The sequence below is a fragment of the Acinetobacter sp. YH16053 genome, from assembly GCF_013417035.1.
GTDB classification, from domain to species: domain Bacteria; phylum Pseudomonadota; class Gammaproteobacteria; order Pseudomonadales; family Moraxellaceae; genus Acinetobacter; species Acinetobacter towneri.
On the sequence record NZ_VPEP01000017.1, the window covers coordinates 1 to 47,916 of the forward strand.

Here is a 47,916-nt window from a genome sequence, read left to right on the forward strand (position 1 = left end):
TTCCCGAACTCAGAAGTGAAACCTCTTCGCGCTGATGGTAGTGTGGGGTTACCCATGTGAGAGTAAGTCATCGCCAGCTCATTATTCAAACACCCTCAACTAGCGTTGGGGGTGTTTTTTTATGCAAAAAGAAAATAAAGTTAGAAAAATAAAACTATAAAAAGTGAAGGCAAAATAAAACCATCAGATGATGATGGTTTTATTACGGCTTAGATAGAAGATTGATTTAAGCGAATAATTGAGTAACGGAACACCATAGAATTGCTAAAATCGCAATCGCAACGATAGGTTCTAGTACTTTAGACCAAGTGGGTACAATTGCTTCTACAGGCTCAATATTTTGATGATCATCGTGGGTATGTTGTTGTACCATTTGATTAAACTCCTTCATTGATGCCTCTAATGATAGCTCTTCTTGAGGAATTGGTTTAGAACCTTTTAACTCTATTAGATCGTTTGTTGACCAAACCCAATCATCCGCTTGACCAGATAAATGTTCAATTTGACCTAGCAATAATTCACCTAGACCTTTATTGCCAAAATTACCGGTTTGATCCAATTGCTTGAGCTCTGTGAGTTGTAAGGCTAAGACTTCACTAATATTCTGTTCAAGCTCAGTTTTGGAGAGAGGTGACTGATTGTGTGGAGATGTGGTGAGTCGACGTGCAATTTCCTGAATATATAATTCATCTTGATGATCAATTTCTTGATAAAGTTTTTGGTTGTCTTCTCGCCACAGACTGACCAGTTTGCCTAAGCTCAGCGCATTGATTTCTTGAATATATTGGTCGCGATCAACAGCATTATATTGTTTCAAAAGCGAGGGCTTTTGAAGTTTAATCTGCGCTGCAAAATATTGTACTAAATCAAAAGCCATTCACTACTCCATTGTTTTAATCTAATAATCTAAGGCTTGGTTTTTTCTTAGTTTGTTCGGTTTTTTCTTCAGTCTTTGATTCTAAAGCATCTTGATCATTTTGGATATGTGCATACTCACTTGGATCAAAGAATAAGCCTTGTCCATTCTCTCTTGCATAGATACCTACGACGGCATTCATAGGTACATATAAGTCGCGTGATACGCCACCAAAGCGTGCAGAGAAGGTGATTGCATCATTGCTCATGTGTAAGGCATGCACTGCATGTGGAACGATATTTAGGACAATCTGACCATCCTGAATAAATTGTTCAGGAACAAGCGTATTCGGCTGTGTAGCATCGACCAATAAATGTGGTGTGAGTTGGTTATCACAAATCCATTCATAAATTGCGCGGGCTAAATAAGGACGGGTTGGACTTAAATTGATTTCAGATTCAGACATAATATGCTCTTTAAGTATGAATTAAAAATTCCTGATAGCGACTTTTTTCCTGCAAGGTCATCGATTTTAAAAATGCAGGACGATTAAAAATACGCTGGCAATAGAGAAAAATAGGTCTACAGTGTTGTTTTGGTAGCTCAATACCCATGGCTTTGAGCCGTATAAATAATGGCGCCAACATGCAGTCTAAAATATTAAATGTTTCAGACATGAAAAAAGGATAATGTTGAAATAGTGGTGTAAGTGAAATGAGTGTATCACGTAATTGTTTTTGTGCTGTACGTTGCGCTTGGGGATTTAAGCTGTCTGGGTGGCACAGCATGTCATCGGCGAGCTTGAACCAATCTTGCTCAAAGCGCCAAATATATTGACGTTGTTCTGCACGTGGCATAGGGGCATCGGCATAGAGTTTATTTTGTCGATAACGATCATCAAGATATTCTGAAATTATGCTGCTATTGAATAATTTGAGATCATTTTCTAATAAGATGGGCAATTGATTGTAGGGATTGAGACTAGCGAGGTCTTCATCCTCATGATCGACAAGAATCAATTGATATTTGATTTGTTTTTCGGCCAGAACGTAACGAATCCAATGTGAGCGAAAGTCGTCCGCATGACTGTAGAGGGTAATGCCTTGTAAGGGTGCGTTCTCGACTGACATAATCCGAAATAAAACCAAATGAATAGAATAGGATACTAAACTTAGCCACTAAAATCACCCAGCAAAGCTGATAAAAGTGTATGAGATATTTGTTGATTGGTTTTCAATTTTTGGACTGTATTGAATTTTGATTTTTGGTGTATGTGAATCCGAATTGTTTATCTGGCTTAAAATGCTCAGCTCGTTGATTTGCATAAAAAAAGCCTTGGAAAATCCAAGGCTTTTTTTGTGTCCGATTCGGTAAACGAATTAACGTTTAGAGAATTGTGGACGTTTACGAGCTTTACGTAAACCAAGTTTCTTACGTTCAACTTCACGAGCATCACGAGTAACGAAACCAGCTTGACGAAGAGCAGGTTTTAAAGTGTCGTCAGATGCGATCAATGCACGAGTAATACCGTGACGGATTGCACCAGCTTGACCACCAATACCACCACCAGCAACAGTGATGTAAAGGTCATATTTTTCAGTAGCTTCAAGAAGCTCTAATGGTTGACGTACGATCATACGAGCAGTTTCACGACCGAAATATTGCTCAAGAGTACGGTTGTTAATTACGAGTTTACCTGTACCAGCTGATAAGAAAACACGTGCAGTTGCGGTCTTACGGCGACCTGTACCATAGTTAGTAGCCATGTGCTGTATCCCTTAGATGTCCAAAACTTGTGGCTGTTGAGCTGTGTGAGGATGCTCAGCACCAGCGTACACTTTCATTTTCTTGATCATAGCATAACCAAGAGGACCTTTTGGCAACATGCCTTTTACAGCGCGTTGGAAGATTTCTTCTGGTTTGTGAGCAACTAATTTCTCGAAATTAGTTTCACGGATACCACCAGGGAAACCAGTGTGGCGATAGTATTTCTTGTCAAGTGATTTGTTACCAGTCACTTGAACTTGCTCAGCATTGATAACAACGATGTAGTCGCCAGTGTCAACGTGAGGAGTATAAGAAGTTTTGTGCTTACCGCGTAAACGACGAGCGATTTCTGTCGCAAGGCGACCTAGAGTTTTGCCAGAAGCATCAACAACGTACCAGTCGTGTTGAACTTCAGCTGGCTTAGCGCTGAGAGTTTTCATTAAACCACTACCTATTATAGTTGGTTTGGACTATGGAAGCTGTCCAAACAAAAAGGAGTCCGAATTCTACCTGAGAATGGGTAGAACTACAATGGAAAAGTCACATTTTAAGCGCTATATTTTATCAAGTTTGGTTATAAAAGCAAAATCACCTCTAGCGACCATTTCACGACAGTAAAAATCAGGTATTGATCTTCTTTATCTAGTGCTGTTTTAGCTTTTTCTGTATGGTCGCAGCAAATAATAATGATGAGGACGGATCACTATGTCTGATGATTTAGAACGCATCGCTACAACGACAAAAGCATTAACGACAGAAGCATTAAAGCCGCAACCAAATAAACTGCTAAAATTTATAGCAGGTTTTTTCATCACATTGATTGGTCTGTATGAACTGGCATTTTTGTTCGTAGGTGCAGCTTATGGTACTGATGTATTTGCTTTTATCTTAATCTATTCTGTATTTATGCACATGACCTTGCTCCCTTTTATGCTATATGGCATCGGTGGCTTCATCATGTTGAGTCTATCTGATCAAAACTATCGAGCAGTTATTCAGCAAGCGCCCAAAATACTATTTATAGGTTTGTTGTTATGCGCGGTCGTGATTGGCATTTCAGAGTGGGCGCATCAGATGGGCATCTTAGATAGCCGATTTAGATTAGATTGGAGATAAAACAATTTTGCTCAGGATGGCGCTATAATTCAGCTACACCTAGCTATAGTGGATGAAGCTGCATGCGCCCTTTATATGTCACCAGTGGTGAACCTGCAGGTATTGGACCTGATATTTGTTTAAGTCTGGCAAATCGACAAGATGAGCGTCCAATTGTTGTATTGGCAGATCATCAATTATTACAACAACGCACCGAAATTCTAAAGCAACAAGTCGAATTGATTGAATATTCAGGTCAGCAACAGCCTGCAGCGCTTGGGCAGTTATATGTTGAGCATGTGCCTTTGGCTGTAGATGTTGAGTTGGGGCATTTAAATGCACAAAATGCAACTTACGTTTTGGAGCAATTACGTCGCTCAGCTTCTTATGCAATGACAGGTAAGAGTGTGGGCGTGGCGACAGCACCCGTGCAAAAATCTATTATTAATGAAGCTGGTATTTCTTTTAGTGGGCACACTGAATATTATCAGGAGTTTGCAGGTGTTGCGCGTGTGGTGATGATGTTAGCCACCAAAACCTTACGCGTTGCCTTGGCGACCACGCATTTACCTTTACGTGCCGTGGCAGATGCCATTACCAAAACACGTTTAGAACAAGTAATTGATATTTTGCTGCACGATCTAAAAAGCAAGTTTAAAATTGAACATCCTAAAGTATTGGTCTGTGGTTTGAACCCACATGCGGGCGAAGATGGGTATTTAGGCATGGAAGAAATTGAGGTGATTAATCCTGTGCTGCAAAATTACCGTAATCGCGGTGAAAATCTCAGTTTAAGTTTACCTGCAGATACTTTATTTACCCCAGAAAATTTAAAAGATGCCGATGCAGTTTTAGCGATGTATCACGATCAGGGTTTACCTGTGTTAAAATCTCAGGGCTTTGGTGAAGCAATCAATATTACTTTAGGCTTACCGTTTATTCGCACTTCAGTCGATCACGGCACAGCGCTCTCCCTCGCAGGTACGGGACTTGCGAAAAGTTCTAGCTTGCATGTTGCTGTCGATTTAGCGCTGGATTTAGCACGTTCATAATTTCAGCTTGGAAATCTTTATGTATCAAATTAATGCCCTAAACCCAAAAGATGAAGGGCATCAGGCTCGTAAACGCTTTGGTCAAAACTTTTTGCATGATCAACGCGTGATTGCCAAAATTGTCCGCTCAGTGAACCCACGTCCAGGCGATAATATTGTCGAGATTGGACCGGGTTTAGCGGCATTGACCTCACCTTTAATTGGTGAGTGTGATGCTTTGACTGTAGTGGAATTAGACCGTGATTTGGCCGCAGGCTTACCGGGACGTGTGCCACATCCTGAGCGTTTAACTATTGTAGAAAGTGATGCGCTGAAATATGACTTTACCGAGTTATTTCAGGAAGGGCGCCCGCTACGTGTGGTTGGAAACTTGCCGTATAACATTTCGACGCCGCTTTTGTTTCATCTCTTAGAGTTTGGTGACAAAGTTAAAGACATGCACTTTATGCTGCAAAAAGAAGTGGTAGATCGTATCACGGCTGAACCGAATACCAAAGAATATGGGCGTTTATCGGTGATGATGCAGTATTACTGTAAGCCAACGTTCTTGTTTGAAGTACCGCCTGGCGCATTTAATCCACCGCCTAAAGTGACTTCTGCAGTATTCCGTTTAGAGCCTTATGTGACTAAACCGATTATTGCCAAAGATGAAAAAGCATTGGCACGTTTGGTGGCGCATGTATTTACCCAACGTCGTAAAACATTGCGCAATAGCTTAAAAGGCATGTTGGCTGAAGATGCGTTTGAACGTGCAGGGGTAGACCCAATGGCACGTCCTGAAACTTTAAGTTTGAGTGCATTTGTCGCATTGGCAGATCAGATGGTGAATTAATGGCAGCAATTCGATACAACTATGTCATTGGTGATGTGCAGGGCTGCTTTGAAGCCTTAAAACTGTTATTAAAAGAAATACAGTTTGACCCTGATCAGGATTTTATCTGGTTTGCTGGTGATTTGGTTGCACGTGGTGAAAACTCAATTGGTGCATTGCGCTTTATTAAAAAACTGGTCGATCGCGGCGTTGCAGCAACAGTTTTAGGCAATCACGATTTGACGCTGTTAGCAGGCGCACGTGGCTTAAAGAAAATTAAAGAGCAAGACAATACCCGCGATGTAATTGATGCGATTGACAGTGATGATTTAATTGACTGGCTACGCAAACAGCCTTTGTGTCTTTTTCCGAATGAAAATACGATTTTGACCCATGCAGGTATTCCCCATATTTGGGATGCTGCACAAACAGCAGCCTATGCTAAAGAAGTCGAAGCGGTCATTGGGCATGAAGATTTTGCTGTGGTGGATGCATTTTTTAAGGAAATGTATGGGGCAGAACCTACAGTTTGGTCGGATGATTTAACGGGACATGCGCGTTTACGTTGTATTACCAATTATTTGACCCGTATGCGTTTAGCCAATTTACAGGGTGGTTTGGAATTCAGCTTTAAAGATGCCTTAGATGATCCGATGCCAGAAGGTTTTAAACCGTGGTTTGAATATCCATCTTTAGCTGCGCAAACACATCAAATCGTATTTGGTCATTGGGCAGCATTGCAGGGACAAACGGTAGCCGACAATATTCAAAATGTGGATGGCGGTTGTGTGTGGGGCAATCAGCTTGTGGCTTATCGTTTGGAAGATCAGCAATTGTTTGCAGTGGATAATCCGCTGGCAGAATGGTAATAACATTCATCTTTAAAATTTAAAAATGTGATGATGAAATGAAAATAGCCACCTATTGAGGTGGCTATTTTTATCTTGAATTTTATTGAATCCGAATCCAAGTTTGGCTGCGACCTAGTGTAGATACCCCCATATAAGCGCGCAAAGTCAAGCGCTTACCTGTCGAGTTGATTCGAATTTTTGCATCGTAAATACGACCTGCCAATGGATCAATTACGCGTCCTTTTTCGTAATTATTGCTGTCTTTGACTTGTTGTAAGCCTTTTAAAATGTCCATCCCTAAAATAGGTTGGTTAGTATAGGGCGCAGGGCATTTATTACAAAGTTCACGTGGGGTATAACCTGGACGTGGAGTTACTTTAATAATTTTACCCGTATAAGTTTGATTGGCTTCTTTACGAATTTCGATGACAGCTTTGGGTGAGCCTGTTTTATCATCAATTTGTTGCCAAGTGCCCGCTAAATCTTGTGCCATCGCCAAAGTGCTAAGGCTGCCGAAGATGACGGCTATTCCTAAAGCCAATTTTTGAATCATTTTATTTCCCTTACTCGGTCTTTGCAGCTAGTCTAATCTCTGAATAGGGCTTGAACAAAGCCCTGAGGATCTTGAAAAAATGACCGATGAGACACAATTACTCGCTTATTGTTGGCGAATCCACGTTTGTGTCCGACCAATGGCTGAAATTCCGACGTAACCACGTAAAGTGAGACGTTTATTATTAGATGCTAAACGACCTTTCAGGCTATACATTTTGCCTGTAAGTGGATCTAAAATACGCCCATCGGCATAGTTGTTATTTTCCACATGCTTTAAGCCACTAATAATTTCCAAACCGACCAAAGGTTTGTTGGTATAAGGTGCAGGGCAATTCACACACATAGTTTTTGGGGTATAGCCCGGTCTTGGTGTGACTTTGATAATTTTACCCGTAAACGTACCATTCTCCGCTTTGGTAATTTCAATTAAAGCCTTAGGTGAGCCAGTTTTGTCATCAATGCTTTGCCAAGTTCCAGTTAAGTCTGCAGCAAATAAACTGCCACTGAACATTAAGCTTGCAAATGCACCTATCAGTAAATTTTTCTTCATATCAGTTCCTTTGATTGCCGAAATTGATCACAGAGGTTTATTCAAGATATAAAGCGAGTTGTGGTAGGAGTCAAGCGATTTGAGAAAAAATTAATCTTAAAGTTGCGACTAAAATGTAAGAAAACCAATAAAAAATGCCACGAACGTGTGGCATTTTAAGTGAAAAGTGAAGCAATTAATTAGTCGCTTTTAATCCAAGTTTGGCTACGTCCTAAAGCAGATACGCCCACATAACCACGCATGGTCAGACGTTTACCATTGCTGCTTAATTTGGCTTTGGTGCTGTAGATATTGCCGCTTAAAGGGTCAATAATTTTCCCGCCTGTGAAATTGGAATTACCTGTATATTTTAAGCCAGTGAGTACATCCATACCTAAAATCGGTTGGTTGGTATAAGGCGCAGGGCAGTTGACACAGGTTTCTCTTGGTGTGTAACCTGGGCGTGGCGTCACTTTAACGATTTTAGCGGTATAGCTACCATTGCTTTCCTGACGAATTTCTAAAATGGCTTTAGATGAACCCGTTTTATCGTCAATGTTTTTCCAAGTTCCTGTAATATCTTGAGCCAGCGCAAAACTACCTAAGGCTGAGCAGATTAAGGCAACGGTGAGTTTCATCTTGACCATGTTCAATGTTCCTTCATTTCGCAAACTGGATATTTCATAATAAAAAGAAAGTGAAATGGTCACAATCTTTAAAAGTGATTGCTCAGTCACATTCTTTGTAAATACAGTATAAATGTTGGCAGCCAAACTGCGGTAAAGACTGCATTGACTGCCATGCCAAAGGCAGCATAACGTCCTGCAACACTGCCACGTTGCCATGCTTGAGCAGTACCAATGGCATGTGCAGCTAAGCCAAGTGCCAAACCTGAAGCACGTTCATCATTGATATGCCTTAAAATAAGTGGTGAAAAAGCAGCACCTACAACACCCGATAAAATCACAATCAAGACTGCCAGTTGAATTGGGGCTTCCAAAAGCGTGGCGATATTAATCGCAATCGGCGTGGTCACTGCACGGGTGGCAAATGCCATAATATCGGCACTGGACATATGTAGCGCATAAGCAAGCCCCATCGGCAGCGCCACAGCACTAAGACTGGCAAAGAACAAAATACCTAAAATCGCTTTGAGGGGTAAATCGTCATAACGCATGGCTGCTAGAGGAATGGCGAGTGCAACTGTCACATAGCCCAATAATTGATTAAACAAAGGGTTGGTTTGTGCGACGTAAGTTTCGTATGGAATCCCGAAAAAATACAACAGTAGCAACACAAAACACATGCCAAAGACAATCACAGGGATTTGCGGGACTTTTTGGTTGCAAGGTTTTGCCAGTAAATATGCAACGAGAGTGATTAAAAAACCATATAGAATTGACAGCATTTTAATCTCCTAAAGCCAGCGTTTTGCCATTATGGCATACAGCCAAAGCGGGATCAGCGTACTGATAAACAACACAATTAAGAAGATTGGAATTTGTTTGCCCATGTGCGTGAGCATAATTAATGAACCCGCGCTGATGGGTAAAAAGGCAAAGGCACTTTCTTTCATGATTTTGTTGTTGGTATCGACCAGACGAGCAGGAATTTTACTGAGTTTGCGCCATGTAAATAATACCGCCAGCAGGCTGAGCAAACCGACTAAATTGCCTAATTCTGGGTGATTAAATTGGGTCATGATCCATACAGAGGCTTCACGAAACACAATAATCAAAAGGAGTGTGCCGATCCATGCTGGCCAATCGATATGTTTTATCCTGCTCATTTTTGATCTTTCATTAAAATTTTACTTATCACGTTTTAACCGATCTGATCGTCAATTTCAAATGCTTCAAGCGGACGTTTAAATTGTTCTGCCTGTGCACCTAAAATTTCGTCTATCGGTAAATGTGCCTGTTTAATCAGTTGTTCCAGTTTATGTGGTGCCATGCTGACTTGTAGATGTAATTGACCTTCATCATCGTACTGTTCTGCCTGAATGACATTGAGCGCATACAGTTGATTGCGCAGTTTGCCATAAGCAGGTTGTAATTTAAGATCAAACTTTTGAATTTGCCCCATCAAACATTCATGTACGGCTTGTTTTAACAAGTCTAAACCTTGCCTTGAATGTGCCGATACATAGACACGGTCAGGTTGATGCGGTTTTTCATAGATAATTTTGGCTGTTTCGCCTGAGACATCAATTTTATTGTAAACCCGCAAAATAGGTACATCTGCGCCAATTTCTTTTAGCACACCTTCGACTGCTTCAATTTGTTCCAACACATCGGGGCTGCTTGAATCAATCACATGCAGCAATAAACTGGCTTCTAAGGTTTCTTCCAAAGTTGCTTTAAAAGATTCCACCAAAGAGTGAGATAGGTTTCTTACAAAGCCAACGGTGTCTGCCAATACCAGACGTCCGATGCCATCCCATTCTAAACGCCGTAAAGTAGGGTCAAGCGTAGCAAACAGTTGGTCAGCAGCATAGACATCACTTTGCGCCAAAATATTAAATAAGGTCGATTTGCCTGCGTTGGTATAACCGACCAATGAAACGGTAGGAATGGCGGCTTTTTGCCGAGCCACACGACCTTGTGCACGGGTTTGACGGACTTTATCGAGTTTGGTTTTTAGTTGTCCCATGCGAATACGCAATAAGCGTCGGTCAGTTTCAAGCAAGGTTTCCCCAGGACCACGTAAGCCGATACCACCTTTTTGACTGTCTAAGTTGCTGCGACTACGCACCAAACGTGAAGATAAATGTTGTAATTGTGCCAATTCGACCTGTAATTTACCTTCGTAAGTGCGGGCGCGATGAGCAAAAATATCTAAAATGAGTTCGGTACGGTCAACCACACGGCATTGCATCACTTTTTCTAAATTACGTGCCTGTGCAGGACTGAGTGCATGATCAAAAATGACCAAATTGGCGTCGTGTTCTTTGACCAATGCGGCAATTTCTTCGGCTTTGCCTGAGCCAATAAAGAGTTTGGCATCGGGTTTACTACGTTGAGTGTGGACGTGTTGTAAAACTTCTGCACCCGCAGATTCAGCCAAGAGCTGAAATTCTTCGGCATCTAGGTCTTCTAAAATTTGGACAGCGACACTGACCAGTACAACACGCTCGCCATCTTGATGTGGCACAAAATTTTCCACTCAGCGCAATCTCCATGCTAAAGCTATATTCTAGTAGAAAAAATGTTTGTGCAGGGAAATAGATGATTGGATTTTTCCTGCGCCCTGATTTGATGCTATATCAACGTATGTAAACTCAATTATAAGGATGACCCCAATATAGAATTTATCTATTTAGATTTTGCCAAAAGTCGCATGTTTGCATGCAGGTTTCGGTTTTTATTATCAATGCAAGTTCAGATTGAACAGTGTAGAATGAGCAAAATATAGACCTTTATACGTTGTTTTGCGTTTAACAATTAGTGATGACCCTATGAACCCAGCTGTTGAAACTCACACATCTCCAATTCATGGTTTTGCAAAGCTTGCTTTGTATAGCAAAAAAGTTCTGGCAACGGCTGGCGCGATTGGTGAAGGGTTTTATTTGGTCTATCGTCATCAATTGTATAAAGACACCAACAACCCGAACAATACGCGCTATGTGCAATATTTTTGCCGTCAATTGTGCAAAGTTTTTAATATTGAAGTGCAAATTCATGGTGAAATTCCGCATGACCCTGCGCTATGGGTCAGTAATCATATTTCGTGGTTAGATGTAGCGGTATTGGGTTCTAGTGCGCGGGTATTTTTTCTGGCCAAAGCTGAAATTGAAAAATGGCCGTTATTGGGTAAGTTAGCCAAAGGTGGGGGGACGCTATTTATTAAGCGTGGCTCTGGCGATTCAGTCAAAATTCGTGAACAAATCACGCAATTTTTAAAACAAGATATTCCTGTATTATTTTTTCCTGAAGCGACCACGTCAGATGGAAGCAAAATTAAAAAAGTGCATGGTCGTATTTTAGGGGCAGCAATTGAAGCCAAACGACCTGTGCAAATTTGTCTGATTTGTTATGTGAATCAGCAAGGTGAGTTAGATACTGTTGCGCCGTTTATTAATGACATGACCTTTGTTGATCATGTGAAAGATGTTTTGGAAATGCCGAAAGTGACAGCGCATTTAATGGCGTTACCTGCAATTGTGGTAGAAGGGCACGATATTGAATCTTTAACTGCTGTGGTACAGGAACGCATGACAGAAGGTTTGGCTGAGTTGCATCGTCAGGTATTAAAACCACAAGTGCTGACATCATAAAACATGCTTAGGCGCATCTTCATGTTAAAGATAGCCTAAGCACATCACATTTTTTTAAGAATAATGGTCATCATCCAACAGCTTCAATATTATGTTGCTACATAAAGCCTTCAATTGGCAGCCATGAGGTAATTTTCATTGCCGCACGTTGATACCATTTCATCCCTGGTTCTTTTTTCAGAATTTGAGTTTCGCCTTGTGGATTTTTCATGTGCCATTGAATGTTTTGCTGTGCATCCAAAACCAGTTTATAAGCATATTTGGACAAATTGACATCCATGGTGTGGTGAACTGCGCGAGCCAATGGCGGACTGTTTAAAATCACCCCAATTTCAGTATTTAAATATGCCGAGCGTGGGTCAAAATTAAACGAACCAATAAATACCTGTTTTTCATCCAATGCCATGAGTTTGGCATGTAAACTAGAACGGCTTAAACCTTTCATACTGACTTTGGCTTTTTTGGAAATTTCGTGCGTATGTGTGTTTAGGTTTTCCATTTCAGGTCGCGCCAAAAACTCATACAGCTGCACGTTATTTGCCAATAAATCTTCTCGATATTTGGCGTAAAAAGCATGCACCACAGGAACATCGTTGGCTTTAAAGGAGTTGGTCAGTACGCGTACCTGAACGCCATCATCCGCCAAGTCTTTTAGTTTTTCTGCCCCCGATTGTTCGGGGACAAAATACGCAGAAATAATATCGACACTACTGCTTGGCTTCTCTAAATGCGTCAGCAATTGAAAGTTGAGATGTTCTTCTTTTGAGGCGCGGTCTTTAATTTTACTCGGCGCATCTTTGACCACTTCAGCACTGACCCAATCGAACTTAATACTATGCGTCATCCACTGTTCAATCGCTTTAGAACGAGTCACCAAATCTAAATAATTTTGTACGGTGGCTTCTTGATCGTGCTGTTCTAATTGCTGTTTTAAGCTTTCATAACGCAAGGTGTAATGTTGTGGATTGACCAATTGCTTGACTGAATAAGCATAGTCATCATTCCAGTATTCATCAAAAGAGTGAATAATTTCATCCGAAGCCGAGCCGACTAACATCACATCGACATCAGAAAATTGATAATTGTCGCTGACGTTATAGTATTGATTGCTCATATTGCGCCCACCAATCAGAGAAATTTGGTTATCGGCAATAAAGCTTTTGTTGTGCATACGACGGTTAATACGCTTCAAATCCAAAATCATGTCCATGGCACGATAATGTCGAAAGCGATATGGATTATACAGTTTGATGTCGATGTTGACGTGTTGATCGAGCGCGAGATAAATGCCTTCCATTTTTTTGGCATTGTTATCATCGACCAATAAGCGGACTTTCACCCCACGATCTGCCGCACGAATAATGGCGTGTAGTGCAAGCGCGCCAATTTTATCGTTATCCCAAATATAATATTGTAAATCTAAAGATTTTTCTGCTTTATTAATCAGATAGATACGTGCTGCTAGGGCTTCGAGCGGATCATACAGGACATGATAACCCGTAAGCTGCGGATATTTTTCGCGTAGCGGCAGTACAATTTTGGCCAAACTGGTTTGATCGGTTGGGGTTTCAAACGCCATCTGGATCGGATGTTCAATTTGTTTGGGCAGCGTGCTACAGCCTGAGAGTGTCAAAACGAAGGCGCAACTCAGCCACAAGACGTTGTGCCGAATATTTTGAAATGGAGCGGATGAGCTGCGGTTTGCCAAATTAAATTCCTTTTTAGCACGAGGAGCAAATAAGTTAAAAATAGGGTTTGAGTATAATTGTCAGCTATGAAAAGATAAATATGACAATACAGATATATGACGTGTGTGGGTTAAATGCGACATCTGGGTTTAGCGCAGCATTGAATAGCAGAAGTATGAAGTAATAGAGAATAAATATGTGGGATAACGATTCAGTCGTGTTGTATTTCTATATGGGTATGGCAATTTTGGCGCTGTGGGCAGTTTCGCAAGCATGGCGCAGTCAGGCCAATACAGAAACCATTCACCCGTTTAAGGCCTTTGTGCATTTGTTGGCATTTTATTTGTCTTACCTGTTGCCGCCTTTGGTTTTTTTTAGTGTTTATGCGGGTATTCAGGGCTATTACTCCATCCACGAAGCGATTTTTGTATTTTTAGTCAGTGCTGTGTTGAGCTATGCGCGTTTTATTGAACCGCATTTGATTCAAGTCAAAACTACCAAATATCAAATTCATGCAGATCGCCGTTTATTAAAGCCTGTCAAAATTGCTTTAATTGCAGATTTACATATTGGCTTGTTTTCTGGGCATGAGCGTCAATTGAAGCAAATTGTGAAAAAACTCAATTTGCAAAACCCCGATATTGTCGTTGTAGCAGGCGACTGGACTTATGAGCCTGAAAATAAATTGGTCGAAGAATTGGCGGTATTAAAAGAAATTTGTGCGCCTGTATATTCGGTAAATGGTAATCATGATGAGCAGTATCCTGGCCCGCCCATTCAAGAGCTGTTAAAAACGGCTTTAGAACAAAATAACGTGATTGATATTGAAGGTAGAATTGTCGAGTTTGATGAGTTTCGTTTGCTCGGTATTGGCGATTTATGGGCAGGTAAAACCGACATGCGCTATATGCCCGATTTACCTCAGGATAAGCCGTGGGTGTTGTTATCACATAACCCCGATACAGTGGATATGGTGCCAAAATTGCCGACACGTCCGTTGATGTTGGCAGGACATACCCATGGTGGGCAGGTTGAACTGCCGTGGCTGACCGATTATGTGATGAAAAAAGTATCTATTTTAGGGCATAAAAAGGGGTTATATCGCCATGATCATGCCGATGTATTTGTGACTGTAGGGACAGGAATGGTCGGTGTTCCTTTTCGTTTTGGTGTGCCGCCCACGATTGATATTATTGAATTATTGTAAGCACCGTCACCATCGCCTACATGAAAAAAACCAGCCGAGGCTGGTTTTTTGATGCAATTTTTGCGCTTAAATTTGATTGTTTACATCATCATGCTTGGTTTCTCGAATCATTAAAAATGCGATTAAAGACAAGATGGATGCTGCACTTAAATAATAACCAACTGCAGCCAAGCCATAAGTGGTGGCAAGTTTGGTGGCAATGAGTGGGGCAAACGATGCGCCAAAAATACCCGCCAAGTTAAAGGTGAGTGCGGAGCCTGTATAGCGTACAGATGTTGGGAAAATTTCAGACAATACTGTACCAATGGGCCCGTAAGTAAGTCCCATAATTGCCAAGCCAATACACAGGAAAATAAATACAATCCACGTGCTGCCTGAAGCAAGCATATCGGCAAAAAATAAGCCAAAAATTGCAGAGATGATGCACACTGCGATAGAGGTGGTTTTACGTCCAAATTTTTCGGCTAAAACGGCTGAGAGGGGAATAAAAGCAGCAAAACACAATGTGGCTAGTAGTTGAAGTTTTAAGAATTCTTCACGTGAATAACCCAGTTGTTTGGTGCCCCATTGCAAGGCAAATACCGTAGTCAGATAAAACACCACAAAGGTACAAATTGCAGCGATTGTACCGAGCACTAACATTTTAGCGTGTTTTTTAAAGACCTGAATAAATGGCACATTGACTTCTTTTTGTTTATTCAACACTTTTTGGAAGGCAGGCGTTTCATGCAGTTTTAAGCGAATCCATAAACCGACAATCACCAATAAGGCACTCGAAATAAACGGGATGCGCCAGCCCCATGTCATAAAGTCTTGCTCAGACATCAGCGCACCTAAAATAAGGAATGAACCTGTGGCAAGAATAAAACCAATCGGAGCGCCCAATTGTGGGAACATGCCATACCAAGCACGTTTACCTTCAGGGGCATTTTCTGTGGCTAACAGTACTGCTCCCGACCATTCACCGCCCAAGCCTAAACCTTGCCCTAAGCGACACAACGCCAACAGTAATGGCGCGATAATCCCAATTTGTGCATACGTCGGCAGTAAACCAATACAGACTGTAGAAATTCCCATGGTCAATAATGCCGCGACCAAAGTGGCTTTGCGTCCAATCCGATCTCCTAAATGTCCAAATAAAGCTGCGCCAATTGGACGGGCGATAAAGGCAATTGCAAAGGTGGCGAGAGATTGAATGGTTGCCGTCATTGGGTCAGTACTGATCGGAAAGAACAGATACGGGAAAATAATGACTGCCGCAGTGGCGTAGATATAAAAGTCAAAAAACTCGATGGTGGTACCGACCAAGCTTGCAGTCAGTACTCGAAATTTAGAATTTTGAGTCGGCTGTTCAGCGGCAGCAGTAGATGAAGATGCCATACAGGACCTTATGTAAAGTGAATTTTAAATGAAAGTGCAATTTGGCACAGACCGCACTGGCAGAAAAATAGTAGATACTTCTTGTAGTTATACTTTTTTGAACAAGAAGTCGGTTACAAAACTGCATCCATGAACACCATTCAAATCTGATCGTTTTATCTGTAAGACATGAGCGATATTCAGCGTTAAATCACATACAGATAAATTGCCAGAAAGTGTGCGCCTGCACCAATTAAGACAAATACATGCCAAATTGCGTGGGTATATCTTACGCGTTTTAAGGCATAAAACAATGCACCCACGGTGTAGGCAATGCCGCCAATTAGCAAAAAGGTCAGGGCTTGGCTGCTTAAATAGGCTTGCATATCGTCCATGACCAGAACGGCTAACCAACCCATCACCAAGTAGGCAATTAAAGAAATTTTATGAAAACGGTTGATAAATACCAGTTTAAATAGGGTGCCAATCAGGGCAATAATCCACAGGGCAATTAACAAATATTGTGCTTTTTGAGTAGGAATCGCGATGGATAAAAATGGGGTATAAGTCCCTGCAATTAAATAATAAATTGCGGTGTGATCTAACTTTTTATAAAAATAACGACGGTCTGCTGCGGTTGCCATGTGATACAGCATTGAAGCAGAAAAAAGCAGTACCATGCTTATTGCATAGGCCCACAAACCTAGCCATTGTCCCGTACTTAAATACGCACCTTTAATGATTAAAAGAATACCTGCAATAAATGCCAAAGCCGCACCAACACCATGGCTCAGATAGTTAATCCGTTCTTCTTGCAGGTCATAATCAGGCACTAAAGGGGCATTTAATTTCATGGCGAATCTGCTTTAATTTCTTTAATTATACAACTGTATCGTAATTCAATTTTGCTTTTAGGGTAATAACAATTAAACTTGAATTGTAATTTTTTCAGGTTTTTATTATGTCGACTTTGGCTTCTCCCTCTGTGCAGGAACAACAATTCTTAGAGGCTTTTCAGCAAGCCATTGATACACAAAAGCTTGATCGTGTGGTGCTGAGTCAATATAAAGGCGAACTGGAACAATTAGAAAAAATCACCTTACGGGTGATTCAGCTAAATCAAGACACCGTTTTAACTTGTTTGTATCGCCATAAAACGCAGGATATCACCAAAAACTATCCTTTGGCAGAAGCACAGATACAATTGAGTCACTTATTGGCAGATTGTAAACAGGCCAATTTATTCACGACAGATCAGGAAATTCAGCTAAAAAAGAACAAAAAGAAAGCCATGCTTAGCATCAGTAAAACAGCACCGACTATAGCGAAACCGAAAGAACCACAAGGACATGACCGAGAAAACAGCGTTATGTCGATCAATCCAGCCCATTTTTACAACACTTGGGGATTAGCGATGCCAAAGCGCAAATTATTCCGAGCATGGCGCGGAAATGGAAACAGATTAATAAATTTATTGAAATTTTTTCGGGTGCCTTGGCGCAAATCAAAATTTCGGAAAATACCTTGCGCGTGGTGGATTTTGGTTCAGGCAAAGGCTATTTAACTTTTGCGCTCTATGACTATTTGCAAAAGCAGCAATTTATTCCCTTTGTGACTGGGGTGGAACTAAACCCGAAAATGGTTGAGTTTTGTCAGTCGGTGGCGAGTGCTTCAGACTTTCAGCAGCTAGATTTTTTTCAGGGCGATGTGCGCACCTATCAGCCAGAACATTTAGATGTAATGATTGCTTTGCATGCCTGTGATGTCGCCACCGATTTTGCAATTCATACTGGTATTCGCCTGAATGCACAAATGATTATGTGCGCGCCGTGTTGCCATAAAGAGTTGCGTCCACAATTACAAAGCCCAAGCGTGTTGCAACCGATGCTGCAATTTGGCATTCATGCAGGGCAACAGGCGGAAATGTTAACCGATACCATCCGCGCTTTATTGCTCAAAGCCTATGGTTATGACACCAAAGTTTTTGAGTTTGTCGCTTTAGAACACACCAGTAAAAACAAAATGATTTTGGCAACCAAACGTCAAAATTGGAGTGAACCTGATCAAGCAGTTTTGGCACAAATTCGTGATTTAAAAACCATGTACGGTATTCAAAAACATTCTTTGGAGTTGTTGTTGAACGATCAGTGGGATCAGCAGGGCATTGGTTCTAAGTGCTAAGCAAGATGGAACAGGATATAAAGATGCAAGATTATGAAATTCAATCGGGCACTTGGACACAATTTGCTGCAGAGGCCAAATCTATTCGTGAGCAAGTCTTTATTCAGGAACAGCGAATTGCGCCTGAAGATGAGTGGGATGCACAAGATGCAGTTGCCTTGCATTTTGTGGTCTATGCAACTGGACAGGCGATTGCAACAGCACGTTTACTGGAAAATCACAGTATTGGACGGGTCGCAGTGTTGAAATCACAGCGCGGTTTAGGTGTGGGACGTGTTTTAATGCAGCATATTATTCAGGTGGCAAAGCAGCAGCAACGTCCGTGGGTCAAGTTGTCTGCGCAGGAACACGCGATTCCGTTTTATCAAAGTTTGAGTTTTCAGGTTGAGGGTGAGTCGTATTTAGATTGTGGTATTCCGCATGTAGATATGCGATTGATATTTTAAATGAATTGTCGATAGTCCTGATTTTAATCGTGCAAAATAAAAATCGCCATGATGGAATGTGATCATGGCGATTTCTTTTTATAAACTGTATGAACAGAGCCGCTAGCGCATATTAATGTCCATGTGCGGGTGCTGGCTCATGGTTTTCAGGCATATTGGCATGTTCTGTTTCAGTCATACCGTGTGCATCTGCAGTTTCAGCAGCCAAAGCTTCACGTGCTTCACGATCTGCTTGTGCTTTTGCCAATGCTTCTTGTGACATAGCTGGCGCACTTTTAAAGGCGTGTTGCTGAGTATTCTGCTTTTGTTGCTGGCTAGGCATGTAGTCAGGTTCATTCGTGACCGCTAACCAGAAAATAAACATGAAAATTCCACCCAAAATACAGAAAATAAAGAGTGCTTTCCAACCCCAAGGTGATTTTTCAGGAGTAAGGCGTTCGGTCATGTGCATCTACCCAATTTGAATCTAAATCTTAAAATTATGTAACTTTATAACATAAAATGCATGAAAAACGGATTAAATTCTATTTATGCAGGGATATTCATTGTAATTTTGAGCAAATAAAAAGAGGGATGATATATCCCGCCCAGATTGCTTTAAATTTAAAGTTTAGCTTTAAATGCTTTTAGCACCTGCAGCAACACGATCTTGCAAGATTTTAGGTGGGGTAAAACGCTCGCCATATTCAGCAGTAAGTTGCTGTGCTCGTGCCAAAGCCTGTGTTAAACCATATTGATTTAAAAACTGCAAAGCACCACCTGTCCATGCAGGGAAGCCAATGCCAAAAATTGAACCAACATTGGCATCAATGACAGATTCTAAAACACCTTCTTCCAAGCAACGTAAGCTGTCCAGTGCTTGTACAAATAAGAAACGGTCAATCATTTCTTGTTCAGCGATTTCGGTATTTTTATACCAATGACTTAATCCCGACCAAAGCTGTTTTTTACCCTGTTCAGGGTAGTCATAAAAGCCTGCACCTGCAGCTTTGCCTTTACGTGAGAATTGATGAATCATGGTTTGAGTGACTTCATTTGCATTCGACAGTGGTCGATCTTTTCCTTCGGCTTGTAACGCTTTACGTGCTTCCTGCGCCACGTGTTCAGACAAGGTTAAAGACACTTCATCCTGAATAGCAAGCGGACCAACAGGCATACCTGCTTTTAAAGCTGCCATTTCAATTTTGGCAGGATGTACGCCTTCTGCCAGTAAGCGCAAGCCTTCCTGCACAAAAGTGCCAAACACCCGACTGGTAAAAAAGCCACGGCTGTCATTGACCACAATCGGTGTTTTACCAATGTGTTGCACAAAGTCATATGCTTTTGCCAAAGTATCGGCAGAGGTGTTTTTTCCTTTAATGATTTCTACCAACGGCATTTTATCGACAGGACTAAAGAAATGCAGGCCAATAAAACGCTGCTGATCTTGCGCCGCTTGGGCAAGCCCGCTTATTGGCAAAGTTGAGGTATTGGATGCCATCACACCTTGTTCTGCCAGAAAAACTTCGGCTTCTTGTGTGACTTGCGCCTTGAGTTGAGGATTTTCAAATACCGCCTCAATAATCAAATCACAGCCTTGTAAATCGGCAGCCTGTGCCGTTGGATGAATATTGGCTAAAACTTGTGCTGCTCGCTCTGCACTTATACGACCTTGCGATACTTGTTTATCCAATAGTTTTTGACTGTAAGCTTTGCCTTTTTCAGCTTGTTCGATGGATACATCTTTAAGAACAACCGCAATGCCTTTGCTTGCTGTGGCATAAGCAATGCCTGCGCCCATCATGCCTGCACCTAAAATGCCGACTTTTTGAGTTTGATGCGGTGCAATGCCTTGCGGACGGCCACTGCCCGATTTAATCGCATTCAGCCCATGCCAAAAGGTGCCAATCATATTTTTAGAAATTTGACCTGTTGCGAGCTGGGTAAAATAGCGAGATTCAATGCGTAAGGCTGTATCGACATCAACCTGTGCACCTTCTACTGCTGCACTCAAAATTGCTTCAGGCGCAGGGTAACAGCCTTTGGTTTTGTCGCGTAGCATGGCAGGAGCAATGGAAAGCATTTGCGCGACAGCAGGTGTAGATGGTGTTCCCCCAGGGATTTTATAGCCTTTGACATCAAATACTTGTTGTGATTGAGGATGTGCAAGAATCCAGTCTTGGGCTTTGCTGAGTAATTCTGTTTCATTTTCAGCAAGATCATGGATTAAACCTAAACTTTGTGCTTTTTCCACACTCAGCTGTTTGCCTTCCATCAACAGCGGCAGGGCAGTTTGTAAACCCAATAAACGTACCATCCGCACAATACCACCGCCACCAGGCAATAAACCTAAAGTCACTTCGGGTAAACCAAACTTGGTTTTTGCATCACGAATTGCAATACGATGATGACAGCACAGAGCAAGTTCCCATCCGCCGCCGAGTGCCGTGCCATTTAAGGCAGCTACCACAGGAATACCACGGGTTTCAATATAACGCAGCTGTGCTTTTAGGTTTTCAATCATCTGAAAAAATGAGCTGGCATGCTCAGGCTGTACTTGAATCAACTCATCTAAGTCACCGCCTGCAAAAAAGGTTTTTTTCGCAGAGGCGAAAATGATTCCCGCCACTTGTTCGTCTGCTTTTAACTTTTGTACCACTTGCGCTAATGCATCTCTAAAGTCAGCATTCATGGTGTTGGCAGATTGATTTGGTGAGTCAAAGGTTAGAATGACAATGTTATCGGCATTTTTATAATAGTGAATTGCGCTCATTTTTATACTCCTTATACTCGCTCAATAATGGTGGCAATTCCCATCCCACCGCCTACACATAATGTAGCCATGCCGCGTTTTTTATCTTGTCGTTCCAACTCATCCAACAAAGTGCCTAAAATCATGGCACCTGTCGCACCTAAAGGGTGCCCCAAGGCAATTGCACCACCATTTACGTTCACTTTGGCAGGGTCAACTTTCAGTTCCGTGATAAAACGCATCACCACAGCGGCAAAGGCTTCATTCACTTCAAATAGGTCAATATCTTCAATGTTGAGTCCTGCTTTGGCCAAGGCTTTACGTGCCGCAGGTGCTGGCCCTGTAAGCATGATCGCAGGGTCTGTGCCAACCAGTGCGGTAGCAAGCACTTTGGCGCGTGGTTTTAAGTTGTGTTGTTGTACCGCTTGTTCCGATGCAATCAAGACCAATGCCGCGCCATCAACAATACCTGATGAATTGCCTGCATGATGCACATGATTGACTTGTCCTGCTTCAGGGTATTTTTGCAGGGCGATGGCATCGAACCCCATTTGTCCCATCGTTGCAAAACTTGGTTTAAGCTGAGCCAAGCTTTCAGCCGTGGTCTGTGGTTTGATAAATTCATCTTGTGCCAAAATCACCACACCTGCCTGATCTTTGACAGGTACAATCGAGCGCTCGAAATGTCCCTGTGCTTGTGCTGCTGCGGCTTTGTGCTGTGATGCTGCTGCAAATTGATCGACTTCTGTACGGCTATAGCCATCGAGTGTGGCAATTAAGTCAGTGCCAATACCTTGTGGAATAAAGTCACAAGCCATATTGGTTTCAGGGTCGAATGCCCAAGCACCACCATCTGAACCCATTGCCACACGTGACATAGACTCCACACCACCCGCAACAATTAAATCTTCCCAACCTGAACGAACTTTTTGTGCTGCTAAATTAACGGCTTCTAAGCCTGAAGCACAAAAGCGATTGATTTGTACCCCTGCAACATCATTGTCCCAACCTGCGGCAATCGCTGCAGTTTTGGCAATATCTGCACCTTGATCACCTATAGGTGTAACGCAGCCTAAAACAATATCATCGACTTGAGAGGTGTCTAAGTTATGTCGTTGCTGTAATTCATTCAATAAGGTGGTGAGTAGGCGAATGGGTTTAACTTCGTGTAATGCGCCATCTTTTTTTCCTTTGCCGCGCGGAGTGCGAATGGCATCAATGATGTAGGCCTCGCTCATAATCAATCCTTTGTCGATAGTTTTCTTTATGATTGCTTTTGAGTGTAATCTGAAAATTTTGAAGTGCAATGATGAGAACGGTACAGGTCAGTGAGGTTTTTTGCTAATTGGGATGACGCAGTAATTTGGCAGAAAGATTGAAACTATAATAGAGCGATAAAAAAAGCCCTTGCGGTGTGCAAGGGCAATCGATTGGAATTACGAGTTATTGTGAATTGTCGATTCTAAATTAATGATAACCGTGCAACTGACGGTATAAACCAGGTGTGACGCCAGTCCACTTTTTGAAAGCACGGTGGAAAGTACTGGTTTCGCTAAAGCCAACTTGTTGTGCGACATCTTCAAGGGTCAGTTCAGGATTCAGCAATAGGTGAATCGCGGCATCACGGCGTAATGCATCTTTTACCCCTTGATAGCTTTTGCCTTCTGCTGCCAAACGACGACGCAAGGTTTGTGGCGATAGGTACAGCATGGATGCAACATCGTTCAAGGTTGGCATTTCTTCGCCAATTTGGCTCTTTAACACGTCACGAATACGCGAAGTTAAAGAATTGGTGTTTTTGAATTTCACCAACAATTGCGCAGGCGCGGTTTTTAAGAATTCGTCTAAAGTTTCTTGGGTTTGACGAATTGGTAAATCCAAGTAGTCGGCAGCAAAGGTAATTTCGGTGCGTGGCATGTCAAATTGCATGACAGGCGCAAAGAACAGCGCATCGTATTCATCTGCATGTGCAGGACGTGGATAGCCAAAATGTACGCGCTCCAAAGGCAGGCGACGTTCAATCAGCCAAGAGGCCAAGCCGTGCCAAATCATCAACATACTTTCAGTAATAAAGTGATCAGGATCCATAGCTTGTGGAATAGATGGTACCAAACGTGCTTCGTGTTTATCACGTTCTAAGGTAACCGACCAATCATCACCAAACAGTTTGTAGAATTGCGAAGAGAGTTCTAAGGCATCGCCCAGTGTTTTGGCGTGAATTACCAATTGGCACATGATCGCGAATGTACCCAAACGACGTGGCTGAGAATCAAAACCCACGTGTTCGTCTTGGGTCACCATCCACAACATTTTAATAAAGCGAGTATATTGTTCAGGTGAAATACGTGCTTTCGGTTGGCGCAGAAGTTCTGCCTCAATACCGACATGAGATAATAAGGTTTCGACATCCATGCCGAGTCGCTTAACACCCGTGAGCGCTGCATTTACAAAATGGATACTAATGGTATCTCTGCTCATGTTAAATCCTTCAGTCTCTTTTGTATTCACGTAAGCTTGACCTAAATGACGCTAAAAAATTGAAATTGGCAATTTACAATACCAATTTTACTTATTTTACATAATAAATTGCCGAAATGATCAAGGTAAATGGCTGAACATGACATTGTGTTACAGTTTTAGTGTTTATAAGATAAACGGAAAATCAGTAAAAATCGAGTAATCACAACAATGACACATGCACTGAGCGGTTTAAAAGTTTTAGATTTTTCTACCTTATTGCCCGGCCCTTTTGCCAGTTTGTATTTGGCGGATATGGGTGCAGAGGTGATTCATATTGAATCGGCAACCCGTCCTGACTTAATTCGTTTATTTCCGCCCTATGCCAATGGACAAGCGACTTCGCACAGTTATTTGAATCGGAATAAACAGTCAATTACTTTGGATTTAAAATCCCCCGAAAGTATTCAGCTTATTCACGATAAAATTGCCGAATTCGATATTGTATTGGAACAGTTTAGACCAGGCGTGATGCAGCGTTTAGGGCTGGACTATGCCAGCTTGGCAAAAATTAATCCGCGACTGATCTATTGTTCCATCACAGGTTATGGACAAACAGGCGATTATCAACAAAGGGCAGGACATGACATCAACTATTTAGCCTTGTCTGGCATTGCGGGGCATAGTGGACGGCAAGCGGGTGGGCCGCCACCGCTCGGGATTCAAGTGGCCGATGTAGCAGGTGGATCATTGCATGCTTTGGTGGCGATTTTAAGTGCAGTGATAGAACGTCAGCGCAGTGGTTTAGGGCAGTATATTGATATTTCGATGACCGATTGCGCTGCGACTTTAAACAATATGGCCGCTTCAGCAGTTTTGGCGGCGCAGGTTCCTCAATATGCTGAGCAATCTTACTTAAATGGTGGCACCTATTATGACTATTATGAAACAGCAGATGGCCGTTATCTTTCAGTCGGTAGTTTAGAGCCGCAGTTTATGCAGGGTTTGGCACAGATTTTAAACTTACCGATACTTTTGGAAAAAGGGGCATCTTTAGATCCGCAAGAGCGCTTGCAAGTCAAACACGCTATTCAAGATAAAATTAAAACACAAAGTTTTGCCACATGGCAGCAGGTATTCGCGCAATATGATGTCTGCGTTGAACCTGTATTCACTTTAGATGAAGCCTTACATTCACCTTTGGCACAGCAACGCGGTTGGACAGTAGAAGTTCCTATTCAGCAGAATGCCGAAAAAACTGAAACTCAGTTGGCGTGTCCAATTAAATTTTCACGTTCTCAAATGCGTTACGATTATATCGGGCAGGCTTTGGGCGCAGGGCAGTGGTCATCTCAGACTAAAAATCAGGATGAAGATGAAGCCAAGTCGTAATTTCAGGTAATCAATAATAGATCGAATAGATGCTATAGCAGAAAAAGTGCTAAAGCATGCACTATTTTGTGATAGCTCTATAAAAAGCCTGTAAATTTTGGCAAAGGCTTACAGGCTGTGATGTTGCAATGGCTTATCAATAAAATCGCTAATAAATATGTAAAAAACACATTTTGTTGATAGATTGAATCTCGCTATGCTGTCAGCCGTGATAATAGAAATGACTAGCTGTACGCCATGTATTTATATACTGATTTCGATCAGCAACTGATTAATGAACGTGTTGCACAGTTCCGCGACCAAACGGAACGTTATTTAGCAGGCAAATTGACTGAGGATGAATATCGTCCATTGCGTCTGCAAAATGGTTTGTATGTACAACGCTATGCGCCAATGTTGCGTATTGCGGTGCCTTACGGTCTGATGAACTCTAAGCAATTGCGTAAAGTTGCGCAGCTTGCCAAAGACTATGACCGTGGCTATGCGCACGTATCAACACGTCAAAATATTCAGTTTAACTGGCCTGCACTGGAAAATGTGCCTGACATGCTGGCAGAGCTTGCAACCGTACAAATGCACGCAATTCAGACTTCGGGTAACTGTATTCGTAATACCACCACAGACCAGTATGCAGGTGTCGTGGCGGGCGAAATTGCTGACCCACGTCCAACCTGTGAATTAATTCGTCAGTGGTCGACTTTCCACCCTGAATTTGCCTTCTTGCCACGTAAATTCAAAATTGCGGTGTCTGCACTGGAAGAAATTGACCGTGCTGCGACTGCATTTCATGACATTGGCGTCTATATTGTTAAAAATGAAGCAGGCGAAATTGGCTATAAAATTAAAGTTGGTGGCGGCTTAGGTCGTACTCCAATTATCGGTAGCTTTATTCGTGAGTTCTTGCCACGTGAAGATTTGATTGCTTACTTAGAAGCTATTTTACGTGTTTATAACTTGCATGGTCGTCGCGACAATAAATATAAAGCACGTATCAAAATTTTGGTAAAAGCCTTAACTCCAGCAGTATTTGCAGAAAAAGTTGAAGCTGAATTTGCACATACGGTGAAAACCTTAAAAATTGATGCAGAAACTTTGCAAAAAATGGATGAAAACTTCACGCCATTTGCCTATCAAAACTATGCCGATGAAGATTTTAGCGAGCTGTTTGCACAGTATCCAAAATTCAAGCAATGGTTCAACATCAACACCAATGCGCACAAAGTACAAGGCTATCGTATTGTCACCATTTCATTGAAACGTGCAGGTGTTGCACCGGGTGACATGACGACAGAAGAAATGAATCTGATTGCAGATTTAGCCGATCAATATACCTTTGGTGAGTTGCGTACCACGCATGAGCAAAATATTGCTTTGGTAGATGTGCCACAAAAAGACCTGTTTGCATTGTGGCAAGTGCTCGATGCCAATAACTTGGCGCGCGCGCATATTGGCTTTATTACCGATATTATTTGCTGTCCGGGTGGTGATTTCTGTTCACTTGCCAATGCCAAATCTATTCCAATTTCAGAAGCCATTTCACGCCGTTTTGATGATTTGGATACCATTTATAATCTTGGCAAACTGGATTTAAATATTTCAGGTTGTATGAACGCTTGTGGTCATCACCACGTTGGTAATATCGGGATTTTAGGTGTCGATAAAAAAGGCGCGGAATTCTACCAAATCACTTTGGGCGGGCATGCAGACCATGATGCGTCAATCGGTGATATTTTAGGGCCATCTTTTGCTGCTGAAGTGATTCCTGATGTGGTGGAAGAAATTTTAAATACCTACTTAGATTTGCGTAGTGAAGGTGAAGACTTCATCGACACTTATCGCCGTGTCGGCATTCAACCATTTAAGGAGCGCGCTTATGCTTAATACTGCACTACCTGTGCTCGCAAAAGATGGCACGATTGCAGACAATACTTATCAAGTGATTGCTGAAGATGCAGAATTACCGCAAGGTGATGTGGTGCTCAGCGTTGAACAGCTTGATCAGTTGGCACAAATTTCAGGTAAAAAAGCCCTATATTTAACGGTAGATGCTTCGCCTGAAAACCATGAATTTCCATTGGCAGAACTGGATGCAATTTTTATTGAATTTTCAGGTTTTAACGATGGCCGTGGTTATTCTTTTGCGGCATTGTTACGCCGTCAAGGCTTTCAGGGTGAACTTCGCGCAGTCGGTGATGTCTTTAAAGACGTCTTAAATTATATGAAACGTGCAGGTTTCGATACTTTCGTGATTAAAGAAGGTAAAGATGTGCAAGAAGCTGCAGCAGGTTTGGCGGACTTTACCCATCCTTATCAAGCTTCTACCGCAGTGCCAAAACCAAATTATCAAACAGGTGCGTAATATATTGATGATGGATTTCATCGAAATGTAGATAGATTTTATCGAAATATCGCGGTTCACACATTTACAAACAGCCTGCCATGTGCAGGCTTTTTGTTTGCCTTAAAATGATCAAACGGCTTGTTTTATCGCACTTCTTAATGATTTAATTTACCGCAAAGTGCTGTAGTATAAGCACGCTGATGTAGCATCGCAGTCTTATGTAGGCGTTATTTTTACATTATCAAAAATCAATCAAGACGATAATTTGATGTGATTATCCTCTGATTTATTTTTCAATTTTTTCATGATGAAGTGATTTGTCTTTATGCAAAATTCTATCCGTATTGGTATTGCTGGTTATGGCAACTTAGGTCGTGGTGTTGAAACGGCGATTCATAAAAACCCAGATTTACAATTGGTGGGTATTTTTACCCGTCGTGCGCCTGAAAGCGTTTCACCATGTTTTGCTGAAACAGCAGTGTTTCACATGGATTCATTGTCAGATTTTCAAGACAAAATTGATGTGCTGATTTTATGTGGTGGTTCAAAAGACGACTTGCCACAACAAGGTCCAGTACTGGCGAGCCAATTTAATATTGTCGATAGTTTCGATACGCATGCACGTATTCCTGAATATTATGCATCTGTAGATGCACCTGCGACAGCGAACAAGAAAACTGCACTCATCTCAATTGGTTGGGATCCAGGCATGTTCTCGATTAATCGTTTATTTGGTGAAGCGTTGTTACCAGATGGTGAAACCTATACTTTTTGGGGTAAAGGTTTAAGTCAGGGTCACTCAGATGCCATTCGTCGTGTTGATGGTGTAAAAGCAGGTGTGCAATATACCATTCCATCGAATGATGCCATTGAACAAGTGCGTAGCGGTGCGCGTCCTGTATTAAGCACCAAAGATAAACATACTCGTGAATGTTATGTCGTACTTGCAGAAGGTGCCGATGCTGCTGCGGTAGAGCAAGCGATTGTGACCATGCCAGATTATTTCGCTGACTACAACACAACCGTAAATTTCATTGATGAAGCGACTTTAGCCAAAGATCACCAACGCATGCCACATGGTGGTTTTGTCATTCGCAGTGGTAATACCAGCGATGAACAAAAACAAGTGCTTGAGTTCTCATTGAAGTTAGACAGCAATCCTGAGTTTACCGCGAGTATTTTGGTGGCTTATGCACGTGCTTGCTATCGTTTAAACCAAATGCAGCAATATGGTGCAAAAACTGCTTATGATGTTGCGCCAGGTTTATTGTCAATGAAATCGCCTGAACAGTTGCGTGCAGAATTGCTCTAAACTTTTTAAAGCTATAAGCAAAAAGACGAATCAATGATTCGTCTTTTTACTTTTTGAATAAAGAAGGGTTAGGGAATGACTTTATTCAATCTACCTCAATCCCTCTTTACGAAATAGGGGTTGTAAGGCACTTAAAGTAATTCAATCGCGACCGCAGTTGCTTCGCCGCCACCAATACATAAAGCCGCTACACCACGCTTACCACCTGTACGTTTCAGTGCATGAATTAAAGTCAGAATGATGCGGGAGCCAGTTGAGCCTACAGGGTGACCAAGTGCGCAGGCACCACCGTTGATATTCACTTTTTCAGGATCTAGTTTGAATTCATCCATTGGGCACATGGTGACCATGGCAAAAGCTTCATTAATTTCCCATAAATCTACATCTGCAACTTGCCAACCCGCTTTATCCAATACTTTTTGAATTGCAGCAACAGGGGCGATGGTGAACTCAGATGGGTGTTGTGAATTGGTGGCATAAGCCACAATTTTTGCTAATGGTTGTAAACCTTTATTTGCTGCATTTTCTGCAGACGTTAGGACTAAGGCTGAAGCACCATCTGAAATTGAGCTGGCATTGGCTGCGGTAATCGTGCCATCTTTGGCAAAAGCTGGACGAAGGGTTGGGATTTTTTCAATATTGGCATTAAACGGTTGTTCGTCTTTATCGACAACCACGTCACCTTTACGTGTTGAAACATGTACAGGCACAATTTCATCGACAAAATAGCCTTCATTTACGGCAGTTTGCGCGCGTTTGAGAGAGCGAATCGCAAAATCATCCATTTGTTCACGGGTATAGCCTTTGCTATTGGCCATATCTTGTGCGAATGAGCCCATTAAACGCCCTGTTTCTGCATCTTCTAAGCCATCTAAGAACATGTGATCTTTCACCTCACCGTGTCCCATGCGGTAACCTGCACGTGCTTTAGTCAGAATATAAGGTGCATTACTCATCGACTCCATGCCACCTGCAACAATGATGGAGGCAGAACCTGCTTTAATTGCATCGGCAGCTTGCATGACAGCTTTCATGCCCGAACCACACAGTTTATTGATGGTCACTGCACCTGTTGAATCTGGTAAACCTGCTTGACGCATAGCTTGACGTGCAGGACCTTGTTTTAGGCCAGCAGGCAAAACACAGCCCATAATGACTTCTTCGATATCTGTGGGTTGCAGACCTGCGCGTTGAATTGCGGCTTGAATACTTGCTGCACCCAGCTCAGGTGCAGTCAGTGTGGCTAAACTGCCCTGAAAACCACCCATGGCAGTACGAGCGCCATTCACAATCACGATATCAGTCATTTATATTCTCCAAATTGTTCTGTGCATTGTTATGCTGATGTATGGGTATGCGATACCTTGCCTCAGCAGTATAGGCAAAAAATCATGAGAATAAAGTGACAGCGAGTACCGAACTTTAGACTACTAAGTTAACATTCTGAAGTAAATTCTGTTCGAGTGATGCCCATTTTATTCAGTACCAAACGGTGATTCGATACCGTGGATGAACAATAGAAAAAGCTGCCATTTGAACCGATTGGGAGTCCTTGTTGTGCATTAAAAGTCACACTAGGAATGTTTAAAGTTCCACGCCAATCCAGAGTTCCGTATTTAAGTGCAGTTTTTTCTGTATAAATAATGTATTCATTTTCATCAATTTGGCGGTTCCGATCGCGATCCATAAAGATCAAAAATCCAGTATTCCAGTTTTGCTTGCTACATTGAACAAAGTTTTGCGTAGGACAAATCACCACATTGCTGTGGTGGGTGAGGGCATGGGAGCGTGCTATTTTTAGGCTAGACAGCAATGAGTACTGAATTCGTTTGAGTTCTTGTTCTGCCATCAGCTGATGAAAATAGGGCAGGGCAACCATGATTAAAATCGCACTAATCGCTAACGTGACGATCAATTCAAACAGCGTGAAGCCATTTTTGCTTATATTCGACATAAGTCTATACCTGTTATTGTTATGTTTTTTTATGATTAATTTGAGTAATTTGTTGTTTTATAGCACTTTATGTGTTGTATAATAATTACTAAACAACTTTTCGTGAAAGTGTTAGAATAAACCGCAAGAAAGATAGGCTATTCGCACCAAATAATTGAGTAGAAAGTTACCGAATTACAACGGAAATTGTAAGTAATTTTGTCAATAATTTACTTGATTAAAATTATCAAGCACTTGGAAAAGTAAAAAAGTGTTTGTATGATTCAATGTGACTAGCTTAAAAATAATACTGGGGTATAAGAAAGCCTATCTCAGGGTAGTCGAAAATTTAAGCTTGAGCTTGAACAACAATTGTTATCTCTGGAGGATAAATCCATGAAAATGAGTCGTATTGCATTAGCAATGCTCGTAGCTGCTCCTTTAGCTGCTGCAAACGCGGGCGTAACTGTTACCCCATTAATGCTTGGTTATACTATGTTTGATACACAGCATAACAATGGTGGTAATGATGGTAGTTTAACAAGTAGCGTAGAGCTTGATGATGACCTGTTCGTTGGTGCAGCACTTGGTGTTGAGCTTACTCCTTGGTTAGGTTTTGAAGCTGAATATAGCCAAATCAAAGGTGATGCTAGCAACGGTGGTGAATACAAGGGTCAAAATATCGCAGGTAACTTCTATGCGACTTCTGATCTAATCACTAAAAACTACGACAGCAAAATCAAGCCATACGTATTGTTAGGTGCTGGTCACTATAAATATGACGTAGAAGGCGCTAATGGTGTAGGTTATATCCGTGATGGTGAAGAAGGTACTTTAGGTAATGCTGGTGTTGGTGCGTTCTTCCGTTTGAACGATGCTTTATCTCTTCGTACTGAAGCACGTGGTACTTACCACTTTGATGAGCAATTCTGGAACTACACAGCTTTAGCTGGTCTTAACGTTGTTCTTGGTGGTCACTTGAAGCCAGCTGCTCCTGTAGTAGAAGTTGCTCCAGTTGAAACAGTTGCTCCAGTTCAACCAGCTCCACAAGAGTTGACTGAAGACCTGAACATGGAACTTCGTGTGTTCTTTGATACTAACAAATCAAACATCAAAGATCAGTACAAGCCAGAAATCGCTAAAGTTGCTGAGAAGTTAGTTGAATATCCAAACGCTACTGCTCGCATCGAAGGTCACACTGACAACACTGGTCCACGTGCATTGAACGAACGTTTATCTTTAGCTCGTGCGAACTCTGTTAAATCTTCACTTGTAAATGAATACAATGTAGATCCAGCTCGTTTGTCTACTCAAGGTTTCGCTTGGGATCAACCGATTGCTGACAACAACACTAAAGAAGGTCGTGCTATGAACCGTCGTGTATTCGCGACGATCACTGGCAGCCGTACAGTGACTGTTGAACAACAAGCTCAATAATTTGAGTTAAGTTGTAAAAAACGACTCTTCGGAGTCGTTTTTTATGTCTATTCAGTTTGTGTGTTGAAAACACAAGGGAAAATCATCTGGATTTACATTGTCTTAAGATAAGATGCAGCATGCTAACCATGTATTGAGAGAAACGGGTGATGTAAATACAATCACGTGATAAAAAGATTAATGAAGTTCAGATTGTGAAGGAGAATTCCTCAGAGACTTAGGGAGTGATGAATAGAATATCAACTGAGTAGAGAAAAAATTGAATAGCTTAATTGTTGAATATCATTGTTTTTTTGATAATAGATCTTAACTAAAATAATTTTTGACCGTATTGGTTTAAATATCCCGCATAAAAAAACAGCCAGAAGTTGGCTGTTTTTGATTAATCATGAAGAAACAGATGGTGATCTATTTTAATCACGATCTGTAAGTATAGGTTGTACATCCATATCTTGATAGGCAATGAGCTTGGTTTTGTGTTTCCATTTATAGCCTAACCAAATCGCTAAAAATAAAAAGATCCCAATATAGGTTGATAATACCGCTAACCATTCACCATCAAGCACCGCTTGGTAGTTCTGACCTAAGACCACAATCGCACATAGGATAAAGGCAAACCACGGGGCAAATGGAAAGAATTTAGCACGGTAGGCTAAATCATGCAGTTGGTAGCCTTGTGCTAAATAGCCTTTACGGAAACGATAATGTGATACAGCAATACCGAGCCAGACAATAAAGCCACACATACCTGACATATTCAGTAGCCAGTTAAATACTTGTTCTTCACCAATAAAAGTGGTTAAAAAGCACAGTGCTGCAATTGCGGTAGTGGCATAAAGTGCATTCATGGGTACGCCACGTGCATCCAGTCGTGCAAAAGCTTTTGGTGCGCTACCTTTGCGTGCCATATCAAATAGCATACGGGTAGAGGAATACATGCCTGAGTTACCAGCAGATAAAATAGCCGTTAAAATCACTGCATTCATAACACTTGCTGCAAAAGCAAAACCTGCCTGTTCATACAGTAAAGTAAAAGGAGAAAGGGCGATATTATCAGTCGCTGCTGCTTGGAGTAAACGAGGGTCATCGTAGGCAATGAGTGTGCCGATGATGAAAATACAGACGATATAAAATAATAAGATGCGCCAGAAAATTTGTTTAATTGCAATTGGAATGGTCTTTTTGGGATTTTTAGATTCGCCCGCTGCAACTCCGACCATTTCGGTGCCTTGGAAAGAGAATCCTGCAATCATCGCTACACCAATCAGGGCAGATAATCCACCGACAAATGGAGCTTCACCTTTGCTCCAATTGGCGAAAGTAGCGACATCTGGAGTCAGCATGATTTTTACAATCATGAATATACCAATGATGATGAAGGCGACAATCGCAAGGACTTTGACCAGCGAGAAGAAAAACTCTGATTCACCAAATCCTTTTACGGTTAATGCATTAATTCCAAATACAACCGCTAGAAATAACGCACTCCAATTGAAACCAGGAATATCTGGAAACCAGAATTTCATAATGAATTGTACCGCTACTAATTCAAATGCAACCGTAATGGCCCAGTTGTACCAATAGTTCCAGCCTAGCGCAAAACCGAAACCACCTTCGACATATTTACTGCCATAGGTAAAGAACGCGCCTGAAGTTGGATTATGCGTTGCAAGTTCGCCTAGACTGGTCATCAAGAAATAAATCATCACACCAATGAGTGCATAGGCCAGTAATGCACCGCCTGGGCCTGCATTAGCGATGGTTGCACCCGAGGCAAGGAACAAACCTGTACCAATCGAGCCACCAATGGCAATCATGTTTAAATGACGTGCACCGAGTTTACGCTGTAACTGTCGATTGTTTTGAGTTTCGCTCATCATGCATCCTTCGTATTTTTTTGTGTACTGGCAAACAGTACTTTAAAGCCTTGTTGATCTGCCTTGATTGTGCATTGACCAAAACTTTGTTCAATTAATAGCGGGTAATTCAAAAAGCGGTTGGCTACAATCCAAAGTTCACCACCCGATTTTAGGTGACGACGTGAAGTTTTACATAGATTTTCACTAGCATCGTAATGTGTGTGAATGCCTTGATGAAATGGGGGATTGCTGACAATGGCATGTAAAAACAGTGGGGCATCCTGAATGCCTGTCACGGCTTGAATTTCGAGTTGTTGTGGATTGAGCTTATTCTGTTCAAACGTCATTTGTGTAGATGCTAAAGCAAAAGCATCGACATCGAGCGCAAAAATTCGGTTTTCAGGGTTTAACTTCGCTAAATAAGCACTGATGACCCCAGCACCACAGCCAAAATCTGCAATTTTTCCAGACGTCACCTGACTTAAATAAGGCAAGAGCACGGCAGTACCGACATCTAAATGCTTTTGGCTAAATACGCCTGGTAGCGCACAAATTTGTAAGTCACCTTTTGGTGTGCTGATGTTATAGCGTTGTGCCCAGTCACATAGAGCTTTAGCTTGAACATTGTGTTCTAAAATTAACTGCCAAAGTTGGCAATGGCGTGCGCTATCAAGTTTGAGCATTTTGCCATAAGGCTGTAACTGTTTGGCTGCGCGCTCAACGCCGCCTTTCTTTTCACCCACCAAAAATATGCTACTGCCCACTTTGAGTTGGGCCGCAACATTGTGAATCAAATAGTTGAGTAACTCTTTGGATTTGGGTACGAAAATAACTGCTTGATCAAACTCAGCAGCAGGAAACTCTGCACCAAAATGCACTTGAGCCTGCTGATTTTGAAAGTATTGATAGTCGTTGAAATTCCATGTCCAGACAGAGGCTTGGATTGAGTCACCCAATTCTGCGAGGAGTTGATCGGTAGGGGCATTGATCAGTAGAACACGACCCGACAAATAGTCGTATTGTCTGAGTAAAACTTCGCTTTGGGGATTCATGGTTCTCTCTCCAATATAAAAACACTGTCCAAGTTCAGCTCGGACAGTGTTTTTTGGACATGCAATTATTTTTTACTTTCAGGAAGTACGATATTCAGAATCAGTGCAGCAATACCACCTGTTGCAACGCCTGAACTGAAAATATTACGGAATAATTCAGGTAAGTGTTCCAAAATTTGTGGCACTTGTGCAACACCTAAGCCTAAGCCAAGAGAAATTGCAATAATCAGTAAGGCACGACGATCTAGCTGTACCCCTGAAAGAATGTTGATACCTGAAGCGGCAACGGCACCAAACATCACCATTACAGCACCACCTAGAACTGCTTGAGGTACTGCCTGAATCACGCCTGCAACTGCAGGGAGTAGACCTAAAATAATCAGCAGTGCTGCAATCCAAATTCCTACATAACGGCTAGCAACACCTGTGAGTTGAATCACGCCATTGTTTTGGGCAAATACCGAACTTGGAAAGGTGTTGAAAATCCCTGCCAAGAATGAGTTAGCGCCATTTACCAATACACCGCCTTTAATGCGTTGCATCCATTGTGGGCCATCGACAGGTTGATTGGAGAGTTTAGAGGTCGCGGTAATATCACCAATGGCTTCTAATGACGTCACCAAATAAATAAATGCCAATGGAATGAATAAGCTCCAAGAGAAATCCAGTCCAAAATGCATCGGAGTCGGCACTTGTACCAGAGGGGCATCTTTCAGACCTGAAAAGTCGAGATGACCCATCATGCCTGCCATTGCATAACCAATCACCAAGGCAATTAAAATGGCAGAGCTTTTAATCCACGTGATATTGATGCGGTTCAAAATAATAATAATTGCCAAGACGGTACACGACATAATCAGGTTGTCGGTATTGGCAAAGGTATTATTGCTCATGGCTTGGTAGCCACCGCCCATACTGATTAAACCTTCTTTAATTAAGGTCAAACCAATGAGAAGTACCACAATACCAGTGACCAATGGGGTAATCAGCTTTTTGACCCACGGTAAAATTTGCGATACGCCCATTTCAATAAACGAACCTGCAATGACCACGCCAAAAATTGCCGCCATGACGGATTCAACAGGTGTGCCTGCGGCGACCATAGCAGAGCCAATACCAATGATTGGGCCAATAAAGTTAAAACTGGTGCCTTGCACAATGAGCAAACCTGCACCAAAAGGGCCGACTTTTTTACATTGTAAAAAGGTTGCAATGCCTGAAATGACCAAAGACATTGACAAGATCATGTTGGTATCTTGTTTGGAAACACCTAAAGCCAAGCAAATTAAGAGACCTGGTGTGACAATTGGAACAATAATTGCCAGTAAATGCTGAAAAGCTGCTAAAAAAGCGATGAATGGTTTTGGACGGTCATTCAGACCATAGACCAAATCGAGCTGGTCTTTTGGGTGGGGAGAGTGGTTTAAATCAGACATGAGTCATAAAAAATTGCAAAAGTGGCGCTATTCTAATCGAGTTACACAGCATTACAAAACCCAAAGCACGCCACTCATCAAAAAAAATTGTGTGTGTCAATAAAGTGTCACTATAAAACTTTAGTATTTTTCTGTATAATTTGCCCTCAAATTTATAGCGTATTGAATTTAAATGTCTGATATTAAAACTCTCCGCAACATCGCAATTATTGCGCACGTTGACCACGGAAAAACAACTCTTGTGGATAAACTTTTACAACAATCGGGCGCACTCGGTGAACGAGCGGGCGAGATTGAGCGTGTCATGGATTCAGGCGCTATTGAAAGTGAACGTGGTATTACCATTCTTGCAAAAAACACTGCAATCAAATGGTTAGACAAACGTACTGATACTGAATACCGCATTAACATTGTGGACACCCCGGGACACGCCGACTTCGGTGGCGAAGTTGAACGTGTAATGTCGATGGTGGATTGCGTACTTCTTTTGGTTGACTCACAAGAAGGCCCAATGCCACAAACACGTTTCGTAACGCAAAAAGCGTTCGCACGTGGTTTGAAGCCAATCGTGATCATCAACAAAGTAGACAAGCCAAACGCGCGTCCAGACTGGGTTATTGATCAAGTATTTGACTTGTTTGATAACTTGGGTGCAACCGATGACCAATTAGACTTCCCAATCGTATATGCATCAGGCTTACGTGGTGTTGCTGGTCCTGCGCCAGACGAATTAGCGGAAGATATGACGCCGTTATTCCAAACAATTGTAGATATCGTCGAGCCACCAGCAGTTGATGTTGATGGTCCATTCCAAATGCAAGTCTCTTCACTTGACTATAATAGTTTCGTGGGTGTGATTGGTGTGGGTCGTATTCAACGTGGTTCAGTAAAATTGAACACACCTGTAACCGTGATTGACCAAGAAGGCAAAACACGTAACGGTCGTATCTTAAAAATCATGGGTTACCACGGTTTAGAGCGTATCGACATCGAATCTGCATCTGCAGGTGACATCGTTTGTGTAACAGGCATGGACGAATTACATATTTCTGACACGATTTGTGATCCGAAAAATGTAGAAGCTTTACCGCCGCTTTCTGTAGACGAACCAACCGTATCGATGACTTTCCAAGTTAACAACTCACCTTTTGCGGGTAAAGAAGGTAAGTTTGTGACTTCACGTAACATCCGTGAACGTCTTGACCGTGAATTGATTCATAACGTTGCACTTCGTGTAGAAGATACTGACAGTCCAGACCGTTTCAAAGTATCTGGTCGTGGTGAGCTTCACCTTTCTGTATTGATTGAAAACATGCGCCGTGAAGGCTTCGAAATGGGTGTATCTCGTCCGCAAGTCATCTTGAAAGAGATTGATGGCGAAATGCAAGAACCATACGAAAACGTGACTTTTGACGTAGAAGAACAGCACCAAGGCGCTGTGATGGAACAAATGGGTAACCGTAAAGGTGAGATGACCAATATGGAAGTAGACGGTAAAGGTCGTATCCGTATTGAAGCCACTGTGCCTTCACGTGGTTTAATTGGTTTCCGTTCTGAATTCATGACCATGACTTCTGGTACGGGTATCATGACGTCAAGCTTCTCACACTATGGCCCAATGAAAGCAGGTCAAGTTGCCAAACGTCAAAACGGTGTGTTGATTTCTATGGTTCAAGGTACGTGCTTGGGCTATGCATTGTTCAGCTTACAAGACCGTGGTCGTTTATTCGCTAAACCTCAGTTAGAAGTTTACGAAGGTATGATCGTCGGGATTAACTCTCGTTCAGACGACATGGTGGTTAACCCAACCAAAGCGAAACAGTTAACTAACGTACGTGCTTCTGGTACGGATGATGCGTTGACACTAGTGCCTGCAATTGAATTCACGCTTGAGCAAGCACTTGAATTTATTGAAGACGATGAGCTGGTTGAAGTAACACCAAAATCAATTCGTATTCGTAAGCGTTGGTTGACTGAAAACGAACGTAAACGTAACCGCGATAAATAATAGAATATCGTGATTCAAAAAACCGCTAAATACGTTTAGCGGTTTTTTTATGCCAATTAGGCGATTATTTTTGAACACAAAATCAATCTTGACCAAAGTGTAAAATTACATAATGCTATAAATACAAACTCAATTTGTAACATAATATAATGTATACTGCGTCACAAAATTAACTCATAAAAATACTGGAGAGCTGTATGAGTATTATTCAAGAATTTAAAGAGTTTGCCATTAAAGGCAATATGATGGATTTGGCGGTTGGTGTAATCATTGGTGGCGCGTTTGGTAAAATTGTTGACTCATTAGTGAAAGATATCATCATGCCATTGATTACTGTGATCACTGGCGGTGGTGTGGATTTCACACAAAAGTTCTTTGTTTTGGGCGATAACCCAAACAATTTACAGTCTTTAGATGAGTTAACCAAAGCAGGTGTAAATGTCCTGACCTATGGTAACTTCCTTACGATTTTAATTAACTTCATTATTTTGGCATGGGTGGTGTTCTTAATGGTGAAAATGATTAATCGTATGCGCCGTAAACAAGAAGAAGCAGCGCCAGAACCAGCAGCAACTCCAGAAGATATTGAATTATTACGTGAAATTCGTGATGAATTGAAAAAACGTCAATAATTTTTAGTACACGAGAAAATCAAACAAAACGGCGCAATATGCGCCGTTTTTTTCACTCTTTCCCATAAGGAGAGGGCTAGAGAGATAAACCTCTCCCTTGCGCAGCAGTGCTGCTCATATCCTGAAAGGAGGGGGAACTTTGGAAATTATAAATCACATCCGAAACTTGATTTCTACCAAATGAAAACCAAACTGGCTTTTCACAGGACCATGTAGTACGCGCTCTGCTGCGGTAAACACCAACTTATCAATCACAGGTACCAGTTGTCCTTTTTTGACCTCACCCAATTCACCCCCTTTTTTACCAGAAGGGCAGGTCGAAAATTGTTTGGCAATTTTGGCAAAATCAGCACCCGATTGAATCCGCTTTTTCAGTTGCTCACAGGTTTCTTTATCTTTCACTAAGATATGACGCACAATTGCGGTTCTCATATTGATTTACCTCGTTTGCTTGTTGCAGCTTTGGTCGCGGTAGGTACTTTTTTCAAAGGCTGACATTCAGGACAAAATACCGAGGCACGTTGGCCCAGTTTTAAATTTTCTAGTGTGGTTTCACAGTTCACACACATTTCACCTGCACGTCCATACGCCAACAAGGTTTGTTGGAAATAGCCATTTTCGCCCATCGCATTGCTGTAATCACGTAAGGTCGAACCGCCTAAATCAATCGCTTGTTTTAAAATGCGTTTGATTTCGAGCACTAGTTTTTCAATCTGTTTCAAACTGAGTGATGATGCAGGTTGTGCAGGGTGAATACCTAAATTAAACAGACTTTCCGTGGCATAAATATTGCCCACACCCACCACGACATGGTTATCCATAATTGCAACTTTGATGCCAACATTTTTGTTTTTGAGCTTCTGTGCAAGATAGTCGGGGTTAAAGGCATCACTCAACGGCTCAGGGCCAAGTGGATCTATCAGTTTGCGTTGAGAGCTTTCATTTAGCCATAAAATACAGCCAAAGCGACGTGGGTCGTGGTAGCGCAATTGTATATCTTCAAACTGAATAATCAAATGGTCGTGTTTGCGTAAATCTTCCTGCGCATCGCAAAGACGAAAACTGCCCGACATGCCTAAATGCCACAACATGCTGTCCTGTTCAAATTGCGCCAGAATGTATTTGGATCTGCGGGTCAATTGCAGTAATTTTTGTCCTGTGAGTTTATGTAGGTTTTCTGGAATGGGCCAGCGTAAATTGGCTTGACGTACTTCTACATTCAGGACTTTTTGATCAAGTAGCGGCAATAGACTAGTTTTGGTAGTTTCAACTTCTGGTAATTCTGGCATGGTACAAATTCAATCCGCTTGTAGAAATTAAGCAGGCAAGGACATACAGTAGTGCGCTTAATATTGGGCATTATCCATAGAATGCAAGCCATAGAATGCAAGCCATAGAATACAAGCCATAGTGTGCTGTCGCAAAATTATTCTGTGTAAAACAAAAGCATGCTTTGCAAAAACCATACAACACGTTATAAATAAATCATTTTTGAACATCTATTATAGAAAAACCATCTAAAACAGATGGCAGATTCTGAGTGATTACTTCTTTATTTAATGATTCGCTTTTGGTGAATCGCACTGTATGAGGGCTTGCAGCGTGACATTACTTTTTCAGCCGATTCAATTTGGATCACTGCAACTTGCCAACAAAATTATTATCGCTCCGATGTGTCAATATTCTGCCAATGAACAAGGTGAGTTGAGCTATTGGCATGAGCAGCAATGGGCAAATTATGCCTTGTCGGGTGCAGGGATGTGCATTGTAGAAGCCACCGCAGTACAGGCTGAAGGGCGTATCAGCTATGCAGATTTAGGCTTATGGAATGACATGCAGCGTGCGCAGCTTAAAGCCTTATTGCATAAAGTTAAAAGTTTATCGCCTATGCCATTTGCTGTGCAGTTGGCACATGCGGGACGTAAAGCCTCAACCGATAAACCTTGGCAGGGCAAAGGTCAGTTTAGCCCAAGTGATGCACATGGTTGGCAGACTGTATCGGCCAGTGAGTTACCATTTCAACCGCACGAACATCCTCCGCATGCTTTAACGCAAGATGAAATTCAACAGGTGATTGCAGACTTTGCCAGTGCCGCAGTACGAGCGGTGGATGCAGGTTTTGATTTAATCGAAATTCATGCTGCACATGGTTATTTGCTGCATCAATTTATGTCACCACTGTCTAATCACCGCCAAGATGAATATGGCGGCAGTTTGGAAAATCGGATTCGCCTTACATTGGAAGTATTTCAAGCGATTCAAAATGCTGTTCCACAAGGCTATCCAATTGGGGTGCGAATTTCTGCAACAGACTGGATGGATGATGCAGAGGGTTGGAATGTGGAATCTTCAGTAGGTTTGGCAAAAGCACTGGAGCATTTAGGTGCGGCTTATATTCACGTGTCGAGCGGTGGTTTGCATGTCGATCAAAAAATTGATTTACATGCGGGTTATCAAACACCATTTGCACATGCCATTAAGCAAGCTGTAAAAATTCCTGTAATTGCGGTGGGTTTGATTACCGAAGCGATGCAGGCAGAAGGTATTTTGCAATATGAACAGGCCGATGCGATTGCGATCGCACGTGCGATTTTATATGACCCTCGTTGGCCATGGCATGCTGCGGCAGAATTGGGTGAAAAAATTGAGATTGCCCCGCAATATTTGCGCTGTCAGCCGCATGGGTTTCGTACTTTATTTGCGCCGTTTAAATCCACAGATACGGAAGTGGAATCCTAATATTTTATCTGCTTAAAATAAGTGAAACTTAAACTATTTTGCCGTGCTTTATAGGGAGATTCGGTGTAAGGTAAATCAGTAAAAACCATGTCGATCATGGGCAACACTGAAAAAGGATGTCAGGGTGTTACTGAGTATTTTATTTCCCATTTGTACCGTAGTACTGTTGGGATATTTTGCCGTCAGAAGCCAATTTATTGAGACCAGTGCGATTCAGTTTCTAGGTCAATTTGTCATGAAAGTGGCGTTGCCTGCATTTCTATTGCAGGCATTGGCCAGTAAAAGTTTGTCAGAAATCTGGCATCCCGCTTATTTTTTAGGTTACGGTGGCGGTTCTATTCTGCTGTTTATCTTTGCCTTTTTACTGTATCGGCATTATTTTAATTCAAACTTAACCCATGCCAGTGTCTTGGCAATGGGTGCATCAATGTCAAATACAGGGTTTATTGGCACTGCTATTTTGACTTTGTTGATTGGCAGTCAATCGGCAATTTATTTGTCTTTAACTTTAATTGTCGAAAATTTAATTATTGTGGCATTGATGCTGATTTTGGCAGAACGAGGGCTACAATCTTCAGCGAAATCAGGTTGGCAGGTGTATGCCGAAACTGTGCAGCGCTTACTGAAAAATCCAGTAATTTTATCTATTTTATTGGGTATGCTGTGCGTATTGTTGAATTTCAAACTGCCGCAAGCTATTGCACAAGTGCTGGAAATGTTGGGCAAAACTGCTTCACCTTTGGCTTTATTTGTGATTGGTGGAAGTTTGGTCGGCATGCAAATCAAGTCGTTGAATTTGCAAAGTATTGTTTTGGTTGCATTCAAAGTATTGCTGATGCCACTCACGATTTTTGGAATTTTATGGGCATTAGATGTGAACCGAGAAATGCTATTTGTCGGGACTTTGCTTGCGGCTTTACCAATGCCAATTGCCTTTGGTATTTTCGGGCAGCACTATGGTTTACATGAAAAAGCCTTAGCCCCCTTGGTGTTGAGTACAGTTTTTGGTTTTGTGATGGTGGCGATTTTATTGACACAATCGGGTAAGTATTTATAGCAACGGTATCGAAGTGCTCAAATCATAAAAAAGTCTGTACCATGCTGATACAGACTTTTTTTAAAATTTCTCTGATTAATAGCCTTTATAAAGAAACTATCTTAACTTTTCTTAGCGGTTGCCTTGTTGGAAGCTTTGGCTTGATCTGCCATCATTTTTTCAACCACAGCCAATGATTCTTTGGCTTGCGCTACATTTTCCTGTGCCAGTGAGGCAAAAATCTTTTTCGCTTCAGGCAAGTTTTGCGGCACGATATTGCCATTCACAAACATATTGCCCACTGCCATGAGTGCAGGAATATAACCCTTTTGCGCCAAGTTTTGAATGCTTTGCAGCCCTTGCTTAATTGGTGCTTCATCTTTGTTTTTAAAGCCTGTGCTAATTTCGTACAAGGCTTTTGCATGTATGGCTTGATAATGATCTTTGGCAATTAAAGGTTGTAATAGTTTTAAACCTTTTTGGTCAGATGCTGCCGTATTTTCCGAGAAATATAAAACGGCTAAATCGACTGTGGCATCATTAAAACCCTGATTGGATGCCGTCTGTAAATATTGTTTGGCTTTAGCAGCATCCTGTTTTAAACCCAGTGCGCCAGTAAGATAGTTTTTGCCTAAAACATAACTCGCAACTGGGTAGCCTTTTTGGGCAGATTGCTCATACAACTGAATGGCTTTCTTTTCATTTTTTGCTGTGCCTAGTCCAGTTTGTGTCAAATAGCCTAAGTTATACATGGCTTGCGCATTGCCTGTTTTGGCAAGCTTTTCTAATTCCTGATAGGCATCTTTAACCTTGTTGGCTTGAATTAATTGTTCAATTTTGGCAAAAGCAGGATCGGTTGGAATGTTGCTATTTGCCATACTGATGCTGCTAGATAGGGCGATTGCACCCGCAATGAGTAGTTTTTTCATCATTTGAGTTGTACCTTGTTCTCTTTTACACATCATTCCGTTGATGTGCGTTTTGTTTTTACAGTGGTGCATTCATCATAAGTTGAAAAGTGTGAATGTAAATATAAAAAATGTGTACGAATGCTTTTTCATTGTCATTTGAAGGGAATCTTGCGACTCCCTTAACCTGAGCGGGTGGAATCTATTTTATTGCGGACGTGCAACATCGCCATTCAAATGTTCAGGCAAAGCCAATACTTGTACAGCTAACTCTTCCAAAGCACTTGGTTTGGCAACCACCAACGCTTTAAAACCTTCTGCAGTCGCTATGCTATTCACCACTTCCACATCATTATTCAGTTTGGCGGCAGGTGCAGGGGCTTCGCCTGAACCCTGAATTAAATGCAACCAGTGTTTTGGTTTGGCTTTAAACCATAAACGTGCCACGACTTCCTGACCCAAATAACAGCCTTTGTCATAATGCACGCCATCTCGTTGATGCAAACGCAATTCCTGCGGTTGAAACACTTCTGCTGTTGAGGCTTGAATCCATGCCTGACCTGTTTCAATCGCTTGTAGTTGCCATGCGTTTAAATCAGTCACTTCAGCTGAAAATTCAGTTTGATTGCCCTGAATGGTTGGGTAAACCGTACCGATGGTTTCAAGCTGCATTTTTGAAAATGCACCAAACTTTTTAATGTGTTTGGCTAAATCTTCGGCTTGGTCGGCTGTGCTGATGATTTCAAAACATTCGGACGAGATTTTTTTAAGCCAGAAGCCAAACTGAACGCGTCCTTTTAAACTGCAAATTGCGGTATAACAGGTTGTATTTTCAGCTAATGTTTCGACATTGACTGTTACCTGACCTTGCAGGAATTTTTGTGCATCGACACCGTTTAAACTTAAAGCACTGAAAGCTAAATCGCGCATGAATAACCTTTCACATTGAAATCTAAGACTAAAGAATGAGGTCAATTTTGCGCTATTTTTCAAAAAAAAGCATTTTTAGGGCAAGAATTTTACTCAAAATGTAATTAAATGTTTCAAAAACCCCTGTTTTTATATTTAAGTGTATGAAATATATAGGATTTGGGAAATGGGTTTTTGGCAGCGTACAATGCTTTCGACGGGTGGAAACAATCATCCCATAAGATGTTGAGAACAATAGAGTAAGGGCGAATACCAGATGAATAACAACTACCGCAAACCACTGCAAGGCACTCAGCTCGATTTTTATGACGTGCGACAAGCCGTTGAAGATATCCAGCCAGGCGCTTATGCCAAACTTCCTTATACCTCAAAAGTACTTGCAGAACAGTTAGTGCGCCGTTGTGATCCTGCAATTTTAGAACAATCTTTAAAACAATTGATTGAGCGTAAACAAGAGCATGATTTTCCGTGGTATCCAGCGCGTGTGGTGTGTCACGACATCTTGGGGCAAACTGCGCTTGTTGACTTGGCAGGTTTGCGTGATGCGATTGCCGATCAGGGTGGCGATCCTTCTAAAGTGAACCCTGTCGTACCTACCCAGTTAATTGTCGATCACTCTTTAGCTGTGGAATATGGCGGTTTTGACCCAGATGCTTTCCGTAAAAACCGTGAAGTGGAAGATCGTCGTAATGAAGACCGTTTCCACTTTATTGAATGGACGAAAACTGCATTTGAAAATGTTGATGTGATTCCTGCAGGCAACGGCATCATGCACCAGATTAATCTGGAAAAAATGTCACCAGTCATTCAAAACCGTGAAGGCATTGCATTCCCAGATACTTGTGTGGGTACAGACTCACACACACCACATACCGATGCTTTGGGTGTCATTTCTGTAGGTGTAGGCGGTCTTGAAGCTGAAAACGTGATGTTGGGTCGTGCTTCTTGGATGCGTCTGCCAGACATTATTGGTGTGGAGTTGGTCGGTCAGCGTCAGGCTGGTATTACGGCAACGGACATCGTATTGGCTTTAACCGAGTTTTTGCGTAAAGAACGTGTGGTCGGTGCGTATTTGGAATTCTTTGGTGAAGGTGCAGATAGCATGTCGGTCGGGGATCGTGCCACGATTTCCAACATGACACCTGAATATGGTGCAACTGCTGCCATGTTCTACATCGACCAAAACACCATCGACTATTTAACCTTAACAGGTCGTGAAGCAGATCAGGTCAAACTGGTTGAAACTTATGCTAAAGAAATTGGTCTTTGGGCATCTGAAATGACTCAGGCTGAATATCCACGTGTATTACGTTTTGATCTTTCAACGGTAACTCGTAATATTGCAGGCCCATCGAATCCGCATGCACGTGTTTCAACTGCAGACCTAAAAGAAAAAGGCATTGCAGGTGTGGTTGAAAACCGTACCGATGGTTTAATGCCAGATGGTGCCATCATCATCGCTGCGATTACTTCTTGTACCAATACCTCAAACCCGCGTAATACTGTAGCAGCAGGTTTGTTGGCACGTAAAGCCAATGAGTTAGGTTTAGTACGCAAACCTTGGGTGAAATCATCATTTGCACCAGGTTCTAAAGCGGCTGCATTGTATTTGGAAGAAGCAGGCGTACTGAAAGACTTAGAAAAACTTGGTTTTGGTATTGTGGCTTATGCATGTACCACCTGTAACGGTATGTCGGGCGCATTAGACCCAGCGATTCAACAAGAAATCATTGACCGTGACTTGTATGCGACTGCGGTGCTGTCTGGCAACCGTAACTTTGATGGTCGTATCCATCCGTATGCGAAACAAGCATTTTTGGCATCGCCACCGTTGGTTGTGGCTTATGCGATTGCAGGAACGATTCGTTTTGACATCGAAAAAGATGCTTTGGGCACAGATCAAAATGGTAACCCGATTTATCTGAAAGATATTTGGCCATCTGATGCTGAAATTGATGCTTTGGTGAAAGAATCGGTTAAACCTGAACAATTCCGCCAAGTGTACATTCCAATGTTCGATTTGGGAGAGTCGGAAAAATCTGAAAGTCCACTCTACGACTGGCGTCCACAAAGTACTTATATCCGCCGTCCACCATATTGGGAAGGTGCATTGGCTGCGCCACGTACTTTAGCCAATATGCGTCCGTTGGCAATTTTGGGCGATAACATCACCACAGACCATTTATCTCCATCGAATGCGATTATTTTAGACTCGGCAGCAGGGGAATATTTGGCAAAAATGGGCTTGCCAGAAGAAGATTTCAACTCTTATGCAACGCATCGCGGTGATCATTTGACTGCACAGCGTGCAACTTTGGCGAATCCGAAATTGTTTAATGAAATGGTGGTACGTTCAGACGGCACAATTAAGCAAGGTTCTAAAGCGCGTGTTGAGCCAGAAGGCGAAGTAATGCGTATGTGGGAAGCGATTGAAACTTATATGAACCGTAAGCAGCCGTTAATTATTATTGCGGGTGCAGATTATGGTCAGGGTTCAAGTCGTGACTGGGCTGCAAAAGGTGTGCGTCTTGCGGGTGTGGAAGCAATTGTAGCTGAAGGTTTTGAGCGTATTCACCGTACCAACTTGGTGGGTATGGGCGTATTGCCACTTGAGTTTAAAGCGGGTGTTAACCGTAAAACTTTAGGTTTGGATGGTACGGAACTTTATAGCGTGATTGGTAATATTGCGCCACGTTCAGACTTAACTTTGGTGATTGAGCGTTCAACTGCAGACGGCAAAAATCAAATGATTGAAGTGCCTGTGACTTGCCGTTTAGATACCGAAGAAGAAGTGTCTGTATATGAAGCGGGCGGTGTATTGCAACGCTTTGCGCAGGACTTCTTGGAAGGGAATGTGGCTTGATGTAATTCTTTAAATCCTCCCCAACCCTCCTTTGAAAAAGGAAGGAGTTCCCACTGCTGTCCCATAGTTTGCTTTAAATAAAAAAACCTGAGTCCTAACAGTTAAAATATGAGTGCAAACAAACACTTTAACGACCAGGATTCAGGTTTTGTCACATCAGAATACCGTATTTCATGA

Annotated in this window: 44 protein-coding genes and 1 pseudogene; 18 read left to right on the forward strand and 27 right to left on the reverse strand. The window is 41.9% G+C overall.

The features are described from left to right. Positions 1 to 226: 226 nt before the first annotated feature. The 5 genes from FTV43_RS11515 to rplM all read right to left on the reverse strand — a co-directional run bounded on the left by FTV43_RS11515 (position 227) and on the right by rplM (position 3,063). Complete coding sequence (locus FTV43_RS11515) at positions 227 to 877, reverse strand: hypothetical protein (RefSeq protein WP_004972488.1); 651 nt, start codon at positions 875 to 877, stop codon at positions 227 to 229. A 16-nt stretch (positions 878 to 893) separates the two neighbouring features. After that, positions 894 to 1,322: a ClpXP protease specificity-enhancing factor gene (locus tag FTV43_RS11520; protein WP_004972487.1), complete on the reverse strand. Its 429-nt coding sequence runs from the start codon at positions 1,320 to 1,322 to the stop codon at positions 894 to 896. A gap of 10 nt (positions 1,323 to 1,332) precedes the next feature. Continuing rightward, positions 1,333 to 1,986 carry a glutathione S-transferase N-terminal domain-containing protein gene (locus tag FTV43_RS11525; protein ID WP_179995500.1) on the reverse strand — a complete coding sequence of 218 codons (654 nt, stop codon included), beginning with the start codon at positions 1,984 to 1,986 and terminating at the stop codon, positions 1,333 to 1,335. Positions 1,987 to 2,235: 249 nt separating this feature from the next. Next, entirely contained in the window at positions 2,236 to 2,622 is a 387-nt protein-coding gene (rpsI, locus tag FTV43_RS11530; RefSeq protein WP_004972483.1) for a 30S ribosomal protein S9, read from the reverse strand. A gap of 12 nt (positions 2,623 to 2,634) precedes the next feature. After that, positions 2,635 to 3,063: a 50S ribosomal protein L13 gene (rplM, locus tag FTV43_RS11535; protein ID WP_004909012.1), complete on the reverse strand. Its 429-nt coding sequence runs from the start codon at positions 3,061 to 3,063 to the stop codon at positions 2,635 to 2,637. A 265-nt stretch (positions 3,064 to 3,328) separates the two neighbouring features. Between rplM and FTV43_RS11540 the strand changes: the two genes are divergently transcribed. The 4 genes from FTV43_RS11540 to FTV43_RS11555 all read left to right on the forward strand — a co-directional run bounded on the left by FTV43_RS11540 (position 3,329) and on the right by FTV43_RS11555 (position 6,450). After that, entirely contained in the window at positions 3,329 to 3,739 is a 411-nt protein-coding gene (locus tag FTV43_RS11540; RefSeq protein WP_179995501.1) for a hypothetical protein, read from the forward strand. 62 nt (positions 3,740 to 3,801) lie between these two features. After that, positions 3,802 to 4,770, forward strand: coding sequence for a 4-hydroxythreonine-4-phosphate dehydrogenase PdxA (gene pdxA / locus FTV43_RS11545; RefSeq protein ID WP_179995502.1), 969 nt, complete (start codon positions 3,802 to 3,804; stop codon positions 4,768 to 4,770). Positions 4,771 to 4,789: 19 nt separating this feature from the next. Further along, on the forward strand, positions 4,790 to 5,602 hold the full coding sequence (gene rsmA, locus FTV43_RS11550) for a 16S rRNA (adenine(1518)-N(6)/adenine(1519)-N(6))-dimethyltransferase RsmA (RefSeq protein WP_004972477.1): 813 nt from the start codon (positions 4,790 to 4,792) through the stop codon (positions 5,600 to 5,602). Beyond that, on the forward strand, positions 5,602 to 6,450 hold the full coding sequence (locus tag FTV43_RS11555; RefSeq protein ID WP_179995503.1) for a symmetrical bis(5'-nucleosyl)-tetraphosphatase: 849 nt from the start codon (positions 5,602 to 5,604) through the stop codon (positions 6,448 to 6,450). Before rsmA ends, FTV43_RS11555 begins: the two co-directional genes overlap by 1 nt. An 82-nt stretch (positions 6,451 to 6,532) precedes the next feature. Here the strand turns inward: FTV43_RS11555 and FTV43_RS11560 are convergent, their stop codons facing one another. The 6 genes from FTV43_RS11560 to hflX form a co-directional block, all read right to left on the reverse strand. Next, the gene (locus tag FTV43_RS11560) at positions 6,533 to 6,985 is read right to left on the reverse strand and encodes a DUF2147 domain-containing protein (protein ID WP_179995504.1); all 453 of its coding nucleotides are present in this window, start codon (positions 6,983 to 6,985) and stop codon (positions 6,533 to 6,535) included. 105 nt (positions 6,986 to 7,090) lie between these two features. Beyond that, positions 7,091 to 7,537, reverse strand: coding sequence for a DUF2147 domain-containing protein (locus tag FTV43_RS11565; RefSeq protein WP_179995505.1), 447 nt, complete (start codon positions 7,535 to 7,537; stop codon positions 7,091 to 7,093). 179 nt (positions 7,538 to 7,716) lie between these two features. Next, positions 7,717 to 8,163, reverse strand: coding sequence for a DUF2147 domain-containing protein (locus FTV43_RS11570; protein ID WP_179995506.1), 447 nt, complete (start codon positions 8,161 to 8,163; stop codon positions 7,717 to 7,719). 86 nt (positions 8,164 to 8,249) lie between these two features. Further along, entirely contained in the window at positions 8,250 to 8,924 is a 675-nt protein-coding gene (locus tag FTV43_RS11575) for an LrgB family protein (RefSeq protein WP_004972468.1), read from the reverse strand. 9 nt (positions 8,925 to 8,933) lie between these two features. Continuing rightward, on the reverse strand, positions 8,934 to 9,305 hold the full coding sequence (locus FTV43_RS11580; RefSeq protein WP_179995507.1) for a hypothetical protein: 372 nt from the start codon (positions 9,303 to 9,305) through the stop codon (positions 8,934 to 8,936). A gap of 35 nt (positions 9,306 to 9,340) precedes the next feature. Further along, the gene (gene hflX / locus FTV43_RS11585) at positions 9,341 to 10,681 is read right to left on the reverse strand and encodes a ribosome rescue GTPase HflX (RefSeq protein ID WP_179995508.1); all 1,341 of its coding nucleotides are present in this window, start codon (positions 10,679 to 10,681) and stop codon (positions 9,341 to 9,343) included. 292 nt (positions 10,682 to 10,973) lie between these two features. Here hflX and FTV43_RS11590 point away from each other — a divergent pair, with 292 nt between their 5' ends. After that, positions 10,974 to 11,792 carry a 1-acyl-sn-glycerol-3-phosphate acyltransferase gene (locus FTV43_RS11590; protein ID WP_096901584.1) on the forward strand — a complete coding sequence of 273 codons (819 nt, stop codon included), beginning with the start codon at positions 10,974 to 10,976 and terminating at the stop codon, positions 11,790 to 11,792. 97 nt (positions 11,793 to 11,889) lie between these two features. Here the strand turns inward: FTV43_RS11590 and FTV43_RS11595 are convergent, their stop codons facing one another. Continuing rightward, positions 11,890 to 13,500: a phospholipase D family protein gene (locus FTV43_RS11595; protein WP_026438286.1), complete on the reverse strand. Its 1,611-nt coding sequence runs from the start codon at positions 13,498 to 13,500 to the stop codon at positions 11,890 to 11,892. Between the two features lie 176 nt (positions 13,501 to 13,676). Here FTV43_RS11595 and FTV43_RS11600 point away from each other — a divergent pair, with 176 nt between their 5' ends. After that, positions 13,677 to 14,687, forward strand: coding sequence for a metallophosphoesterase (locus FTV43_RS11600; protein ID WP_004972462.1), 1,011 nt, complete (start codon positions 13,677 to 13,679; stop codon positions 14,685 to 14,687). A 66-nt stretch (positions 14,688 to 14,753) separates the two neighbouring features. On the opposite strand, the gene FTV43_RS11605 is transcribed toward FTV43_RS11600, so the two are convergent. Both FTV43_RS11605 and FTV43_RS11610 read right to left on the reverse strand, forming a co-directional pair. Continuing rightward, positions 14,754 to 16,067, reverse strand: coding sequence for an MFS transporter (locus tag FTV43_RS11605; protein ID WP_131260737.1), 1,314 nt, complete (start codon positions 16,065 to 16,067; stop codon positions 14,754 to 14,756). A gap of 185 nt (positions 16,068 to 16,252) precedes the next feature. Continuing rightward, complete coding sequence (locus tag FTV43_RS11610) at positions 16,253 to 16,900, reverse strand: hemolysin III family protein (RefSeq protein WP_004972459.1); 648 nt, start codon at positions 16,898 to 16,900, stop codon at positions 16,253 to 16,255. A 107-nt stretch (positions 16,901 to 17,007) separates the two neighbouring features. Between FTV43_RS11610 and FTV43_RS11615 the strand changes: the two are divergent. Together FTV43_RS11615 and FTV43_RS11620 are read left to right on the forward strand one after the other, a co-directional pair. Beyond that, positions 17,008 to 18,227, forward strand: a pseudogene (locus FTV43_RS11615) (SAM-dependent methyltransferase). Positions 18,228 to 18,250: 23 nt separating this feature from the next. Next, positions 18,251 to 18,673 carry a GNAT family N-acetyltransferase gene (locus tag FTV43_RS11620; RefSeq protein WP_004972455.1) on the forward strand — a complete coding sequence of 141 codons (423 nt, stop codon included), beginning with the start codon at positions 18,251 to 18,253 and terminating at the stop codon, positions 18,671 to 18,673. Positions 18,674 to 18,785: 112 nt separating this feature from the next. On the opposite strand, the gene FTV43_RS11625 is transcribed toward FTV43_RS11620, so the two are convergent. The 4 genes from FTV43_RS11625 to FTV43_RS11640 form a co-directional block, all read right to left on the reverse strand. Further along, the gene (locus FTV43_RS11625; RefSeq protein WP_179995509.1) at positions 18,786 to 19,118 is read right to left on the reverse strand and encodes a hypothetical protein; all 333 of its coding nucleotides are present in this window, start codon (positions 19,116 to 19,118) and stop codon (positions 18,786 to 18,788) included. A 171-nt stretch (positions 19,119 to 19,289) separates the two neighbouring features. After that, positions 19,290 to 21,425 carry a 3-hydroxyacyl-CoA dehydrogenase NAD-binding domain-containing protein gene (locus FTV43_RS11630; protein ID WP_179995510.1) on the reverse strand — a complete coding sequence of 712 codons (2,136 nt, stop codon included), beginning with the start codon at positions 21,423 to 21,425 and terminating at the stop codon, positions 19,290 to 19,292. Between the two features lie 11 nt (positions 21,426 to 21,436). Beyond that, positions 21,437 to 22,642, reverse strand: a complete 1,206-nt coding sequence (locus FTV43_RS11635) for an acetyl-CoA C-acetyltransferase (RefSeq protein WP_179995511.1) — start codon at positions 22,640 to 22,642, stop codon at positions 21,437 to 21,439. A gap of 229 nt (positions 22,643 to 22,871) precedes the next feature. Next, positions 22,872 to 23,882: an AraC family transcriptional regulator gene (locus tag FTV43_RS11640; protein WP_004972448.1), complete on the reverse strand. Its 1,011-nt coding sequence runs from the start codon at positions 23,880 to 23,882 to the stop codon at positions 22,872 to 22,874. A gap of 210 nt (positions 23,883 to 24,092) precedes the next feature. Here FTV43_RS11640 and FTV43_RS11645 point away from each other — a divergent pair, with 210 nt between their 5' ends. The 4 genes from FTV43_RS11645 to FTV43_RS11660 all read left to right on the forward strand — a co-directional run bounded on the left by FTV43_RS11645 (position 24,093) and on the right by FTV43_RS11660 (position 28,906). Next, positions 24,093 to 25,253 (forward strand): CaiB/BaiF CoA-transferase family protein, encoded by a 1,161-nt coding sequence (locus FTV43_RS11645; protein ID WP_178319464.1) that lies wholly within the window; start codon positions 24,093 to 24,095, stop codon positions 25,251 to 25,253. 237 nt (positions 25,254 to 25,490) lie between these two features. Further along, positions 25,491 to 27,134 carry a nitrite/sulfite reductase gene (locus FTV43_RS11650; RefSeq protein WP_004972445.1) on the forward strand — a complete coding sequence of 548 codons (1,644 nt, stop codon included), beginning with the start codon at positions 25,491 to 25,493 and terminating at the stop codon, positions 27,132 to 27,134. Beyond that, positions 27,127 to 27,612 carry a DUF934 domain-containing protein gene (locus tag FTV43_RS11655; protein WP_179990555.1) on the forward strand — a complete coding sequence of 162 codons (486 nt, stop codon included), beginning with the start codon at positions 27,127 to 27,129 and terminating at the stop codon, positions 27,610 to 27,612. Before FTV43_RS11650 ends, FTV43_RS11655 begins: the two co-directional genes overlap by 8 nt. 307 nt (positions 27,613 to 27,919) lie before the next feature. Then, complete coding sequence (locus tag FTV43_RS11660; RefSeq protein WP_004972441.1) at positions 27,920 to 28,906, forward strand: diaminopimelate dehydrogenase; 987 nt, start codon at positions 27,920 to 27,922, stop codon at positions 28,904 to 28,906. A 131-nt stretch (positions 28,907 to 29,037) separates the two neighbouring features. On the opposite strand, the gene FTV43_RS11665 is transcribed toward FTV43_RS11660, so the two are convergent. Together FTV43_RS11665 and FTV43_RS11670 are read right to left on the reverse strand one after the other, a co-directional pair. Then, positions 29,038 to 30,213: an acetyl-CoA C-acyltransferase gene (locus FTV43_RS11665; RefSeq protein ID WP_178319467.1), complete on the reverse strand. Its 1,176-nt coding sequence runs from the start codon at positions 30,211 to 30,213 to the stop codon at positions 29,038 to 29,040. Positions 30,214 to 30,341: 128 nt separating this feature from the next. Beyond that, positions 30,342 to 30,860 carry a GspH/FimT family pseudopilin gene (locus FTV43_RS11670; RefSeq protein WP_178319468.1) on the reverse strand — a complete coding sequence of 173 codons (519 nt, stop codon included), beginning with the start codon at positions 30,858 to 30,860 and terminating at the stop codon, positions 30,342 to 30,344. A gap of 375 nt (positions 30,861 to 31,235) precedes the next feature. Between FTV43_RS11670 and omp38 the strand changes: the two genes are divergently transcribed. After that, positions 31,236 to 32,276 (forward strand): outer membrane protein Omp38, encoded by a 1,041-nt coding sequence (gene omp38, locus FTV43_RS11675; RefSeq protein ID WP_154321014.1) that lies wholly within the window; start codon positions 31,236 to 31,238, stop codon positions 32,274 to 32,276. Between the two features lie 413 nt (positions 32,277 to 32,689). Here omp38 and FTV43_RS11680 read toward each other — a convergent pair whose 3' ends face one another. The 3 genes from FTV43_RS11680 to FTV43_RS11690 all read right to left on the reverse strand — a co-directional run bounded on the left by FTV43_RS11680 (position 32,690) and on the right by FTV43_RS11690 (position 36,623). After that, entirely contained in the window at positions 32,690 to 34,153 is a 1,464-nt protein-coding gene (locus tag FTV43_RS11680) for an amino acid permease (RefSeq protein WP_179995512.1), read from the reverse strand. Further along, on the reverse strand, positions 34,153 to 35,187 hold the full coding sequence (locus FTV43_RS11685; RefSeq protein ID WP_179995513.1) for a methyltransferase: 1,035 nt from the start codon (positions 35,185 to 35,187) through the stop codon (positions 34,153 to 34,155). Before FTV43_RS11685 ends, FTV43_RS11680 begins: the two co-directional genes overlap by 1 nt. Before the next feature lie 65 nt (positions 35,188 to 35,252). Further along, on the reverse strand, positions 35,253 to 36,623 hold the full coding sequence (locus FTV43_RS11690) for a uracil-xanthine permease family protein (protein WP_179995514.1): 1,371 nt from the start codon (positions 36,621 to 36,623) through the stop codon (positions 35,253 to 35,255). Positions 36,624 to 36,795: 172 nt separating this feature from the next. Here FTV43_RS11690 and typA point away from each other — a divergent pair, with 172 nt between their 5' ends. Next, positions 36,796 to 38,631: a translational GTPase TypA gene (gene typA, locus FTV43_RS11695; protein ID WP_179995515.1), complete on the forward strand. Its 1,836-nt coding sequence runs from the start codon at positions 36,796 to 36,798 to the stop codon at positions 38,629 to 38,631. Positions 38,632 to 38,828: 197 nt separating this feature from the next. Beyond that, a complete protein-coding gene (mscL, locus tag FTV43_RS11700) occupies positions 38,829 to 39,263 on the forward strand; it encodes a large conductance mechanosensitive channel protein MscL (protein ID WP_179995516.1) in 435 nt (144 codons plus the stop codon). A 153-nt stretch (positions 39,264 to 39,416) separates the two neighbouring features. Here mscL and FTV43_RS11705 read toward each other — a convergent pair whose 3' ends face one another. Both FTV43_RS11705 and mutM read right to left on the reverse strand, forming a co-directional pair. Next, entirely contained in the window at positions 39,417 to 39,695 is a 279-nt protein-coding gene (locus FTV43_RS11705) for a peptidylprolyl isomerase (RefSeq protein WP_179995517.1), read from the reverse strand. Continuing rightward, on the reverse strand, positions 39,692 to 40,552 hold the full coding sequence (gene mutM, locus FTV43_RS11710; RefSeq protein ID WP_179995518.1) for a bifunctional DNA-formamidopyrimidine glycosylase/DNA-(apurinic or apyrimidinic site) lyase: 861 nt from the start codon (positions 40,550 to 40,552) through the stop codon (positions 39,692 to 39,694). Before mutM ends, FTV43_RS11705 begins: the two co-directional genes overlap by 4 nt. A 313-nt stretch (positions 40,553 to 40,865) precedes the next feature. On the opposite strand from mutM, the gene FTV43_RS11715 reads away from it, so the two are divergent. Then, positions 40,866 to 42,002 carry an NADH:flavin oxidoreductase/NADH oxidase gene (locus FTV43_RS11715; RefSeq protein WP_179994319.1) on the forward strand — a complete coding sequence of 379 codons (1,137 nt, stop codon included), beginning with the start codon at positions 40,866 to 40,868 and terminating at the stop codon, positions 42,000 to 42,002. A 124-nt stretch (positions 42,003 to 42,126) separates the two neighbouring features. Next, a complete protein-coding gene (locus FTV43_RS11720) occupies positions 42,127 to 43,059 on the forward strand; it encodes an AEC family transporter (protein ID WP_179995519.1) in 933 nt (310 codons plus the stop codon). A 101-nt stretch (positions 43,060 to 43,160) separates the two neighbouring features. On the opposite strand, the gene FTV43_RS11725 is transcribed toward FTV43_RS11720, so the two are convergent. Both FTV43_RS11725 and FTV43_RS11730 read right to left on the reverse strand, forming a co-directional pair. Continuing rightward, positions 43,161 to 43,967 carry a tetratricopeptide repeat protein gene (locus FTV43_RS11725; RefSeq protein ID WP_179995521.1) on the reverse strand — a complete coding sequence of 269 codons (807 nt, stop codon included), beginning with the start codon at positions 43,965 to 43,967 and terminating at the stop codon, positions 43,161 to 43,163. A 186-nt stretch (positions 43,968 to 44,153) separates the two neighbouring features. Then, positions 44,154 to 44,876 carry a folate-binding protein YgfZ gene (locus tag FTV43_RS11730; RefSeq protein ID WP_004972410.1) on the reverse strand — a complete coding sequence of 241 codons (723 nt, stop codon included), beginning with the start codon at positions 44,874 to 44,876 and terminating at the stop codon, positions 44,154 to 44,156. Between the two features lie 256 nt (positions 44,877 to 45,132). Between FTV43_RS11730 and acnD the strand changes: the two genes are divergently transcribed. After that, the gene (gene acnD / locus FTV43_RS11735; RefSeq protein WP_179995520.1) at positions 45,133 to 47,739 is read left to right on the forward strand and encodes a Fe/S-dependent 2-methylisocitrate dehydratase AcnD; all 2,607 of its coding nucleotides are present in this window, start codon (positions 45,133 to 45,135) and stop codon (positions 47,737 to 47,739) included. Positions 47,740 to 47,916: the final 177 nt, after the last annotated feature.

Bases quoted from the DNA above. Each gene is read 5' to 3' on its own strand.
- FTV43_RS11515 (WP_004972488.1), bottom strand. From the start codon at position 877: ATGGCTTTTGATTTAGTACAATATTTTGCAGCGCAGATTAAACTTCAA.
- FTV43_RS11520 (WP_004972487.1), bottom strand. From the start codon at position 1,322: ATGTCTGAATCTGAAATCAATTTAAGTCCAACCCGTCCTTATTTAGCC.
- FTV43_RS11525 (WP_179995500.1), bottom strand. From the start codon at position 1,986: ATGTCAGTCGAGAACGCACCCTTACAAGGCATTACCCTCTACAGTCAT.
- rpsI (WP_004972483.1), bottom strand. From the start codon at position 2,622: ATGGCTACTAACTATGGTACAGGTCGCCGTAAGACCGCAACTGCACGT.
- rplM (WP_004909012.1), bottom strand. From the start codon at position 3,063: ATGAAAACTCTCAGCGCTAAGCCAGCTGAAGTTCAACACGACTGGTAC.
- FTV43_RS11540 (WP_179995501.1), top strand. From the start codon at position 3,329: ATGTCTGATGATTTAGAACGCATCGCTACAACGACAAAAGCATTAACG.
- pdxA (WP_179995502.1), top strand. From the start codon at position 3,802: ATGCGCCCTTTATATGTCACCAGTGGTGAACCTGCAGGTATTGGACCT.
- rsmA (WP_004972477.1), top strand. From the start codon at position 4,790: ATGTATCAAATTAATGCCCTAAACCCAAAAGATGAAGGGCATCAGGCT.
- FTV43_RS11555 (WP_179995503.1), top strand. From the start codon at position 5,602: ATGGCAGCAATTCGATACAACTATGTCATTGGTGATGTGCAGGGCTGC.
- FTV43_RS11560 (WP_179995504.1), bottom strand. From the start codon at position 6,985: ATGATTCAAAAATTGGCTTTAGGAATAGCCGTCATCTTCGGCAGCCTT.
- FTV43_RS11565 (WP_179995505.1), bottom strand. From the start codon at position 7,537: ATGAAGAAAAATTTACTGATAGGTGCATTTGCAAGCTTAATGTTCAGT.
- FTV43_RS11570 (WP_179995506.1), bottom strand. From the start codon at position 8,163: ATGGTCAAGATGAAACTCACCGTTGCCTTAATCTGCTCAGCCTTAGGT.
- FTV43_RS11575 (WP_004972468.1), bottom strand. From the start codon at position 8,924: ATGCTGTCAATTCTATATGGTTTTTTAATCACTCTCGTTGCATATTTA.
- FTV43_RS11580 (WP_179995507.1), bottom strand. From the start codon at position 9,305: ATGAGCAGGATAAAACATATCGATTGGCCAGCATGGATCGGCACACTC.
- FTV43_RS11590 (WP_096901584.1), top strand. From the start codon at position 10,974: ATGAACCCAGCTGTTGAAACTCACACATCTCCAATTCATGGTTTTGCA.
- FTV43_RS11600 (WP_004972462.1), top strand. From the start codon at position 13,677: ATGTGGGATAACGATTCAGTCGTGTTGTATTTCTATATGGGTATGGCA.
- FTV43_RS11605 (WP_131260737.1), bottom strand. From the start codon at position 16,067: ATGGCATCTTCATCTACTGCTGCCGCTGAACAGCCGACTCAAAATTCT.
- FTV43_RS11610 (WP_004972459.1), bottom strand. From the start codon at position 16,900: ATGAAATTAAATGCCCCTTTAGTGCCTGATTATGACCTGCAAGAAGAA.
- FTV43_RS11620 (WP_004972455.1), top strand. From the start codon at position 18,251: ATGCAAGATTATGAAATTCAATCGGGCACTTGGACACAATTTGCTGCA.
- FTV43_RS11625 (WP_179995509.1), bottom strand. From the start codon at position 19,118: ATGACCGAACGCCTTACTCCTGAAAAATCACCTTGGGGTTGGAAAGCA.
- FTV43_RS11630 (WP_179995510.1), bottom strand. From the start codon at position 21,425: ATGAGCGCAATTCACTATTATAAAAATGCCGATAACATTGTCATTCTA.
- FTV43_RS11635 (WP_179995511.1), bottom strand. From the start codon at position 22,642: ATGAGCGAGGCCTACATCATTGATGCCATTCGCACTCCGCGCGGCAAA.
- FTV43_RS11640 (WP_004972448.1), bottom strand. From the start codon at position 23,882: ATGAGCAGAGATACCATTAGTATCCATTTTGTAAATGCAGCGCTCACG.
- FTV43_RS11645 (WP_178319464.1), top strand. From the start codon at position 24,093: ATGACACATGCACTGAGCGGTTTAAAAGTTTTAGATTTTTCTACCTTA.
- FTV43_RS11650 (WP_004972445.1), top strand. From the start codon at position 25,491: ATGTATTTATATACTGATTTCGATCAGCAACTGATTAATGAACGTGTT.
- FTV43_RS11655 (WP_179990555.1), top strand. From the start codon at position 27,127: ATGCTTAATACTGCACTACCTGTGCTCGCAAAAGATGGCACGATTGCA.
- FTV43_RS11660 (WP_004972441.1), top strand. From the start codon at position 27,920: ATGCAAAATTCTATCCGTATTGGTATTGCTGGTTATGGCAACTTAGGT.
- FTV43_RS11665 (WP_178319467.1), bottom strand. From the start codon at position 30,213: ATGACTGATATCGTGATTGTGAATGGCGCTCGTACTGCCATGGGTGGT.
- FTV43_RS11670 (WP_178319468.1), bottom strand. From the start codon at position 30,860: ATGTCGAATATAAGCAAAAATGGCTTCACGCTGTTTGAATTGATCGTC.
- omp38 (WP_154321014.1), top strand. From the start codon at position 31,236: ATGAAAATGAGTCGTATTGCATTAGCAATGCTCGTAGCTGCTCCTTTA.
- FTV43_RS11680 (WP_179995512.1), bottom strand. From the start codon at position 34,153: ATGAGCGAAACTCAAAACAATCGACAGTTACAGCGTAAACTCGGTGCA.
- FTV43_RS11685 (WP_179995513.1), bottom strand. From the start codon at position 35,187: ATGAATCCCCAAAGCGAAGTTTTACTCAGACAATACGACTATTTGTCG.
- FTV43_RS11690 (WP_179995514.1), bottom strand. From the start codon at position 36,623: ATGTCTGATTTAAACCACTCTCCCCACCCAAAAGACCAGCTCGATTTG.
- typA (WP_179995515.1), top strand. From the start codon at position 36,796: ATGTCTGATATTAAAACTCTCCGCAACATCGCAATTATTGCGCACGTT.
- mscL (WP_179995516.1), top strand. From the start codon at position 38,829: ATGAGTATTATTCAAGAATTTAAAGAGTTTGCCATTAAAGGCAATATG.
- FTV43_RS11705 (WP_179995517.1), bottom strand. From the start codon at position 39,695: ATGAGAACCGCAATTGTGCGTCATATCTTAGTGAAAGATAAAGAAACC.
- mutM (WP_179995518.1), bottom strand. From the start codon at position 40,552: ATGCCAGAATTACCAGAAGTTGAAACTACCAAAACTAGTCTATTGCCG.
- FTV43_RS11725 (WP_179995521.1), bottom strand. From the start codon at position 43,967: ATGAAAAAACTACTCATTGCGGGTGCAATCGCCCTATCTAGCAGCATC.
- FTV43_RS11730 (WP_004972410.1), bottom strand. From the start codon at position 44,876: ATGCGCGATTTAGCTTTCAGTGCTTTAAGTTTAAACGGTGTCGATGCA.
- acnD (WP_179995520.1), top strand. From the start codon at position 45,133: ATGAATAACAACTACCGCAAACCACTGCAAGGCACTCAGCTCGATTTT.